The following is a 57,671-nucleotide window of genomic DNA, read 5'->3' as shown; positions in this document are numbered from 1 at the left end:
TGCTGCATGTGTTCATTCGCTCCAGTGAACTGCGTTTCGCCCGCTGGTCAGAGATAGATTTCACAAACCGGGTCTGGACGATACCCGCGACGCGAGAACCCATTATTGGCGTGCGTTATTCCGAGCGCGGGGCCAAAATGCGAATGCCGCATATCGTCCCCCTCTCAGAACATGTCATCGCCATTCTGAAACAGATTAAAGATATCACCGGTAATAATGAACTGGTCTTCCCCGGCGACCATAACCCGTATAAGCCAATGTGTGAAAACACGGTCAACAAGGCATTGCGGGTGATGGGCTACGACACAAAAAAGGATATCTGTGGCCACGGCTTTCGGGCGATGGCATGCAGTGCGCTGATGGAATCGGGTTTATGGTCAAAGGACGCAGTAGAACGCCAGATGAGTCATCAGGAGCGCAATACCGTGCGCATGGCTTATATTCACAAGGCAGAACATCTGGAAGCCCGCAAGGCGATGATGCAGTGGTGGTCCGATTATCTGGATATATGCCGTGAAGCCTACGTTCCACCATATTTCCTTATCAGAAAATAAAGCATTACGCCAGATAGTTCATGAACTATCTGGCGTAACAAATCAACCCCATATCGGCGTCAATTGATATGGTTTTTTTTAGTTTAAATCCCATGACTGCGAAGGAGTAATGACTCCTGTAAGGTATTTGCTTTTGAAAAAGGCTATTGCGGATGTTCTCTACAGAACATTCCATAGTCTTAAAACGGCCGACAAAGGAAAACTCTAAGAGATGCAGATCAGGCTCCTGACGTATCGAACACGCTGCTGGTTTAGGGCGAGAAGGTACTCGGCTATTAACTTGACGTGAACATTACTGTGTTTGCTTCCCAGCCCCACTCATTCTCCCGGTAAAACCGGATTGTTATCAAGACTGATTAAATAGCAAATAAAAACAACTTTCTCGTGAAAGATTGCATTCACTTTAACGGAATTCAAAACATCACACGCAAAATATCATGTAACTTTCATGGTTTCATGTGATAAGCTGACTCATGTCCCTTGTAAAGTTACATGAGTTTATCTTTCCGATGCGAGTTTGCAACGTCTTATGGTGCGCGCACATCACAAAGTAACGCAGGTAAACGCTGTGACATGTAGGGGCCAACAAACAACTTAACTTTACCTTTATAACCACATGATTTTTGGAATGATTTATGACTGTATCGTTCAAACTTCGCATGTTGTGCTTAACCGGTACACTGGCTGTCATCGGGCTGTTCCTTTCAAAACAGAGCGTCATACCCGGCGCGTATGCACTTGAGACATCAAACTTTAAAACGGTGCGAACTACGTCCGCAGTTGTTCATACGGTAAACGACTGGGTCGAATTCTCGGGAAAACTGGAAGCCACCGATGAGGTCACTGTACGTTCAAAAGTTACAGGCTCGATTGTGGATGTTAAGTTCAGGGATGGTCAGTTGGTCAGGAAAGGCGATATTTTATTTATTATCGATCCAGCCCCTTATAAGACTGAACTGGCCCGGGCTCGTGCAGCATACGCGCAGGCAAAAGCGAAGCAGGACTTGGCATTGCTGGATCTGTCCCGGGGTAAAAAACTTATCGGGACCCATGCTATCTCACAGCGCGATTATGACGTTCTGAACAATGCCGCCCGGGAATCGAAAGCAGCCAGGGAGATTGCCGAAGCTGAGGTCGAGAGCGCCAGGCTCAGCGAAAGCTATACCCGGATCACCGCACCGGTAACTGGCCGTATTTCCAGAGCAGAACTGACAGTCGGTAATCTGGTCGCAGCCGGTATTGACAGTCCAGTTCTTGCATCCATTGTTGCTCTTGATCCCTTGTATGTCGCTTTTAATGCGGATGAACGAACCTATCTTAATTATATCGACAAGCTTTCAAATAAAGACAAACCTGAAGTGCTGGTAGGACTGGCCGATGAAAAAGATTATCCACATAAAGCCATTCTTCATTCTGTGGATAATCATCTCAGTACTGAAACCGGCACTATCAGGATGCGCGCACTTCTTGATAATCCATCATCAAGGTTGCTTCCCGGTTTACAGGCCCGGGTCAGACTCCAGGCAAGCAAATCTTATACAGCAGTATTGATTGACCAGACACTGATCCGCACCGACCAGGACAGACGCTATGTTCTGGTAGTCGGAAACAATGACAAAGTTGAATATCGCCCCCTCGAACTGGGAAACAGACAGGGGGAACTGATTGTTGTGAAAAAAGGCCTCAATAAGGGTGACAGAGTTATTTCCGGTGGGGCGCAGTTGGTCAGTCCCGGTGAAACAGTCGTTGTCAGCAAAGACGAATCCCCTTCTTCAAAATCCCGGGAAGGAAATAAGTCATCATGAAAGTATCAAAATTCTTTATCGACAGGCCGGTTTTTGCTGGAGTACTGTCTGCGTTGTTCATTCTGGCAGGGATTATCGCCATATTTCGTCTACCGGTATCGGAATACCCACCGGTTGTCCCCCCATCCGTTATCGTTCATGCCCAGTATCCTGGAGCCAATGCCACCACGATTGCACAGACGGTTGCAGCTCCAATAGAGGAAACTGTGAACGGCGTAGAGAATATGCTGTATATGCAGTCACTTTCAAATGAGGATGGCAATCTCTATCTGACAGTGACCTTCAAACTGGGCACAGATCCCGATCAGGCTCAGCAATGGGTGCAGAACCGGGTGTCGCAGGCTCTGCCCCGGTTACCTGAAGATGTCCAGCGACTGGGTGTCACAACGAATAAAAGCTCGCCGAATATCACACTTGCCGTTCATATGATATCGCCTGATGGCAGATATAACGATAATTACATCAGTAATTACGCCATACGTAACATCAAAGACCAGCTCTCGCGTATTGAGGGAGTTGGCCAGGTATCAGTATGGGGCCCCGGTGGTTACGCGATGCGAATCTGGCTTAATCCTGATGCTATGGCTGCTCGCGGACTGACGACATCAGATGTCGCCTCTGCTATCCGTGAACAAAACGCCCAGTCACCAGTGGGAAGCGTTGGCGCAGCCCCTATGGCAGAAGAAACACCGTTACAGTTGTCAGTTAATGCCAGCGGTCGGCTTAAAACGGCTGAAGAATTTGGCAACATTGTGCTCCATGCCCGACAGGATACCAGAACGACATTATTGAAGGATGTCGCCCGTATTGAACTGGCCGCTGAAAATTATGCCATGCGTACTTACCTGGATAAAAAGCCTGCGGTAGCGCTGGCCATACAGGAGTCTCCGGGCGCAAATGCTCTGGAAATTGCCTCACAAGTAAGTCGCACAATGAAAGATCTGAAAAAACAGTTCCCTGAAGGACTGGATTACCAGATAGTTTATAATCCAACCAAATCAGTCAGGGCGAGTATAGAAGCTGTGCTTCATACTCTTTTTGAGGCCATACTCCTCGTGGTACTGGTTGTTTTTCTTTTCCTCCAGACCTGGCGAGCATCAATCATTCCTCTGCTGGCTGTTCCCGTTTCGATAACAGGCACAATGGCATTTCTGTACCTTTTTGGGTTTTCAATCAATGCCCTGAGCCTTTTTGGCCTCGTCCTGGCTATTGGCATTGTCGTTGATGATGCCATTGTTGTTGTTGAAAATGTAGAAAGAAACATAGAAAGAGGCATGACGCCATATCATGCCGCCTGCAAGGCTATGCAGGAAGTCAGTAGTCCCATTATTGCGATCGCGCTGACGCTGAGTGCCGTATTTGTTCCGCTGGCTTTTATGAGTGGCCTGACCGGGAGGTTTTATCAGCAGTTTGCAGTGACAATAGCAGTTTCAACGATTATCTCCGCTATTAACTCCCTTACGCTCTCACCGGCTCTCTCTGCCATGCTGCTGAAGTCACGTGATTCAGACAACGACTGGCTTACGCGCATTATGCATCGTAGTTGTGGACGGTTCTTTACTGTTTTCAACCGCCTGTTCAACAGTAGTGCCAGGCGATATGAAAAAGGTGTTGGCGCGCTTGGCCAGCGCAAGATTCTGATTATGGTGATTTATGGCATTCTGCTGGCAATTACGCTGTTACTGGGCAGGTCTGTACCTGGGGGGTTTATCCCTGCTCAGGATAAAGAATACCTTATCAGTTTTGTGCAGCTTCCTGCTGGCGCATCATTGTCCAGAACAGACCGGGTACTGGAAAAAATGAATGAAATAGCACGAAGTGAGCCAGGAGTATCTTCCACATCTTCTTATGCTGGATTGTCTGTAAACGGCACCACCACAAGCCCTGGTTCCGGTCTGACATTTGTCCTCCTCAAGCCTTTTGAGCAACGGCCTGGCATCAGCGCAGATGATGTTGCCGCCTCTCTGAATGCCAGATATCAGTCACTTCCTGGCGCAGATTTTGCGGCCGTTTTCCCGGCACCACCCGTTATGGGTCTGGGTTCCCTGGGGGGATTCAAATTGCAGCTTGAAGACAGAGGAAATATCGGTTACGACGGAATGGCCGAAGTACTTCGACGCTTTCAGGCAGAAGCAGCTAAATCACCTGTGCTGACGTCACTTTTTTCAACATACCAGAATAATTTTCCACAAATTAATGTCGATATTGACCGTAATCGCGCCAAACAACTTGGGGTGAACATCAGTGATATCACCGAGACATTACAATCCTATCTTGGCTCATATTATATAAATGATTTCAATATAATAGGTCGTGTATATCAGGTAAGAATGCAGGCCGACGCAGAGTTCAGGGCGACCCCGGAGGATATACTGAAACTACAGACCCGAAATGCCGATGGCAATATGGTACCGCTGTCTGCCATAGCCCGTATTGAGCCGACACACGGTCCTGAGCTGGTTACCCGTTATAACGGTTTTACAGCGGTCGATCTTAGTGGCGCTCCTGCTCCAGGCTATTCTTCAAGTCAGGCGATGGAAGAGATTGAACGTATAGCGATGAAAACACTTCCACCCGGCGTAGAGTATGAGTGGACAGACCTGACCTACCAGCAAATTCTTGCAGGCAACAGTGCCGTCTGGATTTTTCCACTCTGTGTATTATTGGTATTCCTGGTACTGGCTGCCCAGTATGAAAGCCTTACGCTCCCTTTGGCTGTCATTATGATTGTCCCAATGAGTATCCTTTCTGCACTTACCGGGGTGTGGCTGACTCATGGGGACAATAATATCTTTACGCAAATTGGATTTATCGTCCTGGTCGGGCTCGCATCTAAAAATGCCATTCTTATCGTTGAATTTGCCCGTGAACTTGAGCTTTCAGGTAAGTCTGCCTTTAACGCGGTGAAAGAGGCATGCCGTCTCAGGCTGCGTCCAATTCTGATGACCTCACTGGCTTTCATCATGGGTGTAATCCCCCTGATGGTATCGCATGGAGCAGGCGCTGAGATGCGTCAGGCAATTGGGATATCAGTATTCTTTGGCATGCTCGGCGTCACCCTTTTTGGCTTGTTTATGACCCCCGTGTTCTACCTGTTAGCCCGACAAATATCAGGGAAACCACTGCACTCGGCCACTTTACCGGACGCGCCTGAGGAACGGCCGATAACAGAACAGGCTTCAGACTAAAATTTATGGTGACCTTTCAACAGCCGGACATTATATGATGCCCGGCTGTTGAATTTATTTATGTTTAAGGACTTCCGGCACAAGCTTATCAAGGGTAAGTTCAGCAAAGCGGTTCGTAATCAGACGTCTCGCCTCTTCAAGCGTATCACTTATTTCATTGTTAACTGCATCCTCTATCTGGCATTTGTCATGTTCAGTCGCCCAGCCTATTGAAAAAAGTTCAGTGCTGCCAATAGCGTGGAAAACCTGAAGGAGAGTGATGTCTCCGAGAGGTTTCTGGAGTGTCCAGCCACCTCCATGCCCTTTTTCAGAATGAATGATACCCGCCTGTTTGAGCCCCTGGAAAAGGCGTCTGACCACAACCGGATTCGTATTGATCATCGAGGCTATATCTTCGGAGGTAACGGGATCGCGGATTTTATCCATATGTATCAGCACGTGTAATGCACGGGACAGCCGGTGGTCTTTTCTCATTTTTTATCCTGTTTTCTGCGAAGTTGCTTATGAAACTTTCGTTGTTGCATAAGTGGCGCGATTTCATGTATCTTATACTATTACATGAAATCCATACAGAGAGTATTTTTTATGTCATTCGATAATGTGTTAGAACAGTTATGGGTCTGCCTCGTCATTGCACTGATGTCCAGTTGCATTTCAATCACCGTCACGCAGCAGGAAATGTTTCGCCCGTTGCGTGAATGGATGGTCAAAAAAAATGCCATGATAGGCTACCTGTTCAGTTGTTTTTATTGTTTTAGTCACTGGGTGGTTTTTGCCGGTGTTGCAATTTACAGGCCCGTTCTTGTTCATTCCGGATTCTGGTTAATTGACCTTGCGGTTACGGCATTCTTTACCATCGGTTTAACGGCTATGTTCAGCGGGGTCATTCTGAAAGTAATGAGAAACGCTATCGCCAAAGCAATTGAAGAAAAAGAAATGAAAGACAAGCTGGGTTTGTAAATCGAACGGAGCCTGAAAACCTGGTGATGAAAACAGGACGGTTAGCCCGGCAATCTGCGCATATAAATGGCACTACTGCTTTACGCTTTCGCACCAGGTTTTGCGATGTTTTTACGTTCGTCTTCCACGCAGCTCACAGAGGTACAGGTACATACTGGTTCTTGCTGCCGATGTTGATGTGCCAGCAGGTGTTGCTGACATTTTTGTTACGAACGAAAATCCCACAGGTTATTCAGATAATCTTAATATCAGCATGAACTGTTAGCGTCCTGGAGTCTCAGTCCGGTTTACAGTGAACATTTGCGCATGAATATCGACAGTTGCAGATTAGTGTGTCGATGTCGCTGCTTCGAGTTGCGCAGGTTCCATCAGTGCGAATGCCGTGCGCATTTTACGTGTCTCCTCTCCGGGACTGCGACCAAACAGTCTTTTGAACTCCCGATTGAACTGCGACGCACTTTCGTAGCCGACCCGAGCTGCTGCCCCTGCTGCAGTAACGTTGTCCCGTATCATCATCAGTCGCGCCTGATGAAGACGTACTGACTTGATGTACTGAATGGGAGAAGTCGCCGCCACGGCTTTGAAATGCGCATGAAAAGCCGGAACGCTCAGGCCAGCTTCGTGCGCAAGTGAAGCCACATCCAGTGGCCGGGCGTAATCGAGGTGGATACGCTGTAACGTACGCGCGATACGTCCAAAGTTGCCATGACAGGCCAGCGCAGCACGAATGGCTCCGCCCTGTTCACCCAGCAGAACACGAAAAATCAGCTCTCGCACAATCCCCGGCCCCAGAACCCGGGCTTCAAGTGGTGAAAATAATACCTTCAGAAGACGAACTGTCGTATCTGCCAGCGTGTCGTCAAGTGGTGTGGAGACAATGCCAACGGGTGAACCTGATGCAGTGGCATGGTGATCGACAGCCATAACCAGGTCTGCCACAGCTGTCATATCCAGCCGAATGGACACAGCAAGAAAAGGTTCTGCCGGGCTGGCATCTGTCTCGCTTGAAAATGGCAGGGGTACTGACAGCACCAGGTAGTGCAAAGGGTCGTAGTGGTAAACCCTGTCAGCCAGGTAACCTCTTTTGTGCCCCTGACAGACAATAACAATGCCTGGTTCGTACAACACGGGGGTACGCCCCAGCGCACCGTCAGCACGCATCAGACGCACGCCATCCAGCAACGTACGGGTGTGACCTTCATGTGGGGCGAGCTGGCAAATCATAGCCGCCATTTCGGACTGTTGAGATATGGAGGGCAATCTTTCTGGCATACATCAGACCTGCTAATTGAATTTAATAATTATATTTTCACTCCCCGCGTGCTTAAAAATCAATAAAGAAAATAGGATTAGGCAATGACGCAAGAGTGTCAGGCCTGTCGTCGTATGTGCCCTCTCTTTATGATACCTGCCTGTTTGATATTCCCGTGACATTCCCTGTCCCGCCCGGTGACAGGCAAGGAGGAGTAATGAAAGCAGTTGTATCAGAAAAGGCTATGGTGGTCATTCTTACCGGTGCCAGTAGTGGTATAGGTGAGGCCACAGCCCGTCATCTTTCCAGTAAGGGGCATCATTTGTTTATCGGTGCCAGACGTATGGAAAAACTGACCGCACTGGCGACAGAATTGCGGGCAATGGGGGGTAATGTTGATGCCATGGCAATTGACGTCACGCAACCAGAAGATTTGCAATGCATCGCAGCCAGGGCGCTGGAGAAGCACGGACGCATTGACGTTCTCATAAATAACGCTGGCGTTATGCCACTCTCACCGCTGGCATCGTTGAAGGTCGAAGAGTGGAACCGCATGCTGGATGTCAATGTACGGGGCGTTTTACACGGAATAGCCGCCGTCCTGCCGATCATGCAGGAGCAGGGTTATGGTCACATCATTAATATTGCCTCCACAGGCGCGTATACGGTCTCGCCCACAGCCGCTGTCTATTGCGCCAGCAAGTTTGCCGTGCGCGCTATTTCTGACGGACTGCGACAGGAGACCAACGCGATCCGGGTGACGCTGGTCAGCCCGGGGGTGGTCGAGTCAGAACTTGCCGATCATATTACGGACGAAACAGCCCGGACTGCCATGCGCGAATTCCGGCGCATCGCCTTACCTCCGGAGCCCGTGGCGCAGGCAATCGCCTATGCCATCGAACAACCCGCTGGCGTTGATATCAGCGAACTCATCGTCCGCCCTGTGGCCAGTCCTCATTAACCGTAAACATGTTTTCATTTATTCAGGAGTGTTCATGTCAGAGTCAGGCTCTTTTTCCAGGGCTATGCCCTTTGCAGGCCGTGTTGCGATCGTCACCGGTGCCGCCAGCGGTATCGGCCTGGCGACCGTCGAACTGTTGCACCGCCAGGGCGCTCGTATCGTCGCAGTTGGCCGGGGGGATAATGTCAATGCGCTAGCACGTGAAGGCATTGTCCCCGTTGTCGCCGACGTGACTCAGGAAGCCAGTGCGGAACTGGCCGTGCGGACTGCAACAGAACAGTTCGGTCGCCTCGACGTCTTAATCAACAACGCTGGCATCATCATCAACCAGCCCGTGGCAGAAATGACGCTCAGGGAATGGAACCAGGTCATGGCTGTTAATGCCACGGGGGCATTCCTTTTTTCAAGGGAAGCCATGCGCCCAATGATGGCGGCAAAATCGGGTGCAATCGTTAATATTGGTTCTTACGCCTGTTATCAGTCTTTTCCCGGTATCGCCGCCTATGCAGCCTCCAAGGGGGCGCTGGCACAATTAACCCGCACACTCGCGCTGGAGGCTATCGCTCACGGTATTCGTGTTAATGCAGTCGGTTCCGGAGATGCGGTGACAAACATCACGAATACAATCCAGCCCGACGGGCAGGCATATCTGGCAGAGCATGGTCGTAAAGCGCCTGTTGGTCGTGCAGCCCACCCCGATGAAATCGCAGAAGTAGCAGCCTTTCTGGCGTCAGACAGGGCCAGTTACATTGTCGGCGCAGTGGTTATGGCCGACGGTGGCATGAGTGTCGCCATTCAGTGATGCAATTCTTTTTTCAAGAACAGGAGTCTTCATCAATGCAACAACAAACCTCCCCTGCAAAAGTCTGGTTTATCACCGGCGCTGCTCGTGGTATTGGCCTTTCGCTGGCACGCCAGTTACTGGCGCGAGGCGATGCCGTAGCCGCAACCTCCCGCACCCTGACCAGTCTGCGTCAGGCATTCGGCGACGATAACGCGCGACTGCTGGCGCTGGAGGTGGACCTGGTGAACGAAGCCAGCGTTCAAAAAGCCATCGACAGCACCATTGCCGCCTTCGGGCGCATTGACTGTGTGGTCAACAACGCAGGCTACGGCCAGCAGGGCACCATTGAAGCATTAACCGACAGCGAATTGCGTCGCAATTTTGATGTTAACGTGTTTGCTCCCCTGCATGTACTGCGCCATGCCCTGCCGCATATGCGTACGCGGCGCAGCGGCCATATCTTCAACGTGGCGTCGATCGTGGGCTTTCAGGGCGGTTACGCGGGCTGGGGCAGCTATGTCGCCAGCAAATTCGCACTGGCCGGTCTGACCGAAACCCTGGCGGCCGAACTGGCCGAGCTGAACATCAGAGCCACAGTGGTTTATCCTGGACCGGTGCGCACCGGGTTTCTGTCGAAAGAGACGCTGGTCGTGGCCCAGCGCACAATCACTGATTATTCCGAAGCTCAGGCCTCGCTGGACCTCCATCTGAACGGTCTGGACGGCAAACAGGCTGGCAATCCTGATAAAGTCGCTTCTCTGATACTGCAGGCGGCCAGTGCTGACGCCCCACCCGTGCATCTTTTTGCAGGTAAGATTGCCAACACTCTTGCTGAACAAAAAATGCATGCAGTGAGTCAGGACCTTGATGTCTGGCGAAGCGCGTCAGACGCCACGGATTTTGAAGAGTAATAACCCATTCACCGGGGACATGTGAACCACACTGTCCCTGATTTGCTTTCTGGAGGATATCTCATGCATGACAGCCTGCCTGCGGAGAAAGCGTACCGTATTCTTGAAGCTGGTCCCGTTATTCTGGTATCCACGAGGGGGACAGATGGCCGAACGAATCTGATGACCGCAGGTTTTCACATGATGATGCAGCATGCCCCACCGCTGGTCGGTGTGATTATCGGCCCCTGGGATTACAGCTATCAGGCGCTGTCAGATACAGGGGAATGTGTTCTGGCTGTACCGCCAGCCGGGATGGCAAAGACCGTTGTGGACATCGGTAATTGCTCGGGGGAAACAGACGACAAATTTGCGCGTTTCGGCCTGACGCCCGTCGCCGCGCAATCGATCAGTGCGCCTCTGGTAGATGAATGCCTGGCTAACCTGGAGTGCAGAGTGGTGGATGACCGCCAGGTGCGGCGCTATAACCTGTGGGTGCTGGAAGTTCGGCGGATTTGGCTTGACAGCGCATGGCAGGAACTGCGCCTGCTCCACCATCAGGGCGATGGCCGTTTCAGTGTCGACGGAGAGATGCTTGACCTTAGTGACAGGATGGTAAAATGGCGCGACCTGATGAACTGAATGTTGTTCCATTCTGACTACAAGCGCTTGCTGGCAATACATTACCGGTAAAAGCCGGTAATGTATTGCCATGAAAAAGGACGCAGGTCTTGTGATCCATCCCGTAGCAGGATCTTACGGCCAACAGAATGAAAATGTACGCTAAAAAGTTAACTCTCTTTTTACTTTACTGACGATTATCCGGGTGACTTAACATCGTTCTGCTCCAGTCATAAAAAGCGCGAACTGACGGTGGTATATACCGGCTATAGGGGTATACCAGGGATAGCGGTAATTTAGAGGTGCTGTTCTCCAGACAGGAGACCAGTTCCCCGCTTTGCAGGTACGGCATAGCCAGATAACTGGCGACACGGATTAACCCAACCCCCTGTGTCCCGGCCTGAATATAGGCATCGGTATCGTCAACGATTAGCACCTCTCTCATACGGATCGCCCGATCCCCACCATCAAGGGTAAAAAACCATTCAGTTGTGCGTCCGGTGCGGTGATTCAGATAGCCAACCGCGTGATGCTTTTCCAGTTCATCCAGTTTTTGCGGCTTGCCGAAAGCATCAATATAAGACGGCGCGGCCAGAACGACCCAGGTAAAACCAGGCAGTGGGCGGGCAACCAGGGTTGTTGAATCTTCGATCCTGCCAGTACGGATCACGCAGTCATATCCTTCCCTGATGATATCCTCAACATTATCGCTTGAGCACAGCATCACTTCCAGCCCGGGGTACTGGCGGAGAAACGACGGGAGTCCGGGGATAATGCAATGTCGGGCGAGGGACTGGGGCATCCCCACTTTGAAACGGCCTCCTGGCTGCTCAGATCGGGCGGGAAAAGACGACTCCATGGCCGCAATATCCGTCAGGATCCTTTTGCATTCGTCGTAGTAGCGCTGGCCCTCCGCCGTGATGCTGAGTTTGCGGGTAGTACGCTGCAAAAGCTGGATACCAAGCCAGGATTCCAGCTCCCGGATAACCCTAGAAACCGTAGAGCGTGGCAAACCCAGCACTTCTGCCGCTCTTGAAAAGCCATGAGTTTCCACCACGCTGACATAGACCTGCATTGCTGCCAGTTTATCCATCCTACCCTCTTGCCTGTAGATATTGATTATACCGTCAGAGCGAACAGTCTAACTCGGTTTAGGGATCTTATCGAACGTACATCATCGCCCTACACTTTCTCCCGGACACTGAACACGGCTAAAATAGTATAAGGAACTAACATGGCAGAGCATAAATTACACTCAGGTGAAAAAATACTGGTGCTGGGCGCAGGACAACTCGGGGCGGCTGTACTGCAGCATCTGCTCCCCGCAGTCTCTCAGCGAGAAGGCACTGTGTGCGTTATCGTTTCGCCTCGTGCTATGGATGAACAAGGTCAACTGCGCGCTTCCACGCATCAAAAATATGTGGATGCCGAAGCAAAATTAATCCCTCTGGACATCGCCGACAGCACGATGGACGCCCTGAAGGATCAGTTTAAAGAGTTTGATACCGTTATCAATTGTATGGGGTTTGTTGCAGGCGCAGGCACCCAGATAAAAATCACCCGCGCAGTACTGGAAGCCGGAGTTAACCGCTACTTTCCATGGCAGTTTGGTGTTAACTACGATGTCGTCGGCAAAGGCAGCGGCCAGCCGGTCTGGGACGAACAGTATGATGTAAGAACCTTACTGCGAGAACAACACAACACCGAATGGATCATTATCTCCACCGGTATGTTTACCAGCTTTCTCTTCGAGCCTGCATTCGATGTGGTGAATTTATCCGCACGGACTATCAATGCGCTGGGGGGATGGGACACACAGGTTACAGTAACTTCTCCGGAAGATATCGGCCGACTCACCACCGACATTTATCTACATCAGCCGCGTATTGCCAACGAAGTGGTGTTTGTTGCAGGAGAAACGACTTCCTATGGTGAACTGGCAGAAACGGTCGAGCGAGTGACACAACAAACCTTTGTAAAAAAGGTTCTGACCCTGCCGACCCTGCTGGAGGAATTGCAGGCCAGCCCGGATGACCAGATGCTTCGCTATCGTGCGGCCTTCGCCCGAGGAGACGGTATGTGGTGGCCGATGAACGACACCTGGAACGTGCAGAATAATATTCCCACGCAGAATATCGCAGCCTGGCTTAAGTCATCCATTTAATTATTAATCAAGGGATTATCAATGAAAACTACCATGACGTTGTTATTCGTCTCTATAGTCCTGCCTTTTTCAGTCTGTGCTCAAACCGTGACGGCAACAGGCGATACGGAGCAGACGGAAGAAAAAAATTCGCCAGCAGGCTGACAGGGATTATAAAATCACCGAAGCCCGCATGGGAAATAAAGTACATATCACAGCAGAAAAAATCCTGCCGGAATAAATAGATCTGGGTGAAACAGCCCCTTGAATTTACCAGGTATGGCTGTCGACGCAGTCAAGGATATTTATATCGTATTACATACTGGAGGTTTTTATTTTGATTCGTCAATAAATTTATAAAGTATAACGGGTGGGTAACTGAGAGTTTTACCGTACGTGTCAGGTAAAACTCCCCCACCATCATGTACAGCAACTCCAGTCCCCACCTGGCAGCAGTACTTGCGGATACCTAGTTCAGAAAATTGCGAATGACTTACACACCCGGCATATCTGAATGACCTGTTCTGAATGCCTGGGGACTGCTTGCAGGCAGATATCATTGCGTAACTAAAAAAGTCACATAAGATTTTGTCCTAAATAAAATCAGGATGTAAGGTGCCTGTTAAACAAAATAACGATTTAATGGAAACCAAATGATGTTTAGTTCTGTAATCTGATAATTTATAATAATTTATACGGTTGTGAAATTTAAAAAATTACCGTCAGGTAGAGAGGCGAGTAACTGGCGTGGCTACTCACCTCACACCCGATATATGAATACTACAGGATACTGATAGTATTTTTCTCGTGGCTCAAATTTTCAGCCAATTAAGTCCTGCAACTCACTGACCGTATTGTGGCTTGAGTACCTGTCAAGCAGACCAAACAACGGGTCCCATTCATGGATTTCAAGTTTAGCGATGAGACCTTCACGAGCAAAAGGGTCCGCACTGATCATGGACTGGACTTCATCGCGCGTCTCAGCCCTGAAAATAAGAAATCCCGCCCGCAGCGGCGTGTTTTTGAGCGGACCGGACGCTAACAGTTTGCCCTGTTCTATCAGCCCTTTCAGATAAATCACATGCTCGCGCACAAAGGTATTCCACCCGGTGCCATCCGGATGGTCCATTCTGACAATATAAATGTGCATCGTTTTCGCTGTCCTGTTCATGAGACAAAAAATAAGCATAATAAGTATTAGCAGTTTTTAAAATTCGCCAATATTGAGTTCTGAAACAACCAGGAGTAGCGAATGCTGGATAAACTTACCGGAATGCGGGCCTTCGTTGTTGTGGTTCAGACAGGCTCTTTTGTTGCGGCCGCAGACCGGCTCGATATGTCGCCTCAGATGGTGGCCCGCCATATCGCCACACTTGAGAAGCAGCTTGAAACGCGCCTGCTTAACCGAACGACGCGCAGGCAAAGCCTGACGCCGGCAGGCTCGCTGTACTACAGGCGTTGTGAAACAATTTTACAAGCCATCAACAGTGCAGAACGGGAAGCAAGCAGTTCGAGTGCAATTCTTGCAGGTACGCTACGGCTGAATGCGCCGGTAACATTCGGCCGTTATGTCTTAGTGGATTTTTTGAGCATATTTCTTGAGCGTTATCCGCAAATGCGTATTGAACTTATTCTTTCTGATGACGTTATTAATCCTGCTTCAGAAGATTTTGACCTGGTGATACGCATCGGCGAGCTTGATAAGAAACTCAGACTTGCGGCAAAACCGTTGCCTGCGTACCGATTTATTGCATGCGCTGCTCCTCAATACCTGGCAAAGTACGGTCATCCAGAACAACCTTCTGATCTGAAACATCATGAGTGTCTGGTTTTTGCACCTTGGTCTGCGGGATTAAGCCATTACTGGCCTTTTTCCAGCAGTGAGGGATATGCGGAAGTGATGGTAAACTCTCGCCTGGCTATTAACGACTGGGGAGCAATCCTTGAGGCGGCATTAAGAGGTACTGGCTTGCTATTTGGTTATGAAAAGGGACTTGAACGATTTATTAAAAAGGGAAAACTCGTTCCTGTTCTGGAAGATTTTAATATTCCCCCTCGGGAAATGCATTTATTGTATGACCCTTCTCGGGCTAACGAAAACCGGTATAAAGTTTTTATTGACGAATTGTATGAACATCTTAGCTAATTATTCCGCTAAGCCTTTTAATAACAGCAATCTCACTTAGGCATCACTGCTGTCAGTCAATTTCACTGCAGATGCGCAATAGCCTATCTCATTGGGCTATTTATTTTGCCATTAGGAACGAACATTCACCTGAAAGCTGAGATGAAATTTCTTTTTTATTTAAGACACCTGACTTGTCTTGAAGTAAGGCTATCTCCTCTGTTCAGGTGGTTAAATTCAATCTGCCATTACAAAACCAGCAGAACGGTGTTAGAAGTGAGGGATTTTTGAAGTGCCCCCCTCCCTGGACATTCTCAGAATGGACAGTACCTGCAATTTTATCCGTTGGAACAGACATCTGACTTAAACCGGATTCGTATTGATCATCAAGGATATATCTTCAGAGGTAACGGCACCTTGAATTGTATACATATGAATCATTACAAGTAATCCCAGAGTAGCCGGTTGACATTCCCGTTGTTGATACTCGATTGCTGCACTTTCACTTATGACACTTTTGTTGTTGCATAAGAATCTTGTTTTCATGTATCTTATATCATTACATGAAGGTCTTATGAGGGGAACATACTATGTCATTCGATAACGTTTTAGAGCAGTTCTGGGTTTGCATGGTAATAGCGCTGATGTCCAGTTGTACTTCAATCACCGTCACGCAACAGGAAATGTTCCGTCTTTTGCGAGAACGAATGGTCAAGATAAATGCCATGACAGGTTGTCTCCTCAGTTGCTTTTATTGTTTCAGTCACTGGGTGGTTTTAGTGGGTATGGCAATCTACAGGCCTGTTCTCCTTAATTCAGGATTTTGGTTAGTTGACCTTGCTGTTACTGCTTTCTTTACCATCGGTTTAACGTCCATATTCAGAGGTATTATTCTACTGATGATGAGAAATGCCATTGCCAAGGCGATTGAAGAAAAGGACATGAAAGACAACTTTGTTTATAGCATGTACAACACCATACGATATATTTTTCTTCGCAAGGATCGCCACCTCTGCGCCAGGTATGTTGAGTAATTAATAATAAATTGCTTTCACGCCAGTCTATAAACTCTTTTTTCCGCATCATCAGCGACGTCAGTATAGGCTTACTGCCGATGCTGAAATTCAATACCTGCGTGACGATTTGGGATAAATGAGACCTGATACGTTTGGCATATATAATAATCTCCAACCCAATTTCATCTTAGAATGCTCTGAGTCAGTTTACATTATCGCTATATTCGCATGGAGTATTTCTTTGATTCTGGCAAAAGTAAAAATCAAAGACTGGACATATATCATTCAAATTAATAACCAACATACAGTATGAATGTTGTCATGCTTTTTCCCGTTTTTCTAAGGCGCGACCAGTCCCTCTTAAATATCATCCAAACGAAGTTTATTACGTGGAAACTCTTATTAATTGAACTTGAACTAGCATGCCTGAAGTAAGAGCACTGAGTAATGTTAACAGCATTTAAACCAAGTACCATTACCATGCAATACAAGTGGAGCTTCATTATGAAAAAAGAAAATAATCGCACTGAAATTAAATACCCGATGACTGAGTGGTTAACTATACCTGAAGCCATACAACTGGCTCAACACAAATTGAAGTTTAGATTAACAAAAAGTGATATCTACAAGAATGCGCTGAGAGGAAACATCATCCTTTCCATTTATTTTCAGTCACCTATTACATTAAGAAAAATTCAAAAATTAAAAAATAAATTAAAATTCAGACCTATAGAAAACTCATTAACCTCCCGCCTTTGCGCCCTCGAAAAAAAAGCTTTATCGAAGAAAACAATCTGATACTCAGCACAGAAGGAAGATATTTACGCACTGCGCAAAGAATTATAGATACCAGCCTGGCTGGATTTGAATATGTTCTTGTACAACGTCTACTATCACAATCACTTAAAATCCCAGCGCCGATAACTGGAGCTAATGAATTCAATTATGGGCTGACGGTTACTATTTCAGGGGAAATATATCAAATATTTATAAATTCCACATGGAATGACAGAATACGACAACAAACAGCGTTGCTCCCCGAAGATATCATTCTGGATATTTCCGAAAAAATATCCCATATTGAAGTAAAGAACACGCTGAGAAAAGCGTACTTTCCACTCTATAATTTACCTACTGATGCATGTTTTGTTATACGCCATTCAGAACTTGGAAAGCTTATAAACATCCCAACCAAGTCGTTGGCCGTCAAACCCCGTATTTCAACGCCTCTATCACGTCTTTTCTGGCTTGCCTGTTATCATAATGAGGATATAAGGCCTTTACTTCGACAACCTTATAAACTCTTATCCATCTTCGAGCAATGGGCCTCAGACGATGGCATCACAGATCGACTCAGCGGAGACACACTAAAAACCGCGCTAGAACGAGGCTCCCCAGTTTCACCATCATCTAAGATAGCATGATATTTATCATGCTAAAGTTTAAATCCGTATTAAGGATAATAGCCTCCTTGATATGGATTTATTAACTTCCATCCTAATCTTTCCTGTGCTTCTTTTGAGAACGCCGGGCGTCCACCGGTTATTTAACCACAGGAGAAAACAATGACAGCACATCAGCTATTACGCCTGAAGCAAGTTGAAGAAAAAACTGGCCTGAAACGCTCTCAGATTTACCTGTATATGAAAAATGGAACCTTTCCACGTTCAATAAAAATTGGCCCGGCCAGTGTGGCCTGGCTCGAATCGGAAATTGATGAATGGATCAGCCTTAAATTGGCCGGACGTTCAATCAGTTAAAAATGTCCGTTTATTTGCTCAACTTTTCCATATAGATTGAGGAGATAACAGAATGATTCCATTAATTAATTACACAATCTTAACTGATGCGTTGCACGCTCTGAAAGTTGGGGATATTCGTCACTGTGAATCCCTCGGATTCACTTTCGACGAAATGAATGCTCTTAATCAGTTATCACTCGATGAACTGTTTGCTGTCAGCCGGGCGGCGGCTCCCTTTGTTTCGGTCAGTGTCCGCCATGATGTCCTGCATCATTTACTGGCGCAGGCCCGACAGGAATACCGACAACAGCAGCAGATTAACCGGGCTATCCGGCTGGGCGGTTCTATCGCGTTGCTCAACCACTTCTTTGGCCTGACGTCTAATGATGTCTGCCTTCGCCGACGGTTGCTGGGTGTCAGCGTGCCATATGGACGTACACCTGAGCCGGATGAAGAGACAGATGCCGAGATCTGGCGGCAATGGCAGAAGTGCCGGGTGGAAAGCCTTGAATCCCCCGACGCGCTGATAGCCATGATGCAGGTTACTGAACTCCTGCTACCAAGGTTCCTGGGACTATCACTCACCATGGTATGGAGACGTATCACGCTTTGTGAAAAGGAAGTTGCCGCTAACAGGAGGGCACCACATGCCGGATGAGATCGATCGCGATCAGGAAATTAATGAGCAGCGCCTGGAGGAGATGATTGAACAGAGTCGTTTTAAGCCGGGGTCGACACCATCATTATTTCACTGTCGTGTATGTGGTAAACCCATTCCAGAAAAGCGACGGCAAGCACTGCCGGGTGTAACCACCTGTACGGAATGTCAGGAAAAACTTGAACGTAGTAGCCGCTGACAGGATAAAAAGGACGTGTAGAGATGTTATATCTCTGCACGTCTTTATTATTCACGGTGAATGTTAATACCACTCTCTCGTGTTTTTTAAATCCTCATTATTCTCACTGCATCTTAAATACTCCACTAATTTTCTCTCTTCTTTTTGTTTTGAGTTTCTCATTTATATCCCTCACCAGATATTCGAATCTGAGAACGCCATTACAGCATAGTCGCCCCTATGGACATTAATTCGTCCTGACAGGGTATTGCTCTTTAACAAAATGGATCGGGCTGTCACGTAACCACAATTCAGGGTGCCGCTGAATGTTCTCGCTGACCCGTTAAAACCGGAATGCAGAACCGGGATGTGACTGGTTTATTTCATTTACTGTTTTTGATCAAAGGAAATTCCATGAGAAAACCCGCTTATCACGTATTTGTTACCCAGGAAAGCCAGCCCGATTTGCAGGGCGAAACAAACACGTACTGGACAAAAGTTGGCGTGGCCTTCGCGCATAACGGCAAGCCCGGTCTGAATATCGTGCTAATACCCGGTATTGCGGTTTCCGGCAGGCTGGTACTGCTCGAACCGAGAGAAGAAAGCGACATTTCACAGGATGCCGCTGCCGCTTAATCCATTTTCTCTTCTTCTCACCCGGCGGCGTACTTTTCTGTAAGCCGCCGGTCTCTCTGTTGCGAGGCCAGCATGCTTTCCACCACTGCCTTTCTGGCACTGGCGGTGCAGTGCGCCGCCAGTATTCACCCGTCCACGTCGCTTGATGTCGCACGGGTCGAATCCGGCTTCCACCCCTACGCCATTGCTGAAATCCTGCCAGACAGCCGGGGCGTGATTTCACATTTCCCCTCGAGCCTGCCGGAGGCGATCCGTCTCACCAGACAGCTGGCTGCACAGGGCCGACGCTATTCGGTCGGCCTGATGCAAATCACCAGCATCAATTTCCGCCATTACGGCGTCACGGCCAGCGACCTGCTTAACCCTTGCATCAATCTGTCGGTATTTGAGCGCATTCTCACCGACTGTTACCGGCGCGGCGGAACACTGAAACGGGCGCTCAGTTGTTACTACTCCGGCAACTTTGAAACCGGCCAGCGGCCGGAATCCGCCTTTAACCAGACCAGCTACGTGCAGCGCATTGGCTATGTCGTCCCGTCCACGCGGAAAGACCGGCAGCGTGCCCCTGACCGGAACGCACAGCCGTCTGTCCGTTATCCCGCCGTTGTGCTGCGCGGCGAGCCTGCCGGTGCCACTGCGCCGATCCTGACTTCCCTGCATTATCCCGGTTCCGTCATTCGCGGCGCTATCCCTGTTATCCCTGATGAGGAGAAATGATCATGCGTAAACGCCGTTACTCCGTTGTTGCTTCCGTGCTGCTGCCTGCCCCGCTGCTGGCGGCGGACAGCGGATTTAACAAGGCCAGTGAGACACTGAGCAATACCTCGACCGGCCTGCTGGGACTGGCCGCTGTCACTATCACACTGGCGACCATGTGGGTGGGCTACAAGGTGCTGTTCGACGGCAAGAGCCTGCACGACATGCGTAACATCATCATCGGCGCGATCCTGATTGTCGGCGCGTCCGGCTTCGGTGCCTACTGGGCGTCATAAGAGAGGCAACGATGGCTACGCTGAATAAAGCACTTACGCGGCCCGCCGCCATTATGGGTATTCCTCTGGTGCCGTTCGTTCTCGTCAGCGGGGGCATCGTCCTGCTGGCGGTCTATGTCAGCTATTACCTGGCACTGTTGTTGATCCCGGCCTGGGCGGAAATGAAAAATAAAGCCCGAAAGGACATTCATTATTTCAGTCTGCTCTGGCTGGCGTTTAAAACCCGTGGACGACTTTTCACCAATACCCATTTTGGCGCGAATGCCCTTCTGGCAAACCAGTACGATAACGTTGATGTCTCGGAGTTTATTCAGAAAATGAAATTAAACGAGCGTATTACGCTGGATAAATATATTCCGTATTCCTCCCATATTCACCCTTACGTCATCAGAAACCGTCACCATGATTTGGTTGCCACCTGGGAGCTGGGCGGCACAGTCTTTGAATGTGAAGACGAACATCACCTGACCCTGATGGCCACGCATCTGAATAATGTTATTCGTTCGTATGAGGGTCTGCCGGTAACATTCTATATTCACCGGCTCCGTGAAAAATACCATGATGCTTTTGAAGCCTGTTCGGGTATTCCCTTTTCCGATGACGTGACCCGGCGGTATTACCAGCCGGTAAAAGAAAAACCGTTCTGGCGGCACCGGCTGTTTTTTACCGTCTGCTACGCGCCGTTCTCTGCGATTGAGAAAAAAACCATGAAAGCGCAGTCGCACGGTAAACGCCAGCCAGCTCTGGATGACGCGCACAAAATCATGCAGGAATATCGTGAAGCACTGGAATCTTCATTATCCCGCTATATGGCAACGCCGCTGGGGATATATGAAGAAAACGGGCGGGTGTATTCCTCGCAACTGGCGTTCTTCCACCGCCTGATCACCGGACAGTGGCAGAAAGTGGCCGTAACGCGCTCGCCGTTTTATGAAACATTAAGCACGCCGGACGTGTTTTTCACCACCGACACCGGTGAATGCCAGACGGTCAGCGGTTCCCGCTTCTTCCGCAGCCTGGAGATTAAGGATTATTCCCCGGAAACCCATACCGGTATGCTGGATGCGCTGCTGTACGCCGAAAGCGAGTATGTTCTGACGCAGTCCTTTACCTGCATGGCTCGGGATGAGGCGCAGAATCATATCCGTCTGGCGGAAAAACGGCTTAACTCCACGGACGACGACGCGACTTCCCAGCGCGAAGAGCTGATTGTCCTGCGCGACCTGCTCCAGTCCGGACATGTGTCGTGCGGTAAATTCCACTTTTCCCTGCTGATCTCCTCAGACAGTGCCGGACAGGTGGTGAAGGACACTAACGTTCTGGCCCAGCCCTTCGCCGATCTTGGTATTATGACGACGCTCTCCACCCTGTCACTGCCCGCCGCATATCTGGCGCAACTGCCGGGCGTCTATACTCTGCGTCCCCGACTGGTGGCCGTCAGCAGCCAGAATTTTGCCGATATGGCCTGCCTGCATAACTTCCATCCCCACAAACGCAGCGGTAATCCGTGGGGGGAAGCCATCGCTCTCCTCACATCTCCCGGCGGTGGCGGGTATTACCTCAACCTGCATGACAGCCAGGCCGGGCGGGATGACACTGGTGAGAAAACGCCGGGGAATACGGCGATTATCGGGAAAACCGGCTCCGGCAAAACCCTGCTGATGACCGTCATGCAACAACTGATGCAGAAGTACCGTAACCCGGCGTCGTTTGCGCCTTCTGCCACCACCAAACGGCTGACCACGGTGTATTTCGATAAGGACCGGGCGGCGGAGATGGCGATCCGCCAGGTGGGTGGACGATACTTCCGCATCCGTACCGGCGAGCCCACCGGCTTCAACCCGTTTGCGCTGGAGCCAACCCGCCGGAACATCAGTTTCATCAAACGGCTGGTGCGCATGCTGTGCCGCCGCAACGGTAAGCCGCTCGATCCGCGCGATGAAGAGCGGATCAGTGCCGCCGTGGACACCATCATGCTGGACTATCCGCCGGAGTACCGCCGGTTCGGGATCACCCGGCTGCTGGAAGTGCTACCGGAGCCGCCGACTACAGATGCCCGCACCAACGGGCTGCGTATTCGCCTGAAACAGTGGGCGCAGGGGGGCGAGTTCGGCTGGGTGTTTGATAACGAGGCCGATACATTCACCATCAGCGATGTCGATAACTTTGGTATCGACGGCACCGAATTTCTGGATGATGACGATATTCGCGGCCCCTTGACCTTTTACCTGCTGTACCGTGCGACCAGTCTTCTGGACGGTCGCCGCCTGGTGATGTTTATGGATGAGTTCTGGCGCTGGCTGGCCGATGTCGAATTTTCCCGCTTCTCGCTCAATATGCTGAAAGTCATCCGCAAGCTGAACGGTATCTTCGTTCCGGCAACACAGTCACCGGATGAAATTGTCAGACACCCCATCGCCCCGGCGATTATTGAGCAGTGCGGTACCCAGATTTTCCTTTCCAATCCGAAAGCCAGCTATGCGGATTACGTGGAGAAAATGAAAGTGCCGGAAAGCGTTTATGACACGGTCAGAAACCTGGATCCGGGCGAGCATTATATGGTCATCCTGAAAACACCGCTGCGGGCCGGAGAAACCCGCCCGTTTGTGGCAATGGCGAAAATGGATTTGTCCGGACTGGGTAAACTCACCCGGCTTCTCAGCGGCAGTGAGGACAACCTGAAAATATTCGATGCCATTTATCAGGACAGTATGCGACCTGATGAATGGAAAGACGCTTTCCTTGAGCGGGCAATCTGAAAGCCAACCGGAGGTAATATCAATGCGTTCCAGGAATCATCTTCTGACATTATCGTTATTTTTCTCGACGCAGGTGTTCAGCGCCGGAATACCGGTTTTCGACGCCGTGCAGAATACCGAATCCATTAATCAGTGGATGCAGAAACTACACCAATGGGAGGATACGGTTACCCATTATAAAAGTGAACTTGATGCATATAAGAAGCAACTGGCTACCGCAACCGGCGTGCGGGATATTCAGGGTTTTCTCAGTGATGCCCGAAGCCTGAAAACCGACATTGATAATCTCCGTAAGAGCGGTATTTCACTGGATGATCTGCTGACCACGCAAAACAGTTCATATTCTGCTGAACTGCAAAACCTATACAATAAATACAAATCGTTCAGCGTGTGCAGCGAGGAACAGGAAGGAATAAAATCTCAGGCCCTGGCCGACAGTTGCAAACAGATGATCCTTAATCAGGCAATGGCGATTGAGAATACCACTGACGTTGGAAACAGGATCAACAGCACACTCAGTGATATATCAGACTTATCTGACCGTATTTCGAATGCGCAGGACTCGAAAGAGTCTCAGGATCTGGCTAACGCCATCGCGGCGAAAAGCGTACAGTTAAATGCGCTGACGAATCAGTGGGAGATGTCTGTCAGACAGGCTGAACAGCGAACGACCTTGCTGGAACAGCAAAGACAGAAAGCCTTTGAACAGCAGCAGCTAACGGCACCTGTTGCTGGCCTTAATAATTTATAGGGAGGTTATCCGTGCTCAGATCCTTATTCACCTTATGCACACTCTCAGGCGTGATATTACTGCCCGGCTGCAAGGAAACCAAATCCGAAGCCTGGTATAAGCAGCATCCTGACGAAACTTATGCGGTTTATACGCAATGCCTGAAGGATGCCGAGGCAAGCGATAACTGCGAATTTGCGCACCGGGCAGCACTTATGTTTGCACAGGAAGGCCAGCCCGGGGTTAAGGAGAAATTCGGGGCGATATTTCAGCAGGAAGCTGAAAAAAGAAATGCAGTGACACAGTAATTTCTCCTCCAGCAAAACAGGGAATCCTCCCTGTTTTCTATTTCCTTTCTTTATATATCAGGTGAGGCACCATGTCCGGTGGTATTTTTGTTGGTATGGACAAAAACATCATGGATGGACTGAATGCCGTACTGGAAGGTCAGTCTTCCACTTACGGCACGATGATCAGCGTCATCATCGTCAGCTCTTTTACCTTATTTATACTGTTTCGCGGTTATCAGACGCTGGCTGGCAAACTCCGGACCCCGGTTGAAGATGTCGCCTGGGATGTGGGGCGAATGTTGCTGATCACCACCTTTGCGTTAAACCGGGATGGCTGGCTGGATATGGCGGTAGCGGCTATCCAGGGACTCAAAGACGGTATCAGCGGCGATGATAACGTCTGGGCGCTGCTCGATACCGTCTGGGAAAAGGCACAGGCGCTGGGGCAAAAGTTATTTAATATGGACACCTCAACTTACGTCAAACTGAATGGCGGCCTTGCCGAAGTCCTGGTATGGGGCGGCTCTGTTGTCCTGCTGATGGCAGCCACCTTTGTCAACCTGCTCGCCGAAATCACCATCCTGTTAATGACGACCACCGCGCCACTCTTTATTTTCTGCCTGCTGTACGGTTTTCTTAAGCCGATGTTTGATAACTGGCTGAAAACGATTTTCGCGGCAATATTAACGATCATGTTTTCCGCCTTATCCATCCGTATCGCCATCAATTACCTGAATAAAATACTGGATGCCGCAGCAAAAACATCCGCTGAAACCAATATGGTCACGCTGGCAGCACAGTGCCTGCTGGCCGGGATAGCGGCGGGTGTGGTGGTCTGGTTCTCCGCGAAGCTCGCCAGCGCACTCAGCGGGGCCGCCGTACAGGCGGTGCTGCAGGGTGCAGCCATGAGTGGCCTGAGCGGACTGGCGAATAAATCCGCCAGTCTTGCCGGGCCGGGTGTAAAGGGAGGTGCCCGCCTGGCTGCGAAAGGCGGCATGGCCGTCGCCGCGGCGACCGGCAGGCTCACTGGCGCAGGCGCGGGTAAAACCGTGAGCGCCTGGCAGAAACGCACCACCGCCATCGAAAGCATGAAACGCCTGAACCGGCAGCGTCACCGTTAATCCTCCCTGCCGTTAATTTCCTTTCCCCGTCACGCCGTGGCCTGCGCCACCGGTGCGGCATTCCTGCATCCATACGATAAGGGGCTTCCATGAAATTCAGCATCATCCTTCTGATGCTGTGCGCGCTCACGGGCTGCGCACAGCATCAGGGCGACCTTCCACCAGTATCCGGCGAAACCGCGCCAGTGAATTCCCCCGCCATCATTCAGGAGCTGACTCGCCATGTCTGATATTCAGAACATTGTTAATGTTTCCCGCTCTTTTGAATCCATCCTGCTGGAAAAGGAGGAGCGTTCCCGAAAAACCGCCTGGCGGATGGCCGCTGCCGGACTGATTCTGGCCGCCATGGCGATTGCGACCATTATTATTCTGCTGCCGCTTAAAACCACCGACACTGAATTATGGTCAGTGGATAAACAGACCGGGCGCTATGAATATATGACCCGCGTGAAGGAGCGGGATATTTCTTCTGAAAAGGCACTGGCGCATTCACTGGCAGCACACTATGTCAGACTCCGCGAGGGATATAATTATTTCTCCCTTCAGCGTGATTATGACGACGTGCAGTTATTTAACAGCGACAGCGTGAACCGGGACTATCTGGACGGGTTTAACGGCGACCAGGCACCGGACGTGATTTTTAATAAGGCGGAATATGTCGTTTATATCGCCATTATTTCCAATGTGCATGCGCCTGCCACCGGGCCGGATAATCTGGCAACACTGCGTATTAAGCGCACAATTCGCCGTATTGCTGATAATTCCGTGAAAACGGATGTGTGGAATATCCGCCTCACATACCGCTACGTCCCGCACCGGCAACTGACCGACAGCCAGCGCGAAGTGAACCCACTGGGCTTTATCGTCACCAGCTACCAGCGCGACAAAGAGCTGAGGGGGGAATGATGCTGAAACACATTCTGCTCCTCACGGGTTTACTGGCGTCATGCGTGGCATGGAGCGCGGCGACACCGCGCGGCAGCGCGTATGACAGCCGGATGCAGAACGTCACGTACAACAGCCAGAACGCCACGGTCGTCAATACCCGCCCCGGCTACGTCACCATGGTGGTGTTTGACGATGATGAAACCGTTATCGATGCGCAGGCGGGTTTCCCCAGAGGCTGGACCGTGACGAAAAGCGATAACCGGGTGGGCGTCAGCCCGAACCCGATTACCCAGCCGGTCACGGACGCCAGCGGCAACAACGTAAGCCAGCTGTTTCTGCCGACGGCAAAAGACTGGAAAACCAATCTGTTCGTGGTGACATCGAAGCGCGATTACAGCCTGGAGCTGAACGTGCTGGATAAAGACTCACCCGCCCAGGCATTTGTTATCCTCTACCGCTATCCCGACGAACTGCGAAAAAAGTCTGCCGCCGCCAGCGCCGCCCGTCAGCAACATCAACAGGAAACACTGGACCGGCAGCGGATAGCGGCGGCATTCGGGCATGCCACCACGCCGCGCAACTGGCGCTATACAAAACGTGTGGCCGCCGGTTCAGCCGCCATCGCCCCGGACTTTACCTGGGATGACGGCCGTTTCGCGTATATCGGTTTTTCCCCCACGAAAACCCTGCCTTCCGTTTTCCGGGTGGTTAAAGGCCAGGAGCAGGCGGTCACGCCCGGAACGGTTAAACGGGGCAATTACACCGTGATGGTGGTTCCGGCATCGCCGCAGCTGGTTCTGCGTTACGGCACCTCGGTGGTGGGGATCGAAAACGACGGATTCGGGCGTATCCCGCTGACCCACAGTGACACCGTTTCGCCGTCCATTACGCTGGAGGCAAAATGACCGACAAATCTTTCCCGGACGAACCGGAAAAAACCACCGCAGAACGGGAAGCGGAAGCCCGTGAACGCGCCCGCGCGGCAATGGAATATCAGGAGCCGGAGCAGAAAACGCCGCCCGGTCAGCCGGAAGTGACCCGTTTCCGTAAAGCGTCCGGTCGCCGCACGCTGATCGTCAGCCTGCTGAGTCTGGTCCTGGTCATCGCGCTGGCATCCGGTGGCGATCGTTTTCTCAGCGCCCTGAAAAGGGGTGATGAGAAAGAATCTGACACCGCACCGCCGCCCTCCTCCGGGGCGGTGCAGCAGGAGCGTAAGAATCTGGGCATGGACAGTAACCCGTTTGGCCTGTTTGGGCCAGGGAGGCAGGAAAGCGCAGGCCCTGCCAGTCAGAGCGCCCCGGCCACACCAGCTCTGCCGCCCGGGCCGCCCGCCCTGAACAAGGCGGCAGCACTGGCAAACGGGCTGAACAGCGGCAGCACAGGGTCAGGCGACGATACACGCACGTTCCGAAGCGGATCGCGCAGCAACACGGGAACGTCGGGCAGCCCGTCTGCCTCCACGACGTACACATCCTGTCAGTCGGTACTGGTCAGTGGCGAAAATGGACGTCTGCGCTGCCCGGATACGACAGCACCGGGAGGCAGCAATAACAACGGCAATCCAGGCGTTGCCCGTGTCACTGGTGTCAGGCGGCTGGGCCTCGATCCCGATCTCTATATCCCCGTGGACCGTTATATTCCGTGTTCGATGATGCGGCGCTTCGTATCCGATGTTGGCGGTCATATCTCCTGCCTGATCGGTGAGAATGTCTGGAGCGCCAGTAACCATGTGAAGCTGATCCCGGCAGGAACGGTCGCCCGTGGCGTCTACCGCACCGGCGCACTGCAACATGGGCGCAGCCGGATGTTTGTGCTGTGGACGGAGCTGCGCACGCCGGAGCCCGGCAGCCTGCAAATCCCGCTCACCGATACGCAGGCCACCGGCCCGCTCGGTGAGGCGGGGATCGCGGGCTGGATCGACAGCCATTTCTGGGAGCGTTTCGGCAACGCCCTGATGCTGAGTACCGTGCAGGACGCGGCGGCAGCGGCATCAGATGCCGCGCCGGGTAAAGACCGCAATACTGACTATACCGAAAACACCCGCGCCGCCACGGCGGAAATGGCGAAAACGACACTGGAAAACAGCATCAATATCCCGCCCACGATGTACCTGAACCAGGGCGATGTGATCGGCATCATGACCGGCACGGATATTGATTTTTCCTCTGTTTATCAACTACGGCTGAAAAAGAAATGGTATGAGCGCTGAAAACCTGTCACTGGATTTTATGAAAAACCGTCTGTTTGGTGATTTTCTTGCTCAGGATGGCCTGACAGAAATTGCGGTTAACCGACCGGGTGAGCTGCATACAAAAATTCGGGGAAAATGGCAAAAACAGGCATCCCCCATCACGTTGCGTCAGTGTCATGCTTTTGCCAGAGCGCTGGCGTCCTGGCATGACGATAATATTGACGATACATCCCCCATCCTTTCTGCAACATTAGGATCCGGCGAACGTATTCAGGCGATTATTCCCCCGGCCTGTGAACGTAATACGGTGTCCATTACGCTGCGCAAACCCTCGTTTGAGCAGAAAACACATCAGTCATGGATTGATGCGGGATTTTATCAGCGCGTGGCCGGTCAGGAAAAAACGGAAAGCCAGGATAATGCACTGGTCCGGTTATATCACAGCGGGAATATTCCCCGCTTTATGGAAAAGGCGGTGGAATACGGCAAAACGATTTTTATTGTGGGTGAAACCGGCTCCGGCAAAACCACCTATATGAAAACGCTGCTGCATTATATTCCGCTGCATCTCCGGCTGGTAACGATTGAGGATAATCCCGAAATCCGTTTTTATCACCATGCCAATTATGTGCATCTTTTTTACCCTGCGGATGCCGGGGATAATGCTATTGTCACACCTGGCAGACTGATCCGGGCTAATTATCGTATGAACCCTGACCGGATATTACTGGCGGAAATTCGTGGGCAGGAAGCGTGGGACGCGCTGAAAATTGTCGGCTCCGGGCATGAGGGGTTAATCACCTCCCTGCATGCGGGCAGCCCGGAAGAATGTATTGAAGGGATCATTGACCGCTGCTATGAAAACCCTGACTGCCGGAACATTCCTTTTGATGTGTTGTTACGCAAGGTACTTAAAAGCATTGATGTCATCGTCAGTATTGATATACACGGCGATGTTCGCCGGATGCATGATATTTACTTTAAGCCAGTTCATTTAAATAGCATGAAAGAGACATTCAGAAAATAACTCCGGTAAATAACATTATCAAAATACGTAACCTTTCATTAATCATAACGGTAACTGAAATGAAAAAAGCAATATCCTCCGTATTATTGTTCTGCGTTATTGCGTCATGTTCAACAACTGTACTGGCTGCTGATGCCTGCGAAGTGGTGTTATGTATGTACGGTAAAGCAACCGGAAATGGCGGCGGCAGTGAATGTCATTCAGCTGAACGTGCATTCTTTAATATCGTGAAAAAGAATAAACACGGCTTTCTTCCTGACCATACGGCCGATGCCAGACAATTATTTTTAAGTGAATGTGATTTGGCAGACCCGGCGGCTATCGGTCAAATCATCAGTAAATATGGCCGCGTTCGTGGTTAATACTGGCGAGACGACACAGAGCATGACGGTTTTCAGGTTTTTACGGCTTCTGTTTTTCGCGGATTAAGGAGCGAAGAAACAGGGGCCGTAAAAATGAGGCAGCGGACAGAAATATTTTCGCGGGTTAAGGAGCGAAAATAATTCAGGCACCGCGCCTCACCTGCAAACAGCCGCGCCCACGCGGATTTTGCAGGCCGGGGGGAGCCGGATAAATTTCGCCGCCCCAGCGAGCGAAAAGCTGTCGCCCACGACAGCGGTTTACCCGGGGGGCACAGCCCCGCACACCGTCGCGGCTAAGTCTCCGGCCAAAAGCCGGTAGCGTGGCGCGACCACCCTCTTTAAAGGTCAGCTTCCCTTTTATTCCCGCTGCGAGGAACGAGCAAAGGGAAGAAAAAGGCGAAAGCGACCGTCTTAAAGAGGGTGGTCGCGCGTAGCGTGCGACGGTGTGCCGCCTTTTACCTCGGGGGTTTTGACGCGGCGTCCAGCCACGACATTACCCCCATGCGACAGGCAATAAGGGCGTCCAGCCCGCATGTACTGGCGCACGCCGTTTGGTGCAGGGAAGCATGCTTTCCTGCACATGGTCGCACAGCGGCCACCTTCTTTACCCCATACACTCGCCCCGCCTTTTCGCCCGACACCGTGGGGCGAATTGACGGGGCGATGTCATGGGGCGAATAGCTGACGAAGGAGGCACGATGATTTTAAATAAGCTTGCCGCTTCACTGTCGCCGATAGTGAACGGGATGCTGGCGCTGCTCGCTTTTGTACAACAGCAACAACTGATACTGGCGTTATTAGCGGGGCTGACGATGCCGTTTTTTGCGTCGATGAAAAGCGATGAACGGCAGAAAGCGCCGCTCTGGAAAAAGCTGATTATTGCTTTTTCCCTGCTGTGTTTTTTCTCCGGCACACTGGCCCCGATAGTTATCGGATCCTTTCAGTGGCTGTATAAAATAAAACTCACCAGTGATAATACAGTACTGGTCTGGTCAGTACGGATTGCTTTCACTGTAACCGGGATTATTTTTCATATTATGCTTCGCCGGGTATTCACGCCGGAACTGGACAGAATAAAGAAACGCCTTGTTAAAAAAACCACCCTTGAAAGGGAATTACGCACCGATGTCCGCACCGTAAAATCCCTGCTGCCGGAAACTCTGCATTATAACCCGCTGGATTATATCGACCTGAATAAAGGCATCTTTACTGGCATGGACAGGGAGAATGAACCGATGTATCTCCCGTTAAAAGACTGGCAGAAACAACATGCGGATATTATTGGCACCACCGGAGCCGGTAAAGGGGTGGCCGCCGGGATATTGCTTTACCAGAGTATTCTTGCCGGTGAAGGTGTCTTTGTTATGGACCCCAAAGACGATGAATGGGCACCGCATCTTTACCGCAAAGCCTGCGAGGATGCAGGCAAGCCTTTTGCCTTAATTGACCTGCGAAAACAGCAATACCAGTTAAACCTGATTGAAAACATTACTGCCGATGAACTGGAAGAATTGTTTGTCGCCGGTTTCAGCCTGGCGGAAAAAGGACAGGAATCGGATTTTTATCGCATTGATGACCGAAAAGCCGCGCGTATGGCCGCGCAATTTGTCAGTGATAACCCATCGGCAACTCTCCGTGATGTTTATAACGGTGACTACGTTCAGAGCATTGCCGAAAAAATCAAAGCGTTTTTCGGTAAGATTGAAGAGCTGGCATTATTAAATGCCATTAATTCACCGGAAGGCTTTTCACTTAAAAAAATGTTTGATGAAGGCGGCTGTTGTTACGTTATCGGCTCCATGCGAAACAGCAAAATCATTACCGCCCAGCGCATGCTGCTGGTTCGCCTGTACCAGTTAGCAGAAAGGCGCGACCGTGTAACAGACGTCCCCCGCCCTATTGCTGTTTATCTTTCCGAACTGAAATACCATTTATCCAGGCCAGCGCTGGAAGGTTTAGGTGCGGCGCGGGATAAAGGCGTTCATATTATTATGGACCACCAGTCCATTGCCGATTTAAAAGACTGCCCGGCAGATTTGAAAGGTGACGCCGTTATCGGTGCGGTCGTTGAAAATGCCAAATTCAAACTGGTTTACCGGGTTATGGACCCGGATACAGCGGAATGGGTGGCGAGAATGTCAGGCACGATTCTGGTGGATGACGAACTCCGTAAGGCTAAGACGGATAATATGCTGACGGAAACCATCGACAGTGAGCGCACAATCCGCCAGGCCGAACGTTTCTTTATTGACAGCAATATGATCCTCAACCTGCCCGATTTTGTCAGCTTTATCTTTACGACAAAAACGCTACCTTCTGCTTCTCTGATCTCGCCGATAAAGGTCAGAAAGCGTCAGCTAAAAATCTTTTCAGTTTCCCCTGATATTGCCGCCACGGCAGCCCCGGTGAAGATCATGCTGGATTTTGGCGAGGATGATAAACCAGCCATGCCGGATGTGATGACAACGCACCCGGCTCTTTTCTTCGACGAAATCGAAGTAAAGCCGGTAAAGCCGAAACCTGATGATGAAGAACACCTGTCCCCGCTGGATTTTTAAGGAGCGGTTATGCTGATTTCGTCCTTTCACGAGCGCCAGACGCGTAACAACGAAAAAATAAAACAACTGCTGAACTTCCTGAAAGAAGAAACCTACAGTGATTTTAAAACGCTGATGCAGTTATTTGGTTTCCGGGATCATAAGTCGCTTTATTCGCTGCTGGCAAAAACGGAGCGAATGGGGTTAATCCAGAAGCATGTGCTTGAATCACGGACAATGAAGATTTCATTATGGGGGATCACCAGCGACGGACTGGCAGTGGTGTTAACCCCGAATGATAAAATCTTTCCTGCGCGGTTTGAACCATCAAAAATCACCGGCTGGACGCTGGAGCACCATCTTGATAATCAGGCTGCCAGGCTTATTCTGGAGAAGAAAGGCGCTTCGGGATGGATTAACGGCGACCGGGCCAGCTTTCTCATCCAGTATCAGGTAAAACATCGCCCGGACGGATTACTGACGCTGCCCGACGGTAACGTTATTGCCATTGAAACCGAGCGCCGCCTGAAAACCAGAGCCCGTTACCAGTCTATTATCGCCAGCCACCTGCTGGCCCGTACACGCAAGCACTGGATTTACGTTTTTTATGTTGTGCCCGATCCACAGAAGAAGCGTGCGCTTGAACTGCTGTTTGACAGCATCAGGCATGTCATCATCAACCATCAGCACGTCCCGCTGGAAGAACGCCACCGCCGGGTGTTTCACATTTATACCTTTGATGAACTGAAATACCTGTCACTAGGCAGCTATACGTAAGCTTTTACTCAGGCCATCGTGATGGCCTCAACGACCTGGTGGCGATACTCGCCAGGCCGTAATTTTTTTATTCCACTGCAGGGCGCAGACTGTTCGGTACTTGCTATGCTGCGTTCCGCCTCAGTCTGCGCCCTGCAGCGTTGCCGGTTAAAAACCCTGTAACCGCATTCCCTTGCGGTTGTCTGGTTCTGGTCTCAGAGTTTATCCGTCAGGTAACGATGTGCTTTAGAGGCTGCGCTAGCCGCTTTGAAAATATAACGCTTGTCGTTTTTCAGCGCTTTCAGCCAGGAAGCAATATAGCTTTCATGCTGTACCTCTCCCTCAATCCCCAGATCCGCCATCAGAAAGGCACTTCCCAGCTCCGCCACCAGTTCTTCCTCTGCATAATCCGTACTGCCAAACTTCCCTTTCATTTCACGGTTCAGGCGTTTTTTGCCCCCGCTCCAGTGAACCAGCTCATGCAGGCCGGTAGCGTAGAAGTTAGCCGCATCCGAAAATAGATGGCGCTCCGGTAACCAGACGTCATCAGTTGATGGGATGAAAAAGGCGTTTTGTCCTTTCTCTATGATGTTCGCGCCGCTCTTCCTGAACAGATTTTCAGCCTGCGGCAACGGGTCAAAGGTTGCTTCCGGGCTGACCGTTTCCGTTGTCAGGGGCAAACCGTCGATTTGCTGAACGTTAAACACGGTGAAAGTTTTCAGCATCGGGATATGCTCAATGTCTCCGGCGGCGTTTTCCTTCTCCAGGGTGGTGTAGAAAATGGCTGTTGTGCCACGTTCACGCGTGCGAACCTGTCCACCTGCTGCCTGAGCCTGTTTGTAGGTCATCCAGCGTGAATCGCTGAACCCCTGTTTAGATGCGCTGCACCATAACAGCATGATATTCATACCGCTATAGGCTGCTCCGGTTGTGTAATTGGATGGCAGACCAGACATGCCGGATACACGCTGCCACGGGCAGGACCAGGGTTTAACACCGGCTTCCAGCGCTGCAATGATGTTGTCGGTAACGGTCTGATAAATATCCTTTCTGGTTTTAGAAAATTTCGTTTTTGAGGAGCCTGACGGGTCCAGCGGGGATACGCTGGTCGCCGCTGCGGTGTCAGGGGCGCTTGTCCGGGTAGTGTGCAGGGAAATCGTCATGGTTTTTTCTCCGTCAGTGTGTGATTTTCGTCTTCGTATCGCCTGACGGTTCGCTTTCCCGACATCGTTCTGTCCTGCAAGGGCGCAGCATGCGTGCCATTTACCCTTGCAGGACGGGTTGTGTTGGGAAACGATTAACCAGAAGCTGATATGAAGAACGAAAAGCTCACAGGAGAAAAACTTGCCCCTATATAGCCGGGCTTAGCGCCCCTCAGTTGCAGCGGTGAAAGGGGTTTGGGGTTTGGGGTTTGGGGTTTGGGGTTTGGGGTTTGGGGTTTGGGGTTTGGGGTTTGGGGTTTGGGGTTTGGGGTTTGGGATTTTAGATATAGTATAAGCATAACTGGCAGAGATTAATATTGTTCCTAAGGAGGAAATAATGAACTATAGGTGATTATTTTACAATCAGCCTTTAAAAGGTATTCTAAATATGTGAAAATCTTTTAGTTGATCGCAAATTCACTTAAAATTCCAATTTTTCAGTTAGAATAATCAATTTAAAACCACCACTATAGTTATATGGTGTTATTATAAATTGACTCTGATCTTATAATTAATTGCATTCCATTAAAAATAATTCCGTTCCGCATGAAAGCGTGTGGCTTGAGTCTTCGCTATATGCCACCTTCCCTTTGCATTTGCCTCACCGAGGCGACTCCACACTGCCGTTTAACTATCTAATAAACTAGGATTTTTACTGGAATACCAATCTTCGCCATCATCACTTTTTAGAGCATGACTTAATTTAAAAATGGTGTTATAATCTTCTGTTAAAAGATTACAAATAATTGAGAGAAAGGGGTGTGAAAATCGTGGTTGACTACAGAGATCTGAATCTTAACCGAGAAAACCTTGATCTCAATATCCAGAACTTTCTGGAATCTCACGGCTATCAGCTTGATGGAGATATACAAACATTTCCCAAAAGGAAAAGGGTGGTTTTTGGCTCTACTGGGTCGGAATTCTCAACTGTTGATTTTCACCTCAACCATACAGGTACAACTACGATTCAGTGGAAACTAGGTAAAAATCAACCAGTTGGTGAAACACTTGCTTCATATTTAAGGGATACAATCGACCCAGCAGAATTTGAAAACGTCAATTATTCATTGAAAGGAATAACTACAGAATCATTCGATCCTATATTAGAATGCGTTTTGGAGGCTGGTGATATTGAACTCAATCTCTTACGTGATGAGGACAACTGTAAGCAGGTAACGCTGAAAAGTATTGCACATCAAGACCACTTAACTCTCACTCACCATCGACGCACAAGAGTTTTACAAATACAGGGTAAACCTTTGTCATGTTATCGTCGTGTTATTTTCATGCTTACAGATTTACTTGATCTCAAAGGATTAGAACAAGTCTTATATCGTAAAGATGATAGTAGCGCTGAGATAGTTAGAAAGGAGATGGCCGATGACTATATAAAAACGGCATTTCCTAGAAGCTATGAACTCTTACCTGAATCAGTAAAAAAACTGCTAATCTCTAGCTGTTGTGTGAAATTAGCCTCACCACAGTTACCAGATTATTGCCTATTACTCTATCCGGACCTACGGGCTCTCGAAGGAGTGCTGAAAGAGCAGATGTGCATTTACAATATGTCTGTTGAAGATGCAGAACATGGTTTTGGCGACTTTTTTGATATCAATCGTGGGTTATGTACTTTAAAACCTCAATACAGTGCAATGGTTAGAAATGTAGGGATGCAGGATGCTTTGAATAACGGCTATACATTCTATAGGAAACATCGTCATACACTTTTCCATATGGAAGAGTTTGCAGATGGCAGTCGCATGATAGATACCCTTGAAAAGGCAATAAGTTTATCTAAAAACACATATTCTGCGATCGATAGCTTATATACAGCGAGAATGTGAAAATTATGATTCAAAAAATACGCATTATTGGTGAAATAGCTGTTATAACTGCCACAGCGGATTTTCACCCTTTGCGTCAATTAAAAGGTCTGGCAATTGAACTCGATCAACTTGGTTTTGAGGGTGTAGTGCTGTTTGACCTATTAGCTGTAAATGGTTTAGCAGAGAACCGCTTTGCATCTATGAAATTTACCAATAGAAAATTTGTTCGTTCCTCGTTCGTGCTAGAATCCAATGTAAATCCAAGTATCAAAAATGAACAGGATGCTTTTGCTAAACAAGATCAGACATTTCTACTTGGGAGCGTACTCTCATCCACTGAGATTGAAAAGTTCACACACTAATCCAGCCGTTTTTCCTGATCACCTCACATAGATTCTTCAATACTTACAAAAATAAAAACATATCATTTTCAATACAATAGAGAAACACAGATTATCAAATCTTTTATGTTAGACCGCTAATCAATGCCCCACACCAGAAGACCAATGTTAAAACTATGGAAGTAAGAAAAATTTTATGTCCATTGTGATGAAAGTAACCTGCAAGTATTATAAACTGTACATTAACTAACTGAATTAGAAGATTAAGGTAAGGCATTGAAATCAGTTAAGTGTAAGAGCAATGGAGAGAAAGCCCCAGTAGCACAAGCCTTTACCCCAGAGGCTAGCTTAAAACGCAAAATACGCTCACATTTTACACAGCTGGGGTTTCAAAAAGGGCCGGATGGAACACTAGTTCGTCCTGAGTCAGGAAAAGAATCTATCCGTCAACTGCACAGCGCTCAACGTGAAGAACGTCTACGCTCCTCTGAGCAATTTATATCTGAATTCTTGCCAAGTGCCATACCATATTTTGCCAACGGAAATGAGATTGATCCAACTAGGATTCGCTTATCATTGATAAAAGTTTCTGCGAATTCGTTCGAATCCAAACTCTTTAGGGCAGCATCTTTAACCTGGTCTGTTCCAGTATCAAATGGTTACGGTCGCCGCATGCGGTACCTCGTGTGGGACAGAGGGCATGACCGACTTGCTGGAATATTTGCATTAGGAGATCCAGTTTTTAACTTATCTGTACGTGATAATTTAATCGGATGGACATCTAATGATCGATCAAGTCGGCTAGTTAACATACTTGATGCTTACGTTCTTGGAGCGGTTCCCCCCTACAATATGCTTTTAGGCGGTAAAGCGATTGCCTGTTTAATTCGCTCACGAGAAGTTTATGACGATTTCCTACGAAATTATGGTTCAACGACGGGCATTATTTCTGGTAAAGATAAATACGCTCACTTACTCGCAGTAACAACAAGTTCTTCCATGGGGCGTTCATCACTTTATAATCGACTGAAGCTAGATAGCATAAGTTATTTTGAACCAATCGGTTATACCGTCGGCTGGGGGCATTTTCATATTACCGATGAGTTATTTGGGGAGATGCGTGAATATCTTCGACTCGCAGAGCACCCGTATGCCGATCAACATTGCTTTGGCGAAGGCTCAAATTGGCGGCTCAGAACTATCAAAGCTGCCCTGAAACAACTCGGGATTAACCAAGCGGTTTTACGTCATGGAATCCAAAGAGAGGTATTTTTCTGCCAGCTCGCTGAAAATGCAAAAGAAATTCTCGCGACTGGTAGGGGTACACCCGACCTTTCAACCTTAAAAACTATTGATGAAATATCTGAACTTGCGCGTAAGAGATGGATTGAACCGCGAGCTCTAAGGCAGGGTTATTATAAGAACTGGAGACGGGACGATATATCCTTACTAATTAAAGGATTAAAACTGGACGTAATAACTAGTAAAATTGCCTAAAGGAGTTGGGAGGAGGAGAAGTGAATCTAGCAGAACTTCAAGAGAGGCTATACCAGCATTATTCTCGACTACGTGATCTGCGGACTACCGAAAATTATCCCGTTTATGCGATCGAGCATGGTCTGAGCGAAGCAGAGATTTCTACTGCTCAATCGCTTCTCAATGCCAACTTGAATACAACAAAACGTGCTACTCGCACTTTTTGGCTGGTATGGATCGCTGCCGCTGCTGAGATAGGTTACACATATGACGGAACCGAATATTGGGATTCCTTTGCTATAGCCTTTCCCTCCTGGCCTAAGTTTGGAGACCGTGATCAAATCCGTATATGGTATAGACGATTTACTACTGATTTTAATAGTGTCACCCCCTCCGGGTCATGGGCACAGCAGTTCCCTATTATTTCTTGGCCAATCACGCAAGCCATTCTGCCAAGATATCTACAACGTTTTTTTGCCGATCACCTATACAATCTTCGCCATTTACTGACTAGAAGTGGTGAGCTTACATTAGAAGAAATAGGTGAACTACTAAGCGATGAATATCATGGTGGTTCATCTCGGTTCGAGGGTTTCTTACAACAAAAAACTCTAACAGCACGAATTGTAATGGCGATGCGTCTTGAAGATGTCGTTGATGCTATCTCCCCCATTGAGAAAAGCACATTGCGCCGCATCATAGACGACTTCGATAAGCTTGGTTCATTTGGTACTCGCCTAAAGGAAGTAAGACGAGTACTCCGTGAGGCTCGTTTCGTCAATTTGTATAGTACAAGCTTTATATCTTCTTCAAAAAGTATCCAAGAAAATGTAACTATCTCGAAAACTTGTACAGTAAAACCTCGGCTAATTGCACGGCAAAGAGGTTTAACAGAGTGGAACCTAAGGCTCGTAATTCCCGACATTGCAACATCTCTTCGTCAGGCCGGACTATCCCCGCTTGATTTAGAACACTCTCATATGCGCTTTCGTTATTATGGTGGAGGCAATGCATGGATGCCGGGCCGGGCATTATTTTCTTACACCGGAGGAACAGAAGAACCACTCTCGGCATACCCAACTGATAATCATTCTGTTTTCGAATTCGATCGCCCTTTTGAAAAAGTTACAGCCTCTTTGCAGGAAAGGCTGCTTTTCCCTGCAACGACTTTACGGCTATTAAAGGTACGTTCAGATGGTACGGCTGTTGAAGTCACGGGACGGCATGTAAAAGCTAACCAAGCTTATTTACTTGTCTGTTCGAATACAGTGGCCACTGAAGTTATCGATAGTCTATCGCTTACTCCTGTTCAGTCACAGACAACTGGAGCCGACGTTTGGCAATTTTCAATTCCTACGAAAGTAGATGCTAGAAAAATAGCAGCATTATCGTCGATTGGGCTTGGATATAAGTTAGGCATACGAGCCGAATCAATAGGTATGACTGCCCGATGGAACAATGTAGATGACGCGCTGGAGTTTCTTGACACAGAAGTTGTCATGTTTTACCTAGCATCGGATGTTGAAGCCGACGAATTACAGATCATTATTAATAAACATCCTCCTGTACATCTGCGTCCGGAACCCAACGGAAAAACGTTTATTTCGCTCGGTAAGCTTCCAATAGGTTTGTATTATGTATCTTTATCTGCACTCGGCGTAGCTACCGGCAGCAACATAATAAGCGAAGAAATCCTCATTAGGGTGCGTTTAGCAGCACCTTGGCAAAAGACTGTCTCCGGAAAAGCAGGGGTTAGCCTCAAGCTTGAACCGCAGGGAGCCACATTAGAGCAGTTTCTTGACCACGCAGCCACCCTGAGGTTTATGGCTCCTGCCGGGCGTATTGTTAAACTGGAAATCCGTTTCTTCAACGCAGACGGCACGCTTTTTCATATAGAGCCGATTGGCAATTACAAGGCTCCTGTTGACGATGAGAGAATATCTAAACTTATCGTACAGAAACTGACAGCAGACAACTACATTGAACATGTTGATCGTTCCGCGTGTATAGAATTGCTCATATCGTTGGACGAATATGGCCTAGAGAGCGTGCGATTCGACAAGAAAGCAGAACCTTTACGGTGGCTACGTTTAGACAAACGTACTATCCGACTCACCAATGATACAGAGGAAACAAGTCTGCCTTCTGTAAAGAGATATGATTTGAACGCTGTTGAAATTGGTCACGAAGTGGACTATGAACAGGCTCTGTCCGGACTAGAGCTTCGTGGTAAGGGCGGTTTGTTTGTTGCAAGCATCAATGATCAAACTTACGAAGTGATCGCTATGGCTTCGCAGCGCCAAATTTCTGATTTTCGAGATCTGAATATTCTGACTCATGTGTCCGCAGAAGAACCACAGCCGCTAACCATTATCAATGCTCTGCGGTATTGGCAGGGAGCTCGGAGGCTGATAGGACCAATGGCTTTTTTGGCTCGGCGCAACGCTATTCTCACACTTGAAAAAGAACTTGAACGATATCTATGCGGTAATGACTGGGCAGAAGATATAAACAAGGTTCAAACTGGTAAAAGGGACATTGGATTTCTTTATAGGCGAGTTTATTATTCACAAGGATTCGCTTCAGGCTTATTGAGCGCACAAGATTGGCAATATGATCATGATGCAGAAACTGCTGAACTAGAATTCTTTCGACTGGCTCATGCTTATAAAATTCCGGAAACAGACATCCTCTATCGTCTTGCACTGAAATTGGCATTTCAACCGCATACTGTGAAACCCTCGGATCTCGCATCACCAAATGCATTCGATATGCTACGGAAAAACTCTGCGCTAATCCGCGGAGCGTATTTTGCGCGTCTAGTGGCACACTGCCAGAAAACGAGCTCTAAGGCGGAGGTCTTATGAACAATATTAAAATACTTAGCCGGGCTGATTGCATAAAGTATTCATCTCGCTCATTAGGACTTCCTGACTTGCAAAAACTTGATAATGCATTAATCGCTCAAGCGTTGCGGAGAACCGTTTTCATTGAAGCTCCTTGTTCGATTCGGACAGTATGCTCACTCGTAATGAATTCCCTAGGTCCATTAACTGACGAGCCTGAGAACTTAAAGACACTCATCTACGATATTATTGACGACCTTGTCAACTTGGGTGATCTTCTTGAAATGCGGGACGAAATCGCGGGGGAAACGAACCTCATTTTGCGCCCTGCTCCACCGGCGTTTGTGCTTCGAAGAGATGGGACATTTATTATAGTGGGAGTGGCTGGTGATGATGTCACTCCGCCACAGGTAAATGACTTTAATCTCGTTTATTACCCGAGTGGTTTAAGAATACTCACACCAAGCAATACGCAATCATGTCGGCAAACACTTATCGATCTAGGACTTATTGAGTTACCTATGATTACATGGCTACGTGCACCAGTTTCGATTACAGCCGACAAACTTGTAAAATCGTGGATCAGCAGACTCCCCAACGATATACACCCGGAAAAAATAGAGAATTTTGAGATAATTGATATTAGCAATACAACTTCATACTATAAAGGCAGATGGCAGTCACTAAACGAACAACATGCTGGAATTTATATTGCCCGACGCCCACAACGCTACGGGGCAAGACTGTGGTGCCTTGCCGAAATTCGGGACGGATTAGTCCAACGCTTCGTTGATATTCATTCAGGAGATGCGCGCTTTCGAGATTGTGATGAAGCCTGGCGATTACTCGCTGCGATGGATGCACTTACTGGCTCTCCGCAACAGGTCAGAGTTGTTTATGAAAAGGAGATAACTGTGCTGTCCTTTACATCTCCTCTTCCTTCTTGGGCGATTAGGCGTCTTAGTCTGGTCGGTGAACGTTTAAAGCCTCATCGCGCCTTGCTGCAATTTTCACTGCCTTTACATAATAGTGAAGAAGAACTTCATTGGCTAGAGGAATCCCTCTGGCTAACTCGGGATTAGTATGGGAGCACTAAATGAAAACAGCCACAATACAACAAACAATTGACGAATTACGGCAGAGCCTGACGCATTATATCGAGGCGACATATCACATCGGCCACCCTTCCATAGTCAAACAGCGTCGTGAACTATTGAATCAGATCGGTGGCATCTATCAGGCTCCATATCTGGAATCGACTCCCCGCTATAAGAGCGCCAGTCCTTATAATGAGATTGATAGTTTGCCACCAGCGGCACTTGAAGCATTGAGAGTTCTTTCTGACACAAAATCAGGAAAACCAGTAATTTACCCTTCCCCCTATACCCATCAATTGGAGGCCCTACAAGAGATTCTCAACAATAATCGAAACCTTATGATTATGACGGGAACAGGTTCTGGCAAAACTGAATCATTCCTCTTACCGATATTAGGCAAGTTCGCAATTGAAGCCTGCGAGAACCCAGAGCGCTTTAAAAAATATAATGCTGTTCGCGCATTAGTGCTTTATCCTATGAACGCCCTCGTGAACGACCAATTAAGTCGATTGCGAACAATGTTCGGTTCCCCTCAAACCGTTGCTCTATTCGAAAAATGGGCTAAGCGTCCCGTCCTCTTCGCGCGTTATACCAGCCGTACCCCATATGCGGGCCTGCGCACACCTAATAAAGATAGTAAACGACTAGCATCTATTGGTGAATTTTTCGGTGAGATCGAGGATGCGAAACGACGCTATGAACATTCCCCTTCCGACGGGGAAGAATACCGCGCGGCTAAACTCTTTGATACCTTAAAGGTACGGGGAAAATGGCCATCCAAAGAAAGTGTTTCCGACTGGTTGGGTAAAGCTCCTGTGCCTTGGGCGAAGCGAGCAATCTGCCGTCCACACGATTCTGAACTAATTACACGCCATGAAGTTCATGCATCTCCACCCGATCTTCTCATTACAAACTATTCGATGCTTGAATATATGATGATGCGTCCCATTGAGCGTGGCATATTTGACGCAACAAAAGAATGGTTGGACGCTTGCCCGGACGAGAAATTTCTTATCGTTCTTGATGAAGCTCATCTTTACAGAGGAGCACAAGGTGCTGAAGTCGGATTATTGATACGTAGACTAAGAGAACGTCTTGGTATACCAGCCGAGAGGTTCCAAGTCATATGCTCGACCGCAAGCTTCAGTGATGAGGGTAAGAAAAATGCTGGTGTATTCGGCGCACAGCTTTCCGGAGTATCGGCCGAATCATTCGTGTCAATAGTAGGAGAACTACAGTTACGTTCTCCTGAGGACCGTGGATCAATGGTCGATATAAACACCCTTGCTGCTGTTAATCTTAAACAGTTCTATTCAGCAGACCATAGTCAACAATTGGCAGCGATTGAGAACTTTCTAAAGTTTCGAGGGGTATCAGTCAAAGATGTAAGTGATGTGGACGCTAAACTTTATCTGGCGCTGTACGATTACGCGCCATTTAATCGACTTGTAAATGAGACTATGACTGCTGCGGTATCGCTCTCCAAACTACCAGAAATAATCTTTGACGATACAATACCATCGAATCTTTTGGAAAAAGCCACAACGGTATTACTCGCGTTTGGGAGCCGCGCGAAAAAAACACCAAACGAAGCTAGCCTTCTTCCATGCAGAATACATTCATTCTTCCGTGGACTTCCTGGCTTATGGATATGCATGGATCCCAATTGCCCCGATGCCCTCAGAGACAGGCGAAGCCCTGCCGGAAGATTGTTCTCGCAACCACACGAGCGATGCAGTTGCGGCGCTCCGGTTTTGGAATATTATACTTGCCGTCATTGTGGCACTTCATATGCCAGGGCCTATACAAATGATGTTGCGCAGCCACGCTATTTATGGTCCAAAGAAGGTGAAAGAATTGAGACTGCTTCAGGGCTTATAGAGGCTCTTCATCCTCTTGATCTTCTTATTGAAGAACCGCCATCGGATGATAAAGCCAAAGCCGCTTACTATGATCTTGTATCGGGCCAGCTTAATCCAGATGTACTAGGAGAGAAATATCGAACCGTCTTCCTTGCTCCTGCAAAGCCCGTAACAGATGGCTCGAAAGATACAACCCGTGCAGCAGGTCCAGGGCAATTCGCTCCTTGTGCATGTTGCAACCAGATGGCAGGTCATGGACAATCTAGCGTTCAAGATCATCAGACCAAGGGCGATCAACCGTTTCAGGCTTTATTGGGATCACAGCTAAGAATACAGCCCCCTGGTCCACAGCAACAAACTTCTTTTGCGCCACTTCGTGGGCGTAAGGTTCTAATCTTCTCTGATTCTCGCCAAGTAGCCGCTCGTCTGGCTGGCACACTTCAGAACTATTCCTTACGTGATGCTGTGCGGGCACTCCTTCCGTTGGGTTATAAGATTCTTAGCCGCGATCCGGACTTCTCCAAAACTCTTGTGCTCAACCATGCGTACTTATCAGTTTTAGTGGCTGCCCATAAGTTAGGCGTTCGACTAAGGCCCCAACTTGGTGATGCAGAAACACTTTCAGAGGTAGAAGGACCAAGTCCAGGCCCATCTCCCGCAGGTATTCAGCTCTTTCAACTCCTCAGTTCGTTGTCCCGATGTCCGCAGCGTCTTATGCAGGCAATCTCCGATACGTTTAAACATACGAACATGGGACTTGATCTGGAGGCCTTGGCGATCGCCACGATTGGCGAGCCTCCACAAATCTCGTCCAAGATTGTAAAACTTCCCGATCTACCAGGAGTCGCCGAAACCGAGGAGGCTAAATTGACAGTCTGTCGAGCTTGGCTGCGATGCTGGACGCTTGATCCGGGAATCTGGTTTTCAGACATGCCTGACTCTTGGTGGAATGAACGAGTGAGATCCCATCAAGGGGTATTTACTGCCATGAACCGAGTTCTTGTATCGAAGCAATCGAAATCAATATTCAAAAAGAATTGGCTTCCAACTCTTCTGACCATTTTTACCGAGCAAACAATGGGAGGGGGACATCGTTTAGTTGCTTCGAAGCTTTCTCTTCATTTAAATGGTCAGTGGCAGCGATGCAATAGTTGCAAATCTGTTCATCGCCCAGTCGGAACTCTCAGTAGATGTATTGACTGTGAAAGTTCTGATGTGAGCAACTTTGATCCCGCTTTAGATGAGGTTTACAAGGCACGTCGTGGTTTTTATCGCGACCCTATCGCTTCAGCACTTGATGTTGAAGATCCCCAACTAATGACTATTATTGCAGCAGAGCACACAGCTCAACTTGGAGCGGCACAGCCGGATGAAGCCTTCTCTCACTCTGAGCGACACGAAATAAGATTTCAGGATATCGATGTCGCCTGGAGAGATAAGGACCGCCCTGGTGAACCCGCTATTGATGTGCTTTCAAGCACCACGACTATGGAAGTAGGTATTGATATCGGTGATCTTTCAGGCGTGGCACTTCGTAATATGCCTCCAACCCGCGCCAATTATCAGCAGCGTGCTGGCCGAGCAGGCAGACGTGCTAATGCAGTTGCGACTGTTGTAGCATTTGGCAGCTCCGACAGCCATGACGACCATTATTTTACGGATCCAGAGGAAATGATACGGGGTAATGTCATTGATCCACGCCTCACGTTAGAAAATCCGGAAATAACGCGACGCCATCTTCGCGCCTACCTGCTTCAGCGCTATCATGAAGACCGTATTCCTGGATTAATCCCAGGTGCCGATCCTAATTTGTTTTCCGTTTTGGGCAAAGTCGGTGATTTCAAAACTCGGGGACCTTTGCTCAATCGTTATGATTTTGCTAAATGGCTAGAAGATAATGCACAAGACCTCACTAACGCGGCTGATCGCTGGCTACCCACTGAGTTGTCGCCAGATGATCGCCATAGGTTGATTGCTGAAATGATGGTTGACGCGACAGATACGATTGACGAAGCCATAGATTTTATTCAATCAGAGAACCAAGATGTCAACTCCGCCCTAGAAAAAAGTAAGGACGACTCTGGTGATCAAACCGAGAATGAGATAATGACCGAGTCAGAGGATAACGTACATATTGTTGATCCCGCCACGGATAAACTACTTGACCGTCTCCTTTACCGGGGAGTAGTTCCACGGTATGCGTTTCCAACCGATGTTGTGGCATTTCACGTTTTCAATCAAGAGAGATCAACCCCGTTCACATCGGTTATAGATTATGCTCCCGCTCAGGGGCTTGCACTGGCTCTATCTCAATACGCACCAAACAAGCAACTCTGGATAAACGGCAAACAGTATACATCCAAAGCTATATATTCTCCTTATCCAGCCGAACGACGGGACGCTTGGGGAAAACGAAAACTCTACTTCGAGTGCAGCACTTGCTCCCATGCAAGGACTGACGATTACTTAAAAGAGAGGGAGAACACGACAGAGACTTGTCCAGCCTGCAACACACCCAACTCTTTCGGCCCGGCAAGGGTCTGGTTCCGTCCTGTCGGCTTTGCACACCCAATCGATACACCGCCGGAAACTGAGCCAGACTCACCAAACGAGACCGCAAGAGCGACGCGTGCCAAGTTAGTCATGCAAACGCCTAATCCTGACAAGAGCTGGATTCAGGTATCCGAGCGGGTGCGTGCTTTCAAAGCGAGAGAATTTCTCTTAGTATCAAATACTGGTGTCGATAAAGATGGCTACGATTATTGTCTCGCCTGTGGTCGAATCGAGTCATCGGCGGCTCCTGAGGAACTACTCTCACAACCACACGCTACGCCATTCCGCAGTGAAGAAGGCTCCATCTGCCCAGGAGGAGCGGCAAAACGTCACGTAATTCTTGGGACTGATTTCAAAACTGACATTGCATTATTTTCATTCCCGCTAACAGAGCCGTTCCAACTCTTGCCCGGCAGTATAGAAGCTGATTCTGTACTTAGAACTCTATGCGAAGCTATGGCCAAGGCTGCGTGTCAAACACTAGATATTGAACCGGGAGAAGTTCTAGCCGAATACCGCCCAGCTTTGACAGAAAAAGGCGCAAGCGGTAACGAAGTTGAAATTTTCCTATATGACACATTGGCAGGAGGTGCAGGGTTTTCGACCGAACTTGTGAATCGGGCAAGAGAATTGTTTGAGCACACGCGAAATCTTCTAGCAAGTTGTCCAGAAAACTGCAACACATCCTGCTATCGCTGCCTGCAAAGTTTCCGCAATCGAATGGACCACTCGCTCCTAGATCGCAAACTCGGCATTCAGTTTATTGAACATGCGTTTGATGGTGGATATCCGCCTTATCCTGCCGAGCGTACTCGACGATCGCTTGATCTTCTCGCCCGTGATCTGATTCGGCAGTATGGAACCGAATTTTCTTTCTCTCGTGAAGTTCAACGATATGACAATGAAGCTGGAGCAATAGTAATTCCAATTGTTGCTACACGCCTGGCTACGGGTGCAGAAACTTGGATATCACTCAGTTCTCCACTAGCCCCGGCGATTCCGACAGATCATAAACTCCAGAAACTTAGTCCTCAAGGGTCAGAAAAAATGGAGTGCGCAGATGACCTTATTATTCGTAGACATTTACCAGAGGCAAGTTTGCAACTTCGAGGAAAACTGAGATAAGACCATAGTGAATTTACACTTGGCGGCGACGGAGTCCTCGCCGCCCCCTTACGAAATGGTTCATTAAAAGAAAATATTGATGATGTACTAGTCATTTATTCTAATTACTGGCTATTCAAGCCAGTAATTATTGTTAATACATATCAATTAACTATTGCTGCTCCCTCCAGTCTTTCGTATAGAGCAGATCGTTATCGCTCAACTTGAGAACGGTATGAATCCGCAGCAATCGTTCAACTTTGGCACCGAATTTTGCGGCTTCATCAAATGAAAGGAATATCTGCTTACGTTTAACAGATGCTAGAATTCGGATTATATTCCCTGTGGCAGGAACCTCAATATTCTTGTAGATAACTGAATCATGGATTATGAACGGCAGGTTAGTTAGTGAAAGCATAGCAAGATCGAATGCAACTAAGCCTGCATAAGACTTTCCAGTTCCAGTATCCTCGGGCGAGATGAAGTTGTATGAATTTGCATTTTTTATCCTAAGCTGAGATGCATTTCTGCTCGGCCCGTAAACTACTTTATTGAAGTTTTTTAATTTTATATTTAGTGCATTTTCTATATTAAGGAATATACCAAAGTATATCGCTTCCAAACGTTCTTTGGATAGCAACGCGTCCCTGCCGATAGCTACCTTTTTATCATAAAAGCTATTCTCTTCAGCAGCTTTATCTGCAAGTTCTTTTAGTTCGAACACTCGCATGAACAAATCATCTGGCGTTCCTTTTGCTGCCAAACCAGTTCGTATTTTATTCTCCAAAGCAACGATCTTAGTATTGATTTGCAATAAGTTTTCAGAATACAATGCAAGACCTTTTTTAAGTTCTTTTTGCACTATTTTAGTGATATTTTGATGAAAAGACTCAACCTGCTCAAGACGTTCTGAATCTACATTAGGGAAAAACTCCTTAATAAGAGCAATATTAGCAGTTAATCTCGGTGTTACCCCTGAGATATCTCGATTAATTCGTTCTATTTTTATTAGCACATCATTTTTTTGGCTACCTAATTCATTTTTTTGCTGATGAAGTTTACGCAGTTCTTCGTCAAAGAGAGCTTCATAGGCGCTTAGAGCTCCCGTAAACCCCTGTTTCAAGGCTTTAATAGCATCATTGTTGTCAGTTATTATTTTCTGATTGGTCTTGTATTGAGCCTTGTTGATCTTGGGAATGATTTGAGCATTCATCGACTTGGATATGAGTTTTTTCCTTTCATTATATTCGTCTAAAGTAGACTTCTCTTCAGCGATATCTTCCGTATATTCAAAGAGATCGATGAGTCGTCCAATAGCTACTCCTGCTGATTCTTTCACATCGCCAGAAAATGGTTGCTCAGGGTCTAAAGCACCTTTATTCCATATTCGACTGAAAGGACTAACAAGTGAACGAAAACTACTTTTTAGATGCTCTAAGTTATAGAGTAATTTGAGTTTATCTGTATAATCACCAATGCTAATTTCATCAATTACTTTATAATGCATATTGCACACATGAACCACATTGGATTCACTTGTTGACCGTTTAAAATAATATACAACATCGTCAAAAATAAATTCAAAGATATAACTATGGTGCCCCATAGACTTGATAATACCAGCCTTATCATCCAAAAGAGACATACCACCCATAGCAAAATCAATGACCATCAAAGCAGAGGATTTTCCAATTGAGTTTTTAGCATTATCATCACCAAGAATTACATTCAAGCCATAATTGAATGATATTCCACCATGATTGAAAAGTGAGCAGATTATTTTACTTAACATAATTTATCGTTTCCATCGAAACATCAACATCAATCAAACCAAGAACATATAGGATATCTAAAGCATGTAAAAATTCCGAAGCATCTTGAAAGCTCGCCGAAGTTCTTGTCAATAAATCCGACAATTTTTCGTCGTCTACTTTGTTTTTTAAAATGACTAGCATTTTAAAAATGGTCGACTCTTCAAGACTCGTGAATTTAGTTGGAACTAGCATCGAATACCTCGCAATTTTGGATAAAAAAAGATGTAAGGATCTTGGATGCAATAATGGATTTACCAGACTTCAAGCTTATCCATTGTGAAACATAGTTAAAAACTAAATCCTTATTCTTAGGGTTTTGCTTTTCCATTATCAGATAATAGGTATTTACTTGATTCTGTAGTATTCGTATGGCGGCTTGATCCAACTGTTCGAGAAGTCGGATATGATTCCTAATAGGTACAAAATAGTTGATAACATTTGAACGAATTTCTCGCTTCTGCAAAGGACTCATATCGGTCTTGAGTTTTTCATTAAGCGAACTGACATCTAGTTTAGTCTCAGAAAAATTTGCAAAATTATCATCACCAAGCACAATGAGATCTAATATTTCGCACACTTCATCTTGCAGAGCATATTGAGAAGCTGTTTGTTTTGCCTTTGTCTCACTAAGATAGCCATTTTTAATATTATAAAGCCTAAGATATTCTTCGATTTTGAAATCTTTGTCATACTTTGTATGGCAATTTGGGCATAAGAGAATTACATTTTCAAGGGAATTGATGTCATCAGGTACTGAATATTGCTCAAGAGCCTTTGCCTGCGATTTATTCGGATTTAATGGATAAATATGAGCAATCTCATATCCTATACTAGGATGTCTAGAACTTGCTTTCTTGAACATCATAGGTAATGTACAGAGCGGGCAACAGCCCCCAGTCTCCGCATATAGAATGCTGTGTTCATTAGCATGGTATTTAATCCTTATATTTGCCATATGTCTGAATCCTAATCGATTTTTTTTGCCAATGGACTCAAAAGTATGGTGAGCAGAAGGGATCCCTCAGAACTGACGGCTACGGCTGTTTACAATCCCTTAGCCTAGTGTCAGTACAACCTAAGGATAGCTCACCGAATTCATTTGAAGTCATCAAATGTTAAAACGATCTCAGATTTTGTAGTTAAGTGCAATTACCAGAATGTATGATTAAAGATGCAATCAACCATGAGAGTTGCATATGATCACTTTTAAGCATTCCATACAACTAGTTACACCCTATCTGGTGTAAACCAAGCCTATACCTTAATGGTTTACTAGCTCATTAGTTTGGTGATTATTCTGGTTGGCTTGAGCAAATAAGAATCCTCTTTTTGCTTAATTTTTCGCCAGTCACTGGCAAATGAGATCCAAGTTAGGGTGCCATGTTTTTTCATGATTACCCGCGAATCCTTAACTAATTTTTATATAAATGATTAAAGTGTAATTATCCCCCAGTGATTCTATCGGCGTATAGGGGGGAAAAATGGTGGTCATTCTGGTGGTCTTGACAACAAGTGAATTCAAGTTTAGCTTATGTATTAGCCTGTTACTGGCAAAGGCGATCCCAGTCAGAGGAGCCAGATTTAAGAAGCCTGCTTAGGAAACTAAGCAGGCTTTTTGCTTTTCTGCATCTGTCTGTCACACAGAAAGCCTCAGCACAGAATGGCCTCCAGCCTGGCCAGCACGTCATTCACGATAGCTTCAGGTATTCGTTCCAGACGCTTGCCGTTCCGGGCTTCCATATCAATGGTTCTGGGCTGGTCACAGCGAATGATGCCCGTTGTTTTCGTTCCTGCCCCATCTAGCGAAACGGCAAAACCCGCTGCACGGGCAAAGTTTCCGCCGCTGGTGACGGGAACAACTACAGGTAGCCGGGTAACTTGATTAAACGATGCCTTCGATACGATCAACACTGGACGCTTCCCGCTTTGTTCATGTCCGGCAATCGGATCCAGTGAAACAAGCCAGATTTCCCCTCTGTCCATTTACAGGATCTCCTTACCTACCGCAGGCGCATCAATCCATTCCCGATCCTCTTCGCTCATTTCAGCGTGCGGATCGCACTGTGCCAGTAGTTCTTCCAGCGAATATCGAGGCCGTTTCTGAGGTTCAATAACCAGGCGACCATTATCAATGGTCATGCCCACTTCGCTGTCCGCCGACAGCGCCAGCGTTTTCAGCACGGCGGGGGGAACCGCCAGCATGACGGATCCGCCGACCTTTTTCAGGCGAGTGATGTACATAGAACACCTCCAAATATTATATTTAAATATAACATTTGAGGCTGGTAATGCATAGTTTTTAGTCAATTCCATTGCGGGTGATTTCCTTAGCGTAACGAAGCCTGATAATAGAAAACTGTTTTTACGTTTCAAAGAATTATGACGAATCAGATAAACAAAATGCGGCGCAGCTTCCGGATGTGCGCTGCGCCGAAATATTCGCGATATCACGAGAACCAATCAGGGTCGTATCACGCTTTAATCTCGATACCATCAATAAACTTCACACCTTCAACTGTACGCAACCAGCGAGGCGCTTTCATTTGCGCAGCAAAATAGTTAATCAGGTCGTACAACAACCAACTAAGGCATTTCTCCATTTCTGAGGTGAATCCCCGCCCTGCCAGCATCTGCGTCAGGGCAATATCCGATATCACCGCATGTGTGATAGCAAGCATTTACCACCGAGAGATTAATAAAAATTGATGGTCATTCTGGCGGTCTCAGCAAAAAATGGATTCTGATATAACTTACCAATCAGCCAGTTACTGGCTAAGACGATCCCAGTTAGAGGAGCCAAATTTAAGAAGCCTGCTTAGGAAACTAAGCAGGCTTTTTGCTTTTCTGTATCTGTCTGTCACCTCAAAAACATCAGCTCAGAATGGCCTCCAGCCTGCATTCACGCTCCCCTTAAGCAAAGCACCGCTATTTACAGGGCAAAACCGTAGTGAGAACCATCGGGTAGCTCCACATCCAGACGCAGTTTACCGCCAGCAGCCTCTACGTAGCGCTTAAGCGTAGACAATTTCAGATCGCGCCCCGGCTTTTCCATGCTGGCGACGGTAGGCTGTCGGATGCCCAGAGCCTGCGCCATTTCTACCTGCGTTTTCTGTACCTTCTCACGCAGTTCGGCAAGATGGATGTTAAGCAAGATGTCCATCGCCATCGCCTGAGCGTCAGCCACTACGTCCGGTTTTTCATCCCCAAGAATCTGTTCGAGCGTTCTGCCCATTGTGTTACCCCTTATTCTCTAACGTATTCAGATAATCTGCGTATTCCTGGTCGGCAACCGGGATCATCCGATCATAAAAACGTTTTTCATTACCAACCTTGTTACCAGCGCATAGTAAAATGCCCGTTCGCTGAGGATCGAAGGCGAAAAACCCCCGTATCGGATCGCCACGACTCTGAACGTGCAGCTCTTTCATGTTCCGGTAGCAGGAACCTTTGAGCGCGTCGGCGTAAGGTCTGGGCAGTCCCGGCCCCTTTTCCCGCAGAACAAGTAGTGATGCCAGTACGCAGGCCCGCTCGGTTGCACAAAGCGCACTGAGCCAAGCATCAAAACGATCTGTCGTCTTAATTGTCCACACAGGACCTCCTCAAAATATATATTACGAGCTATATAGATGCAAATCGATAGTGCAGATAATGACGCCCTGCCGGACAAAACGCATGTCCCTTCATCGGGAAACGGAAGGCGCATTCCCGCTATTGATTGAAGAGCGTGAAAGCTTTTCATCGTTTTACGGTTCAGGCCGCATAAGCGGCGGGTGGGATGTGGGCGGGTAAAGGATGGCCTTAACCGCAATGCGATCTGGCGTTGGCAAAAGTTGGTGCGGGTGGAAGGTGGCCGTCATGGTATATCAGGCGCTTCTTTCTCGTCATCAAACGAAAGTCATCATCCGTAGACAGCATCGTGCGGCTGGCCCGGTCCGCTGATGGTAAAAGAAAAGATTTGCTCAGGCGCCATGCCTGAGGATCGGACACTCAGCCTCTGGCTGCTCTGAACGTGGAAGAACCGATGCCGGCTTTCTGACTCTCCTCAGTGAAAATCAATTAGATACGCATATAAACGACGGTGAATACAGGCTTTGGACGATCCAGGCGTTTTTCATCTTTTGAATCTTGATATAGCGCCCGGAATCCGGATCGGGACTAAAAAACACCTTTTGCATCATGCCCTCAATCATGTTGTCCGCATCCCTCTTCGAAACCGTGGTATTGGTCAGGTGGTAAATGTTGTTTTCTTTCTTTTCATAATTGAAATGGTACGATCTCTGCACGTTGTACTTCACATCACCAATCACCACCTTACCGGATACATCAAAATACCCGGAGTTGTTTCCCCGCATCAGCAAGAAAGTTTTAAAGTTTGCGTCAAAACCAGATGCGCCGGATTCAATTCTCAGATTGGCCGAGCAATCAAAATCACTTTTGTGATGGAAGAAATACATTAGCCAACCAAAAACAACAGTAATAAACAAAGCAAAAGATAATATATAAATGTTTCTTTTATTAAGTTTACTTTGTAATTTCATAATCTGGCCTATAGTAGTTCTCACATGAATAAAAATCTTTCTTCTTTGCATTCGAGTAGATGCAGTGGGCCAAAAATCCTCTTCCCTCATATCCTTTTAATACCGACTCAGAGACACTAAAGTAGAAAACGCCGTTGCCTGAGCAATGCATTCCCTGTTTTGCGATAAGCTGCTGGGCCAGATCCATCATTTTCTGCTTTTGTTCACCCGGTATAGCGCTAAAGCTTCTGACCGGGCAAGAATCAATATCCCCGAGGTAATAGACCTCGTCCTGATCTGCCGAAAAAAGTTGGCGATAAAAATCAGTTTTAACGCTTAAGAGAAGGAGAACCAAAGTACATAGCGCAAGAAACGCGTAACCGGCTTTTTTCGCCACGCCCTTAGAGGATTTAGATTTTCCCTGATCTTCGCTGCTCTTGCCGAGTAAATTGTCGTTCCTGGTACTGCTTTCGCTGCCCACTGCGAGAATCGAATTATCGACTATTTCGATAAGAATGCTTTCAGCGACCCTAAACCCAACTTTGGGTACGGTAACGATAACCTCTTCGGCACACCCCATATTCCGCAATACGGCTCTCAGGTCCGAAATATACTTGTTAAGGCTATGGCTGGAAGTGCGTAACCCATGCGCATCCCAGACTTTTTCAAGGATCTCATCCCGATAAACCACACGCTCTTTATGGTCTAACAGGAATTTAAGCAGGCGGCTTGTCGTTGCTGTTAGCATGAAGTGAGAGTCGTCATCAAGCCATACCAGCCCATCATCGCTCCTGAAATGTATCGAACCTTGAATTTTGTAGATCATATACTAGCCTTACAAATAATCCTCAGACGCACACAATCCGCATTGAACCGGCATAAGCAGAGTTTTATGCTGAATCCACTTGTATTTTTCTTGTAAATTGAATTATAACATCTAAAAATCGAAAAAACAGAATACATATAACTAAAAAAAAATACAATGGTATTATTGTCCTCATCGAAACAAGGGGCGCCGCCTGACTCATCGGAGCTCACCATATACAGAAAACAATATGGTCAAACCACCGGAGCTTTCAGGAAGGCTGAACAAGAAATCCTCTGGCAACGATGAAAAGTGAGAGCAAATAGATGATGGGATAATAATAACATTACGTAATTAACTGCATAATAAAAGATAATATTCTCAATTATACTTTTCATCTTCAGAATTAGATTTCTAAAGATATCGAAAAATGTATTTCACAAGCATCTTTGCATGGATATTTAGAAGCAGTTAAAAGCAACACAGACGGCTGAAGATAAAAAACATATGTCTGCAACAAGGAATTTTCCCTAAGAAAATTCCAATACAAAGAGTGTGCCTATTGTTTGCAGCAAGAATGATAAACAAACCCTATCATTCTATTTTTATAAACATCTGCAAAAAAATTAATTGACGACATTTAACACCAATGAAACACTAAAAAATACAAACAAAGCTCCATTCACTACGTGCTTAGCGGGTGTTAAATCTTTTAGGCCATTCGCCATATGCCTCATTGAGGTGGGCAATGATAGATTACTCTCAATTCGCTGAATGGTTTTATTAACGATCAATAAAAGGTCAAGCCAAGGATGAGATTGTGTTCAGATATGAATCTATCAACTAATATTTTATCTAAGGATAAATATTTTACTCTGGGCCTGATTGAATTGCTTGGGGTAGAGTTTATTGAAAATTTCTTTTTGATTATAGATCTGGACTCCAACGATCTTTCAGGTTCGGAGTGGATTTATTTTTCGAATAAGAACATTGTTGCGTTTGCATCCAGCGACTTAGCTTTTTATAAGTCAGAGTTATTTGAAAAAATAACGGTATTAGACAAAAAGAGTAATACAAAGAGCATCCTGAATTTCTTCTTAAAGAAAGAGATGTCAGGAAACTATCATACAAAATTCCATCTGAGTCTGCGAGAAAAGCAGATGTTAAGTATGTTGAGCAGAGGGGAAAGTAACCAGGAGATCGCAGAAGAGTTTGGCGTGAAGCTTAAGACTATTTATACGCACCGCCGCAACCTGATGAATAAATTAGGTTGTAGAAATAGGATTACGTTTCAAAAGTTATTTTTTAACAACAAATGTTTTTTTAAGTGAAGCTCAGCTTCAGGATTATTTAATAAACAGGAGATTTACCATGAACAAATTAGCACTTATCGTTTTTTCAGCACTGTCCCTGAGCTCTGCTGCAGCCCTGGCGGCCGATCCCGTTACGGTAAACGGCGGCACGGTACATTTTAAGGGTGAAGTCGTTAACGCAGCCTGCGCAGTTGATGCTGGTTCTCTCGACCAGACCGTTCAGTTAGGCCAGGTTCGTTCTGCGAAACTCGCTACAGCGGGCAGCACCAGCTCTCCTGTTGGCTTCAACATTCAGCTGAATGATTGTGATATCACCGTTTCCGAGAAAGCAGCCATTGCTTTTGCCGGCACGGCGATCAATAGCACCAACCCAACCGTACTGGCGCTGCAAGGTTCCGCAGCGGGCGGCGCAACTAACGTCGGCGTACAGATCCTTGACCGTACCGGTACCCCGCTGGCACTGGATGGCGCAAGCTTCGGCGCACAAACCACGCTGAGCAATGGCACCAACGTCATCCCATTCCAGGCTCGCTACTTCGCCACTGGCGCGGCAACTGCCGGTACCGCTAACGCTGACGCAACCTTTAAAGTTCAGTACGAATAATATCTTCATCAGGCAAGGAAGCATGTCGGGCCAGGATGGCCCGTTATCCGAATAAGACTGGGGTGATAACGATGCAAAAGATGAAGTCGGGTCTGTTGATATTTTTGCTACCACCGCTGGCGCTAGCCGGTCAGTGGGACGTGATGTTGCCAGGAGGGAGCATGCGTTTCCAGGGGATAGTCATTGCCGAGTCCTGCCGCGTTGAAGCGGGTGACCGACAGATGACGGTCAATATGGGGCAAATCAGCAGTAATCGGTTTCATTCTGCGGGAGAGGATACCAATCCTGTCCCTTTCGATATTCACCTACAGGAGTGCAGTACCGCCGTGAGCCAGCGCGTTGGCGTGGCATTTCACGGCGTCGCCGATGGTAAAAACCCGGACGTGCTCTCGGTGGGCGAGGGGCCAGGGATCGCTACCGGCATTGGCGTTGCCCTGTTTGATAAAGCAGGCAGTCTGATCCCACTCAATGCGCCACCAGTTTCATGGACACAGCTGCATACGGGCCCGACCACGCTGCATTTTGTCGCTAAATACCGTTCCACCGGGAATCAGGTCACCGGAGGAGCTGCAAATGCTCAGGCCTGGTTCTCCCTGACCTACCAGTAATCAGTGCCGGTAACAGGAAATAACAGTGAGTAATAAAGAGGTAAGCATGAAAAATACACTGGGTACCGTGCGCGGTTTACTGGCAGGACTTTTACTGATCGCAACCACCGGTTTTACCGCACAGGCCCAAGCAGGCGTAGCGCTGGGCGCAACCAGGGTCATCTACCCGGCCGGACAGAAACAAGCTCAGTTGGCGGTCACCAATAACGACGACAACACCTATCTGATTCAGTCATGGGTCGAGAATGCCGATGGCGCAAAAGACGGGCGTTTTGTCATCACCCCACCGCTGTTTGCCATGCAGGGGAAAAAAGAGAATACCTTGCGTATCCTCGATGCGACGAATAACCAGCTACCGCAAGATCGGGAAACACTGTTCTGGATGAACGTCAAAGCGATTCCGTCCATGGACAAATCGAAGCTCAGCGATAACACCCTGCAGCTGGCGATTATTAGCCGTATCAAGCTCTATTACCGCCCGGCAAAACTGGCTCTGCCGCCCGATCAGGCCGCTGAAAAGCTAAAATTTCGCCGTAG

54 protein-coding genes and 2 pseudogenes (2 of these 56 cut by a window edge) are annotated in these 57,671 nt (G+C 47.9%); 41 read left to right on the top strand and 15 right to left on the bottom strand.

Annotation, left to right across the window (positions count from 1 at the left end):
- From FN082_RS23275 to FN082_RS23265, 3 genes are all read left to right on the top strand, one after another.
- Positions 1 to 554, top strand: the 3' end of a protein-coding gene (locus FN082_RS23275; protein ID WP_142982463.1) for a tyrosine-type recombinase/integrase. 697 nt of this gene lie to the left of the window's left edge; 554 of the gene's 1,251 nt are visible here — the last part of the coding sequence; its start codon lies beyond the left edge, outside the window; it ends in the stop codon at positions 552 to 554.
- Between the two features lie 635 nt (positions 555 to 1,189).
- Complete coding sequence (locus tag FN082_RS23270) at positions 1,190 to 2,359, top strand: efflux RND transporter periplasmic adaptor subunit (protein ID WP_058679874.1); 1,170 nt, start codon at positions 1,190 to 1,192, stop codon at positions 2,357 to 2,359.
- Positions 2,356 to 5,547, top strand: coding sequence for an efflux RND transporter permease subunit (locus FN082_RS23265; RefSeq protein WP_142982462.1), 3,192 nt, complete (start codon positions 2,356 to 2,358; stop codon positions 5,545 to 5,547). Before FN082_RS23270 ends, FN082_RS23265 begins: the two co-directional genes overlap by 4 nt.
- Positions 5,548 to 5,601: 54 nt before the next feature.
- Here FN082_RS23265 and FN082_RS23260 read toward each other — a convergent pair whose 3' ends face one another.
- Positions 5,602 to 6,021 (bottom strand): Rrf2 family transcriptional regulator, encoded by a 420-nt coding sequence (locus FN082_RS23260; RefSeq protein WP_020078429.1) that lies wholly within the window; start codon positions 6,019 to 6,021, stop codon positions 5,602 to 5,604.
- Positions 6,022 to 6,132: 111 nt separating this feature from the next.
- Here FN082_RS23260 and FN082_RS23255 point away from each other — a divergent pair, with 111 nt between their 5' ends.
- Positions 6,133 to 6,507 carry a hypothetical protein gene (locus tag FN082_RS23255; protein WP_142982461.1) on the top strand — a complete coding sequence of 125 codons (375 nt, stop codon included), beginning with the start codon at positions 6,133 to 6,135 and terminating at the stop codon, positions 6,505 to 6,507.
- 327 nt (positions 6,508 to 6,834) lie between these two features.
- Here the strand turns inward: FN082_RS23255 and FN082_RS23250 are convergent, their stop codons facing one another.
- The gene (locus tag FN082_RS23250; RefSeq protein ID WP_045903269.1) at positions 6,835 to 7,779 is read right to left on the bottom strand and encodes an AraC family transcriptional regulator; all 945 of its coding nucleotides are present in this window, start codon (positions 7,777 to 7,779) and stop codon (positions 6,835 to 6,837) included.
- 197 nt (positions 7,780 to 7,976) lie between these two features.
- Between FN082_RS23250 and FN082_RS23245 the strand changes: the two genes are divergently transcribed.
- The 4 genes from FN082_RS23245 to FN082_RS23230 all read left to right on the top strand — a co-directional run bounded on the left by FN082_RS23245 (position 7,977) and on the right by FN082_RS23230 (position 11,036).
- On the top strand, positions 7,977 to 8,720 hold the full coding sequence (locus FN082_RS23245) for an SDR family oxidoreductase (RefSeq protein ID WP_142982460.1): 744 nt from the start codon (positions 7,977 to 7,979) through the stop codon (positions 8,718 to 8,720).
- Between the two features lie 34 nt (positions 8,721 to 8,754).
- Entirely contained in the window at positions 8,755 to 9,522 is a 768-nt protein-coding gene (locus FN082_RS23240) for an SDR family NAD(P)-dependent oxidoreductase (RefSeq protein WP_020078425.1), read from the top strand.
- A gap of 35 nt (positions 9,523 to 9,557) precedes the next feature.
- Positions 9,558 to 10,415, top strand: coding sequence for an SDR family oxidoreductase (locus tag FN082_RS23235; protein ID WP_142982459.1), 858 nt, complete (start codon positions 9,558 to 9,560; stop codon positions 10,413 to 10,415).
- 63 nt (positions 10,416 to 10,478) lie between these two features.
- Complete coding sequence (locus FN082_RS23230; RefSeq protein ID WP_058679863.1) at positions 10,479 to 11,036, top strand: flavin reductase family protein; 558 nt, start codon at positions 10,479 to 10,481, stop codon at positions 11,034 to 11,036.
- Positions 11,037 to 11,202: 166 nt separating this feature from the next.
- Here FN082_RS23230 and FN082_RS23225 read toward each other — a convergent pair whose 3' ends face one another.
- A complete protein-coding gene (locus FN082_RS23225) occupies positions 11,203 to 12,108 on the bottom strand; it encodes a LysR family transcriptional regulator (protein WP_142982458.1) in 906 nt (301 codons plus the stop codon).
- 141 nt (positions 12,109 to 12,249) lie between these two features.
- Here FN082_RS23225 and FN082_RS23220 point away from each other — a divergent pair, with 141 nt between their 5' ends.
- Positions 12,250 to 13,179: an aromatic alcohol reductase gene (locus FN082_RS23220; RefSeq protein WP_142982457.1), complete on the top strand. Its 930-nt coding sequence runs from the start codon at positions 12,250 to 12,252 to the stop codon at positions 13,177 to 13,179.
- 21 nt (positions 13,180 to 13,200) lie between these two features.
- A pseudogene (locus FN082_RS30055) lies at positions 13,201 to 13,399 on the top strand (DUF1471 domain-containing protein).
- Positions 13,400 to 13,978: 579 nt separating this feature from the next.
- Here FN082_RS30055 and FN082_RS23210 read toward each other — a convergent pair.
- Positions 13,979 to 14,308 (bottom strand): YciI family protein, encoded by a 330-nt coding sequence (locus FN082_RS23210; RefSeq protein WP_075324490.1) that lies wholly within the window; start codon positions 14,306 to 14,308, stop codon positions 13,979 to 13,981.
- Positions 14,309 to 14,410: 102 nt separating this feature from the next.
- Here FN082_RS23210 and FN082_RS23205 point away from each other — a divergent pair, with 102 nt between their 5' ends.
- The 21 genes and pseudogenes from FN082_RS23205 (at position 14,411) to mobC (ending at position 33,187) form a co-directional block, all read left to right on the top strand.
- Positions 14,411 to 15,304, top strand: coding sequence for a LysR family transcriptional regulator (locus FN082_RS23205; RefSeq protein WP_020078419.1), 894 nt, complete (start codon positions 14,411 to 14,413; stop codon positions 15,302 to 15,304).
- A 569-nt stretch (positions 15,305 to 15,873) separates the two neighbouring features.
- Positions 15,874 to 16,317, top strand: a complete 444-nt coding sequence (locus FN082_RS23200; protein WP_022065311.1) for a hypothetical protein — start codon at positions 15,874 to 15,876, stop codon at positions 16,315 to 16,317.
- Between the two features lie 486 nt (positions 16,318 to 16,803).
- A pseudogene (locus tag FN082_RS23195) lies at positions 16,804 to 17,723 on the top strand (hypothetical protein).
- A 141-nt stretch (positions 17,724 to 17,864) separates the two neighbouring features.
- On the top strand, positions 17,865 to 18,059 hold the full coding sequence (locus tag FN082_RS23190; protein WP_020078417.1) for an AlpA family transcriptional regulator: 195 nt from the start codon (positions 17,865 to 17,867) through the stop codon (positions 18,057 to 18,059).
- A 52-nt stretch (positions 18,060 to 18,111) separates the two neighbouring features.
- Positions 18,112 to 18,699, top strand: a complete 588-nt coding sequence (locus tag FN082_RS23185; protein ID WP_142982456.1) for a DUF2857 domain-containing protein — start codon at positions 18,112 to 18,114, stop codon at positions 18,697 to 18,699.
- A complete protein-coding gene (locus FN082_RS23180) occupies positions 18,689 to 18,898 on the top strand; it encodes a TraR/DksA family transcriptional regulator (RefSeq protein ID WP_058959906.1) in 210 nt (69 codons plus the stop codon). The genes FN082_RS23185 and FN082_RS23180 overlap by 11 nt, the downstream gene beginning before the upstream one ends.
- Positions 18,899 to 19,291: 393 nt before the next feature.
- On the top strand, positions 19,292 to 19,513 hold the full coding sequence (locus tag FN082_RS23175; protein ID WP_142982455.1) for a hypothetical protein: 222 nt from the start codon (positions 19,292 to 19,294) through the stop codon (positions 19,511 to 19,513).
- Between the two features lie 72 nt (positions 19,514 to 19,585).
- The gene (locus tag FN082_RS23170; RefSeq protein WP_142982454.1) at positions 19,586 to 20,230 is read left to right on the top strand and encodes a lytic transglycosylase domain-containing protein; all 645 of its coding nucleotides are present in this window, start codon (positions 19,586 to 19,588) and stop codon (positions 20,228 to 20,230) included.
- The gene (locus FN082_RS23165) at positions 20,227 to 20,505 is read left to right on the top strand and encodes a TrbC/VirB2 family protein (RefSeq protein WP_142982453.1); all 279 of its coding nucleotides are present in this window, start codon (positions 20,227 to 20,229) and stop codon (positions 20,503 to 20,505) included. The genes FN082_RS23170 and FN082_RS23165 overlap by 4 nt, the downstream gene beginning before the upstream one ends.
- 11 nt (positions 20,506 to 20,516) lie before the next feature.
- Entirely contained in the window at positions 20,517 to 23,264 is a 2,748-nt protein-coding gene (locus FN082_RS23160; RefSeq protein ID WP_142982452.1) for a VirB4 family type IV secretion/conjugal transfer ATPase, read from the top strand.
- A gap of 22 nt (positions 23,265 to 23,286) precedes the next feature.
- A complete protein-coding gene (locus tag FN082_RS23155) occupies positions 23,287 to 24,015 on the top strand; it encodes a type IV secretion system protein (RefSeq protein ID WP_142982451.1) in 729 nt (242 codons plus the stop codon).
- Positions 24,016 to 24,026: 11 nt separating this feature from the next.
- Positions 24,027 to 24,302 carry an EexN family lipoprotein gene (locus FN082_RS23150; RefSeq protein ID WP_142982450.1) on the top strand — a complete coding sequence of 92 codons (276 nt, stop codon included), beginning with the start codon at positions 24,027 to 24,029 and terminating at the stop codon, positions 24,300 to 24,302.
- A gap of 71 nt (positions 24,303 to 24,373) precedes the next feature.
- A complete protein-coding gene (locus FN082_RS23145) occupies positions 24,374 to 25,405 on the top strand; it encodes a type IV secretion system protein (protein ID WP_142982449.1) in 1,032 nt (343 codons plus the stop codon).
- Between the two features lie 89 nt (positions 25,406 to 25,494).
- Positions 25,495 to 25,635 carry a hypothetical protein gene (locus FN082_RS30025; protein WP_185932145.1) on the top strand — a complete coding sequence of 47 codons (141 nt, stop codon included), beginning with the start codon at positions 25,495 to 25,497 and terminating at the stop codon, positions 25,633 to 25,635.
- Entirely contained in the window at positions 25,628 to 26,311 is a 684-nt protein-coding gene (locus FN082_RS23140; protein ID WP_142982448.1) for a virB8 family protein, read from the top strand. The genes FN082_RS30025 and FN082_RS23140 overlap by 8 nt, the downstream gene beginning before the upstream one ends.
- A complete protein-coding gene (gene virB9, locus FN082_RS23135; RefSeq protein WP_185932143.1) occupies positions 26,308 to 27,198 on the top strand; it encodes a P-type conjugative transfer protein VirB9 in 891 nt (296 codons plus the stop codon). The genes FN082_RS23140 and virB9 overlap by 4 nt, the downstream gene beginning before the upstream one ends.
- Positions 27,195 to 28,502: a VirB10/TraB/TrbI family type IV secretion system protein gene (gene virB10 / locus FN082_RS23130; RefSeq protein ID WP_142982447.1), complete on the top strand. Its 1,308-nt coding sequence runs from the start codon at positions 27,195 to 27,197 to the stop codon at positions 28,500 to 28,502. Before virB9 ends, virB10 begins: the two co-directional genes overlap by 4 nt.
- Positions 28,492 to 29,511: a P-type DNA transfer ATPase VirB11 gene (virB11, locus tag FN082_RS23125; protein WP_142982446.1), complete on the top strand. Its 1,020-nt coding sequence runs from the start codon at positions 28,492 to 28,494 to the stop codon at positions 29,509 to 29,511. The genes virB10 and virB11 overlap by 11 nt, the downstream gene beginning before the upstream one ends.
- A 59-nt stretch (positions 29,512 to 29,570) precedes the next feature.
- On the top strand, positions 29,571 to 29,873 hold the full coding sequence (locus FN082_RS23120; RefSeq protein ID WP_080899431.1) for a TrbM/KikA/MpfK family conjugal transfer protein: 303 nt from the start codon (positions 29,571 to 29,573) through the stop codon (positions 29,871 to 29,873).
- Positions 29,874 to 30,571: 698 nt separating this feature from the next.
- On the top strand, positions 30,572 to 32,431 hold the full coding sequence (locus tag FN082_RS23110; RefSeq protein WP_142982444.1) for a type IV secretory system conjugative DNA transfer family protein: 1,860 nt from the start codon (positions 30,572 to 30,574) through the stop codon (positions 32,429 to 32,431).
- A 9-nt stretch (positions 32,432 to 32,440) separates the two neighbouring features.
- Positions 32,441 to 33,187 (top strand): MobC family replication-relaxation protein, encoded by a 747-nt coding sequence (mobC, locus tag FN082_RS23105; protein WP_117273509.1) that lies wholly within the window; start codon positions 32,441 to 32,443, stop codon positions 33,185 to 33,187.
- 194 nt (positions 33,188 to 33,381) lie between these two features.
- Here the strand turns inward: mobC and FN082_RS23100 are convergent, their stop codons facing one another.
- On the bottom strand, positions 33,382 to 34,329 hold the full coding sequence (locus FN082_RS23100; protein ID WP_142982443.1) for an ArdC family protein: 948 nt from the start codon (positions 34,327 to 34,329) through the stop codon (positions 33,382 to 33,384).
- An 800-nt stretch (positions 34,330 to 35,129) separates the two neighbouring features.
- Here FN082_RS23100 and FN082_RS23095 point away from each other — a divergent pair.
- From FN082_RS23095 to FN082_RS23070, 6 genes are all read left to right on the top strand, one after another.
- Positions 35,130 to 36,212 carry a type II toxin-antitoxin system RnlA family toxin gene (locus FN082_RS23095; RefSeq protein ID WP_196491830.1) on the top strand — a complete coding sequence of 361 codons (1,083 nt, stop codon included), beginning with the start codon at positions 35,130 to 35,132 and terminating at the stop codon, positions 36,210 to 36,212.
- Between the two features lie 5 nt (positions 36,213 to 36,217).
- Positions 36,218 to 36,556: a type II toxin-antitoxin system RnlB family antitoxin gene (locus FN082_RS23090; protein WP_060854645.1), complete on the top strand. Its 339-nt coding sequence runs from the start codon at positions 36,218 to 36,220 to the stop codon at positions 36,554 to 36,556.
- Between the two features lie 255 nt (positions 36,557 to 36,811).
- The gene (locus FN082_RS23085) at positions 36,812 to 38,032 is read left to right on the top strand and encodes a Druantia anti-phage system protein DruA (protein ID WP_142982442.1); all 1,221 of its coding nucleotides are present in this window, start codon (positions 36,812 to 36,814) and stop codon (positions 38,030 to 38,032) included.
- Positions 38,033 to 38,052: 20 nt separating this feature from the next.
- Positions 38,053 to 40,878, top strand: a complete 2,826-nt coding sequence (locus FN082_RS23080) for a hypothetical protein (protein WP_142982441.1) — start codon at positions 38,053 to 38,055, stop codon at positions 40,876 to 40,878.
- Positions 40,875 to 41,939: a hypothetical protein gene (locus FN082_RS23075; RefSeq protein WP_142982440.1), complete on the top strand. Its 1,065-nt coding sequence runs from the start codon at positions 40,875 to 40,877 to the stop codon at positions 41,937 to 41,939. The genes FN082_RS23080 and FN082_RS23075 overlap by 4 nt, the downstream gene beginning before the upstream one ends.
- A 14-nt stretch (positions 41,940 to 41,953) precedes the next feature.
- A complete protein-coding gene (locus tag FN082_RS23070; RefSeq protein ID WP_142982439.1) occupies positions 41,954 to 47,494 on the top strand; it encodes a DEAD/DEAH box helicase in 5,541 nt (1,846 codons plus the stop codon).
- A 151-nt stretch (positions 47,495 to 47,645) separates the two neighbouring features.
- Here the strand turns inward: FN082_RS23070 and FN082_RS23065 are convergent, their stop codons facing one another.
- The 10 genes from FN082_RS23065 to FN082_RS23015 all read right to left on the bottom strand — a co-directional run bounded on the left by FN082_RS23065 (position 47,646) and on the right by FN082_RS23015 (position 54,630).
- Positions 47,646 to 49,265 carry a DUF2326 domain-containing protein gene (locus tag FN082_RS23065; RefSeq protein WP_142982438.1) on the bottom strand — a complete coding sequence of 540 codons (1,620 nt, stop codon included), beginning with the start codon at positions 49,263 to 49,265 and terminating at the stop codon, positions 47,646 to 47,648.
- A complete protein-coding gene (locus tag FN082_RS30400) occupies positions 49,255 to 49,428 on the bottom strand; it encodes an ABC-three component system middle component 7 (RefSeq protein ID WP_328592366.1) in 174 nt (57 codons plus the stop codon). Before FN082_RS30400 ends, FN082_RS23065 begins: the two co-directional genes overlap by 11 nt.
- 34 nt (positions 49,429 to 49,462) lie before the next feature.
- The gene (locus FN082_RS23055; protein WP_142982437.1) at positions 49,463 to 50,242 is read right to left on the bottom strand and encodes an ABC-three component system protein; all 780 of its coding nucleotides are present in this window, start codon (positions 50,240 to 50,242) and stop codon (positions 49,463 to 49,465) included.
- A 695-nt stretch (positions 50,243 to 50,937) separates the two neighbouring features.
- Positions 50,938 to 51,270: a type II toxin-antitoxin system PemK/MazF family toxin gene (locus tag FN082_RS23050; protein ID WP_139536423.1), complete on the bottom strand. Its 333-nt coding sequence runs from the start codon at positions 51,268 to 51,270 to the stop codon at positions 50,938 to 50,940.
- The gene (locus FN082_RS23045; RefSeq protein WP_139536424.1) at positions 51,271 to 51,528 is read right to left on the bottom strand and encodes an AbrB/MazE/SpoVT family DNA-binding domain-containing protein; all 258 of its coding nucleotides are present in this window, start codon (positions 51,526 to 51,528) and stop codon (positions 51,271 to 51,273) included.
- Positions 51,529 to 51,758: 230 nt separating this feature from the next.
- Positions 51,759 to 51,965: a hypothetical protein gene (locus FN082_RS23035; protein ID WP_139536425.1), complete on the bottom strand. Its 207-nt coding sequence runs from the start codon at positions 51,963 to 51,965 to the stop codon at positions 51,759 to 51,761.
- Positions 51,966 to 52,216: 251 nt separating this feature from the next.
- Complete coding sequence (locus tag FN082_RS23030) at positions 52,217 to 52,519, bottom strand: helix-turn-helix transcriptional regulator (RefSeq protein WP_139536426.1); 303 nt, start codon at positions 52,517 to 52,519, stop codon at positions 52,217 to 52,219.
- A 4-nt stretch (positions 52,520 to 52,523) separates the two neighbouring features.
- Complete coding sequence (locus FN082_RS23025) at positions 52,524 to 52,877, bottom strand: type II toxin-antitoxin system RelE/ParE family toxin (protein ID WP_142982436.1); 354 nt, start codon at positions 52,875 to 52,877, stop codon at positions 52,524 to 52,526.
- 462 nt (positions 52,878 to 53,339) lie between these two features.
- A complete protein-coding gene (locus FN082_RS23020; RefSeq protein WP_139536428.1) occupies positions 53,340 to 53,825 on the bottom strand; it encodes a FidL-like protein in 486 nt (161 codons plus the stop codon).
- The gene (locus FN082_RS23015) at positions 53,809 to 54,630 is read right to left on the bottom strand and encodes a winged helix-turn-helix domain-containing protein (protein ID WP_142982435.1); all 822 of its coding nucleotides are present in this window, start codon (positions 54,628 to 54,630) and stop codon (positions 53,809 to 53,811) included. The genes FN082_RS23020 and FN082_RS23015 overlap by 17 nt, the downstream gene beginning before the upstream one ends.
- An 809-nt stretch (positions 54,631 to 55,439) precedes the next feature.
- Here FN082_RS23015 and FN082_RS23010 point away from each other — a divergent pair.
- The 4 genes from FN082_RS23010 to FN082_RS22995 all read left to right on the top strand — a co-directional run.
- Positions 55,440 to 55,940, top strand: a complete 501-nt coding sequence (locus FN082_RS23010) for a helix-turn-helix transcriptional regulator (RefSeq protein WP_139536430.1) — start codon at positions 55,440 to 55,442, stop codon at positions 55,938 to 55,940.
- Between the two features lie 40 nt (positions 55,941 to 55,980).
- Entirely contained in the window at positions 55,981 to 56,526 is a 546-nt protein-coding gene (gene fimA / locus FN082_RS23005; protein WP_139536431.1) for a type 1 fimbrial major subunit FimA, read from the top strand.
- A 71-nt stretch (positions 56,527 to 56,597) separates the two neighbouring features.
- Entirely contained in the window at positions 56,598 to 57,134 is a 537-nt protein-coding gene (fimI, locus tag FN082_RS23000) for a type 1 fimbrial minor subunit FimI (protein WP_139536432.1), read from the top strand.
- Between the two features lie 46 nt (positions 57,135 to 57,180).
- Positions 57,181 to 57,671 carry the 5' portion of a fimbria/pilus periplasmic chaperone gene (locus FN082_RS22995; protein WP_371336007.1) on the top strand. It continues 211 nt past the right edge of the window, so the window shows 491 of its 702 coding nt (coding positions 1-491); it begins with the start codon at positions 57,181 to 57,183; its stop codon lies off the right edge, out of view.

The sequence above is a fragment of the Klebsiella spallanzanii genome, from assembly GCF_902158555.1.
GTDB classification, from domain to species: domain Bacteria; phylum Pseudomonadota; class Gammaproteobacteria; order Enterobacterales; family Enterobacteriaceae; genus Klebsiella; species Klebsiella spallanzanii.
Note: the sequence above shows the minus strand (reverse complement) of the source record. Positions and strands in the feature narration are given on the sequence as shown.

Bases quoted from the DNA above. Each gene is read 5' to 3' on its own strand.
- FN082_RS23200 (WP_022065311.1), top strand. From the start codon at position 15,874: ATGTCATTCGATAACGTTTTAGAGCAGTTCTGGGTTTGCATGGTAATA.
- FN082_RS23120 (WP_080899431.1), top strand. From the start codon at position 29,571: ATGAAAAAAGCAATATCCTCCGTATTATTGTTCTGCGTTATTGCGTCA.
- FN082_RS23270 (WP_058679874.1), top strand. From the start codon at position 1,190: ATGACTGTATCGTTCAAACTTCGCATGTTGTGCTTAACCGGTACACTG.
- FN082_RS23230 (WP_058679863.1), top strand. From the start codon at position 10,479: ATGCATGACAGCCTGCCTGCGGAGAAAGCGTACCGTATTCTTGAAGCT.
- FN082_RS23140 (WP_142982448.1), top strand. From the start codon at position 25,628: ATGTCTGATATTCAGAACATTGTTAATGTTTCCCGCTCTTTTGAATCC.
- FN082_RS23020 (WP_139536428.1), bottom strand. From the start codon at position 53,825: ATGAAATTACAAAGTAAACTTAATAAAAGAAACATTTATATATTATCT.
- FN082_RS23220 (WP_142982457.1), top strand. From the start codon at position 12,250: ATGGCAGAGCATAAATTACACTCAGGTGAAAAAATACTGGTGCTGGGC.
- FN082_RS23045 (WP_139536424.1), bottom strand. From the start codon at position 51,528: ATGTACATCACTCGCCTGAAAAAGGTCGGCGGATCCGTCATGCTGGCG.
- mobC (WP_117273509.1), top strand. From the start codon at position 32,441: ATGCTGATTTCGTCCTTTCACGAGCGCCAGACGCGTAACAACGAAAAA.
- FN082_RS23255 (WP_142982461.1), top strand. From the start codon at position 6,133: ATGTCATTCGATAATGTGTTAGAACAGTTATGGGTCTGCCTCGTCATT.
- fimI (WP_139536432.1), top strand. From the start codon at position 56,598: ATGCAAAAGATGAAGTCGGGTCTGTTGATATTTTTGCTACCACCGCTG.
- FN082_RS23185 (WP_142982456.1), top strand. From the start codon at position 18,112: ATGATTCCATTAATTAATTACACAATCTTAACTGATGCGTTGCACGCT.
- FN082_RS23240 (WP_020078425.1), top strand. From the start codon at position 8,755: ATGTCAGAGTCAGGCTCTTTTTCCAGGGCTATGCCCTTTGCAGGCCGT.
- FN082_RS23180 (WP_058959906.1), top strand. From the start codon at position 18,689: ATGCCGGATGAGATCGATCGCGATCAGGAAATTAATGAGCAGCGCCTG.
- FN082_RS23065 (WP_142982438.1), bottom strand. From the start codon at position 49,265: ATGTTAAGTAAAATAATCTGCTCACTTTTCAATCATGGTGGAATATCA.
- FN082_RS23165 (WP_142982453.1), top strand. From the start codon at position 20,227: ATGATCATGCGTAAACGCCGTTACTCCGTTGTTGCTTCCGTGCTGCTG.
- FN082_RS23110 (WP_142982444.1), top strand. From the start codon at position 30,572: ATGATTTTAAATAAGCTTGCCGCTTCACTGTCGCCGATAGTGAACGGG.
- FN082_RS23210 (WP_075324490.1), bottom strand. From the start codon at position 14,308: ATGCACATTTATATTGTCAGAATGGACCATCCGGATGGCACCGGGTGG.
- FN082_RS23030 (WP_139536426.1), bottom strand. From the start codon at position 52,519: ATGGGCAGAACGCTCGAACAGATTCTTGGGGATGAAAAACCGGACGTA.
- virB11 (WP_142982446.1), top strand. From the start codon at position 28,492: ATGAGCGCTGAAAACCTGTCACTGGATTTTATGAAAAACCGTCTGTTT.
- FN082_RS23145 (WP_142982449.1), top strand. From the start codon at position 24,374: ATGTCCGGTGGTATTTTTGTTGGTATGGACAAAAACATCATGGATGGA.
- FN082_RS23260 (WP_020078429.1), bottom strand. From the start codon at position 6,021: ATGAGAAAAGACCACCGGCTGTCCCGTGCATTACACGTGCTGATACAT.
- FN082_RS23015 (WP_142982435.1), bottom strand. From the start codon at position 54,630: ATGATCTACAAAATTCAAGGTTCGATACATTTCAGGAGCGATGATGGG.
- FN082_RS23055 (WP_142982437.1), bottom strand. From the start codon at position 50,242: ATGGCAAATATAAGGATTAAATACCATGCTAATGAACACAGCATTCTA.
- FN082_RS23100 (WP_142982443.1), bottom strand. From the start codon at position 34,329: ATGACGATTTCCCTGCACACTACCCGGACAAGCGCCCCTGACACCGCA.
- FN082_RS23160 (WP_142982452.1), top strand. From the start codon at position 20,517: ATGGCTACGCTGAATAAAGCACTTACGCGGCCCGCCGCCATTATGGGT.
- virB9 (WP_185932143.1), top strand. From the start codon at position 26,308: ATGATGCTGAAACACATTCTGCTCCTCACGGGTTTACTGGCGTCATGC.
- FN082_RS30025 (WP_185932145.1), top strand. From the start codon at position 25,495: ATGAAATTCAGCATCATCCTTCTGATGCTGTGCGCGCTCACGGGCTGC.
- FN082_RS23265 (WP_142982462.1), top strand. From the start codon at position 2,356: ATGAAAGTATCAAAATTCTTTATCGACAGGCCGGTTTTTGCTGGAGTA.
- FN082_RS23090 (WP_060854645.1), top strand. From the start codon at position 36,218: ATGATTCAAAAAATACGCATTATTGGTGAAATAGCTGTTATAACTGCC.
- FN082_RS23225 (WP_142982458.1), bottom strand. From the start codon at position 12,108: ATGGATAAACTGGCAGCAATGCAGGTCTATGTCAGCGTGGTGGAAACT.
- FN082_RS23035 (WP_139536425.1), bottom strand. From the start codon at position 51,965: ATGCTTGCTATCACACATGCGGTGATATCGGATATTGCCCTGACGCAG.
- FN082_RS23010 (WP_139536430.1), top strand. From the start codon at position 55,440: ATGAATCTATCAACTAATATTTTATCTAAGGATAAATATTTTACTCTG.
- FN082_RS23050 (WP_139536423.1), bottom strand. From the start codon at position 51,270: ATGGACAGAGGGGAAATCTGGCTTGTTTCACTGGATCCGATTGCCGGA.
- fimA (WP_139536431.1), top strand. From the start codon at position 55,981: ATGAACAAATTAGCACTTATCGTTTTTTCAGCACTGTCCCTGAGCTCT.
- FN082_RS23235 (WP_142982459.1), top strand. From the start codon at position 9,558: ATGCAACAACAAACCTCCCCTGCAAAAGTCTGGTTTATCACCGGCGCT.
- FN082_RS23070 (WP_142982439.1), top strand. From the start codon at position 41,954: ATGAAAACAGCCACAATACAACAAACAATTGACGAATTACGGCAGAGC.
- FN082_RS23075 (WP_142982440.1), top strand. From the start codon at position 40,875: ATGAACAATATTAAAATACTTAGCCGGGCTGATTGCATAAAGTATTCA.
- FN082_RS23250 (WP_045903269.1), bottom strand. From the start codon at position 7,779: ATGCCAGAAAGATTGCCCTCCATATCTCAACAGTCCGAAATGGCGGCT.
- FN082_RS30400 (WP_328592366.1), bottom strand. From the start codon at position 49,428: ATGCTAGTCATTTTAAAAAACAAAGTAGACGACGAAAAATTGTCGGAT.
- virB10 (WP_142982447.1), top strand. From the start codon at position 27,195: ATGACCGACAAATCTTTCCCGGACGAACCGGAAAAAACCACCGCAGAA.
- FN082_RS23190 (WP_020078417.1), top strand. From the start codon at position 17,865: ATGACAGCACATCAGCTATTACGCCTGAAGCAAGTTGAAGAAAAAACT.
- FN082_RS23245 (WP_142982460.1), top strand. From the start codon at position 7,977: ATGAAAGCAGTTGTATCAGAAAAGGCTATGGTGGTCATTCTTACCGGT.
- FN082_RS23175 (WP_142982455.1), top strand. From the start codon at position 19,292: ATGAGAAAACCCGCTTATCACGTATTTGTTACCCAGGAAAGCCAGCCC.
- FN082_RS23155 (WP_142982451.1), top strand. From the start codon at position 23,287: ATGCGTTCCAGGAATCATCTTCTGACATTATCGTTATTTTTCTCGACG.
- FN082_RS23205 (WP_020078419.1), top strand. From the start codon at position 14,411: ATGCTGGATAAACTTACCGGAATGCGGGCCTTCGTTGTTGTGGTTCAG.
- FN082_RS23170 (WP_142982454.1), top strand. From the start codon at position 19,586: ATGCTTTCCACCACTGCCTTTCTGGCACTGGCGGTGCAGTGCGCCGCC.